The following is a 57671-nucleotide window of genomic DNA, read 5'->3' as shown; positions in this document are numbered from 1 at the left end:
GGCTTATTAAACATTGCAAAATCAAAAGCCATTGTAGATCCAACATTCACAACTATATCAGAATAAAAGGCAGTACTCACTAATAACTTAACATCATCAAAAGTTGGATAAACAGTATTCCATTCTTTTGATTTACTGAAATACCATAACGGCGGTGCTTCTTTAATTAAATCTTTATATTGCTCTACGATCTTATCAAATCTTCCTGAAAAATCAACTGGACATCTTCTTAATAAAATTTGATATTCATTCTGCAAATTTGCTTTGATAATTTCCTCGGCTATATCTTTCAAATAACTTGGATCATCTGGAGAAGTTTTAGTGTCATCCCCAGAAAAGCAAATAATTCTTTTGTTTAAATCTAAATTATATTTCTGATAAAAAATTTCTTTATCAATTATATTTTTTGGTTCATCGTAAAATTCAAACTGTGGAGTTCCTGTAATATGAATATTTTCTGCTGGAATTTCAGAATAGAATTGTTTTAATTCATTTTTCATATAAAGAGACCAAACTAAGTAATTATCTGCCCGCAGGGCTAAACGAGCTTTTGGCAAATTATCCCATGAATAAATTACGGTGCTGGTTTTAATTCCCAAATCAGTCGCTGCGGCAAAAACCGGTGCAGCAGTTAATGCTCTTTGATGTGAACAGAATAAATGGCTTACTTTTGCATCGCTCAAAATATTTTTTACCTGATAATAAAAAGGATTTTGACGAATTGCTTTCTGATACATTTTTTCGAGTTTTAAAATACTCGGATATTTTTTAAAAAATATAGAGGATATCTGTATTAGTTTATAAAATATCTTTTTAGACAATCCTTTTTGTTTCCAATTCCAATTGGTTAACAAAGTTGGATTGTTAACTTTAGAATTATTATAGTATAATCTTGAAATACAGATTAATTCTCTTAAAAATTTTTCTTTTAAGGATTCCTTATAATTAGGAATCAAAATATCGTTATCAATTAAAGTATCTTCCTTAATTGAAGTTATGGTTTGAGGATCAAAACCATGAAACAGGATTAAATCTTCTGATTTATAATTATTGAATGTATTAGAAAAAAGATAATTCCTAATTCCAACACCATCTGGGAACAATAATAAAATCTTATTTTTTTCCATTTTACTTATTGAAAAAATCTTTTAAAATTCTTGCCGTAAATATTTTTGCACCAGCATCATTCATATGTCCGCAAGAAGAAAAGTATTTATCTTCTATTACCACATTTTCATAATTATGAATTTCCGGATAAACCTTTTTGACTTTTTCAAAATAATTCATTCCTGTGGTGTTTTCACAAATTGGTGTCATAACCGCAATGAAATTAATATTATGTGCCTTACAAAGGTTTTTAATTTCTTCGTAATATTTATTGTGTTTTAATGGATTTAAATTGACAATATTATTTTTCATATTGCCATTTTTATGCTTTACCAAAGGATAATAACCCAAATTATCTAAAGCATTTGTTTTTTTATCAATTGTAATAAAAAAAGTTTCCCTGAACCCTATTTTTCCATCATATTTAATATATCTGTAAAATGGAATATAATACAGTTCATTAAAATCTGCTTCATTTGAAAAATGATCTTTAATCACTTCTGAATTGTGAATATAAGGCAGGAATCTCGCAGAAATCCCTTCAGCCTGATGTTCATTAGACAAATTCAAGTCGGCTTCGAGAATAACATTTTTTATTTCATATTTTCTTTCAATCATTAATTTCAACATCAAAGAAGCCTCAAATAAATGCCCGCCGCTCATTCCGTAATTGAATGCTTTTAATCCTTTGTCTTCAAACATTTGTGCCACAAAATGATTGTTTGCTCTTGAAGATCCTAAAAAAACTACATCGTATTTCTGGGCTTTTGAATTAAAAACCTTTTCAATTTTTCCTCTATTATTAGAATGCCTAAAAATATAGGTGTACAAGCCATCTAATAGAAATGCTATTAAAACAGTTACTACACTAATTTTAGCTATATAAATTAAAAACTTCTTCATTAAAACTGAAAATATATAAATTCTTTATAATCTGAAAAAGTTCCAAAAGCCATGATGGCTAAAATTGCCAAAGCAGTTTTTAAGGTACTCCATTTTCCAGAAAGTGGTTCTACTTTACTGCGGTTATTCCATTCGATTAAAACAAATATTCCAATCATAAGCAGCAGTTCGTAACTGTAGCGTTCGTTGTCTAAATACTGAAAACTAAAATCTTTACTGGTAATAATTCGCTTTAAATACAAAACAGCATCTGTAATTGTTTTGGCTCTAAAAAATACCCACGCAATACAGGTTAATGCAAAGGTGTAAAGTATGCTTAGAAACACTTTTACAGAATCAAAATTAAATTTGAGCTGAATTGTGTCCATGTTATTTCGATTACTGTTTGAAAGAAGTAATGGCAGGAAATAAACTGCATTTATGAATCCCCAGGCCAGGTATGTCCAATTTGCGCCATGCCAAAAACCACTAACAACAAAAATGATAAATGTGTTTCTGATTTTCATCCAAAGCCCGCCTTTACTTCCTCCTAACGGAATATATAAATAATCTCGAAACCAGGAAGAAAGTGAAATATGCCAGCGGCGCCAAAACTCCGCTATATCTCTTGAAAAATAGGGATAATTGAAGTTTCTCAATAAATCTAAACCAAACAATTTTGATACGCCAAGTGCAATATCTGAATATCCTGAGAAATCTCCATAAATTTGAAAGGCAAAATATACAGCTCCTAAAATAAGTGAGAAGGAATTCATTGAAGTGTAATTATCGAAAACTGCATTGGCATATGGTGCACAAGTATCTGCAATAATTACCTTTTTTACTAAACCCCAAATAATTTGATAAACTCCCTGTTTTGCATTTTCTAAATCAAACTCGCGCTTAACTTTTATCTCCGGCAGTAAATGTGTTGCTCTTTCGATTGGTCCGGCAACTAAGAGCGGAAAATAACTCACAAATAAGGAATAATCTACAAAATTGTATTCAGCTTTTATTCTTTTAAAATAAATATCGATAACATAAGAAAGTCCATGGAATGTATAAAATGAAATCCCGACAGGCAAAATAACATTCAGTAAAAAGGGGCTTGCTTTTACTCCGGCTGAATTTAATAATTCTGAAAATGAAGAAGCAAAGAAATTATAATATTTAAAAACTCCTAAAAATCCAAGATTAACCAAAATACTTAACCAAAACCAAAATTTTCGACTTTTCTCTGACTTTCCTTTTTCGATTTGAATTCCTGTGTAATAATCCAGAAATGTGGAGAAAACCAATAAAAATAGAAATCTCCAATCCCAACAAGAATAAAAATAATAACTGGCAATGATTAATAAAGCATTTTGGGTGCTTTTGTTTTTATTAAATACAAACCAATACAGAAAAAAAACGATTGGTAAAAAGATAGCAAATGCTATGGAGTTAAAAAACATAAGTGTTTACAATGGTATTATTAAGGGATATTATATATCTCTAAATTGTTTTTGGTGATTCAGCTGCCAAATATCGTTTTTCTTTAGTGATTGCAAAAACAATTCGTTACTATTTCCTTCCCCAAAATCATTATCTGAAACCTGAACTTTGTGAGAACCTATTTTAGAAAGTGCTTCAAGGATGTCTTTTTCTGAATAATTGACATTGATAATATCGGCATGAATGGCTCTGTTTTGCTGACGGGTTCCTATATTTATAATTGGAATTCCATAATAAGGAGCTTCGCGAATTCCGGCACTGCTGTTGCCAATTATAAATTGACTGTTTTTTAATAATGTTAAAAAATATTCGAATCGCAATGATGGAAAAATTCTGAATCTAGTATTTCCTTCCAGTCGTTTAAATTCGTCGATTATAAATTGACTTCCCAAATCATTATTTGGAAAAATAACAATATAGTTACGCTTATCTTTCAATAGGCAGTCAACAAAAGTAACAGCATATTCTTTCATTGAATTAAATTCTGTCGTAACGGGATGAAACATTACAAGTGCGTAATCATCAAAAGAAATCTGATAGTATTGTTTTGCTGTTTCAAGAAAAGGCAGATTGTTTGAAAACATAATGTCTATATCTGGCGAGCCAATTGTAAAAATAGACTCTTTTACTTCTCCCATTTGCTGCAGCCTTTTTGCAGCCTGTTTATTTGATACAAAATGTATGTGGCTTAGTTTACTCACACTATGACGAATTAATTCATCAACAGTTCCTGAAACTTCACCGCCTTCAATATGAGCTACCAAAATATTGTTTAAAGATCCTACAATGGCGCCGGCAAGTGTTTCTACTCTGTCTCCGTGCACCACAATCATATCTGGTTTTATGGTTTTGCAGTAATTTGACAAACCTTCAATGGTTTTTGCCAATGTCAAATCCATCGTAGTTTCGTGCGTATGATTTTCGAATGTAAAAACGTTTTTAAAATTGCAACGTTCTATTTCGATCAATGTATAGCCATAAATTTCCTGCAGATGCATTCCAGTAACGAAAACAAAAGCTTCAAAATCCTGTTGTTCTTCGAGAGTTTGAATAAGGGATTTTATTTTTCCAAAATCTGCACGGGTGCCGGTAAGAAATAATATTTTTTTTGAAGAATTACTCAAAATCAGTAAAATCTAATTGTTCGTCATTTTCAATATCTCTCGCAGCAGTTTTTCCAATTAAATCATTAAAGTGTTCTGCTAAAATTTTACCAGTTCCCGGGCGTTTAACCCAAATATTTTCTTTAGATAAAATCTCGCCTTTTTTAATTGATTTAATAGCGCAAACAGTAGCAAAAGCAAAATCAATTGTAACTTGTTCTTCTAGAGCTGGTTTTTTAGTTCCGCCTCGCATTAAGGCAATTTCTGCGCTTGAAACAATCAATTCTCCACATGCTTTTTCATCCATACTGCAAACAATATCCGGACCTGTACGCTGCATATGATCTGTAAAATGTCTCTCTAAAATACTTGCCCCAAGAGCGACTGCACCTAAACAAGCATTATTGTTTAAGGTATGATCGCTTAACCCAAATACTTTGTTTGGAAAAGCTTCGTGAAGTTCTGCCATTGCCCCAAAACGAACTAAATGAATTGGTGTTGGGTATAAATTTGTTGTATGCAATAAAGCAACCGGAATATTATATTTATCAAAAATGGCAACCGCTTTTTGAATACTTTCTATTGTATTCATTCCTGTGCTTAAAATTACAGGTTTTCCAAATGAAGCAATGTGCTCTAGCAAAGGATAATTATTACATTCTCCCGAACCAATTTTATAGGCTGGAATATCAAATTTCTTTAATCTTTCGGCAGCTGCTCTTGAAAATGGAGTTGAAATAAAAATCATGCCTTTGCTTTCGACATAATTTTTCAATTCTAATTCTTGAGATTCATTTAGCGAGCATCTTTCCATAATTTCATAAATAGAAACATCTGCATTTCCCGGAATTACTTTTTTTGCTGCGCCAGACATTTCGTCTTCTACAATATGAGTCTGGTGCTTCACTACCTCAACTCCTGCCCTGTGTGCTGCATCTACCATTTCTTTTGCTACTTCTAAAGAGCCTTCGTGATTGATTCCGATTTCGGCAATAACTAATGGTGGAAAATCTGGTCCAATTTTACGGCCTGCAATTTCTATGTATGGATTCATTCTTTTAAAATTTATATTTTTCCTTTTTTAATATAAAGGGTTTTTCAAAAAACTTATATGATAAATGTGAAACTAAAATTGTTCCTGCAAATGTAAAAATGTAAAGCACGGAATTAGAAAAAAAATTCAATCTTATAAAACAGTTTATAAAGAAAACAATAACTATTTGATGATACATGTACAAACCATAGGAAATCTCTCCCATTTTAAAAAAGAATCTATTTTCTAAAAGCCTTGCGATATTTGTATTGTGAACCAAATTCAATATAATTATTATAAAAAAAACAGCGTTTAGAGAGGTTTTAAAGTAAATTATTTGAAAATCAAAAATTAAACTGATTATCAGTAAAAGAATACTCAAACAAAAAATATAATTGTTTGTTATTACATCTATTACTTTGTTTTTATAAAATAAAAAGTAAGCTCCCAGCGCTCCAAAAGTAAGTGAATCCAATTGAATTGTTTCAATATAGCCGCGTATTAATTTTATGTACATAATATGATCCAAAGCAGAATTGCACATAAATATTAACACTAAATTATAAAGCAGAATTATTCCTAAAAAATATCTTTTTAAATGATTTGTTTTACTAATTAATAGTGGCCAGATAAGATAAAATTGTTCTTCAGTTCCTATAGACCAGGTTTGTGTAGCAAAAGGAATGAGCTTAATGACAATTAATACATTGGATAGGAAAAATAAAAACAAAATCAGAATTTTGATAAACTCTGCATTATTTGCATATTCTAACTTTAAATTGGGAATATTAAACATTTCCAGATGAGGCAGAACAAACAATGAAAGTATTACGATCATGAAATATAGCGGCCATATTCTTAAAATTCTTCGGAAATAAAAAAACTTAAAGTTAATTTTCTTGTGTTCATTTTTTTCCTGTAATAATAAAAAGGTGATTAAAAATCCACTTAAAACAAAAAACAACGATACTCCAAGTTTTCCCAAATATTTAATTTCGTGAAAACCATTTTCATATCCAAAAAGAGATTTATTTAATTCAATATGACTAATTATTACCATCAAAGCAGCAATAAACCTTAAACCATTAAGATTGGGGAAATAAATACTATTTTTTTCCATCAATCTTATTATATATAAAGGCTGCATATTCTAAATCTTCCGGAGCATCAATGTCAACATGTGCAAAAATATGATCTACTTCAAATGGAATTGCATTTTCTGAGATAATAATATCTTTTTGTATTAAAGAAGCTTTTGAGATATAGAGCAATCCATTTTCAAAAAAAAGCGGTTCTAAATCCTGACTTCTCTGTCCGAAAGTGTAATTAAAAGGCTGGAATTTATTGTTTACAATTTTTCCAAATTTTTGATGATTTCTTGAAATAGTAAATAAACTGTCTGCATCTTCCTTTTTATATTTTTCAAAAGCTTCTCTTAATAAATTTTGTGGTCGAAATGGGTTTGTTGCCTGCAATAAAACTACATTTTCAACATCAGATCCTATCATTTGTAAAGCATGTTTTAATGCTGAAACTGTTGGTTCTAAATCTCCTGAAATAGAAACGGGACGATCAATAACTTTTGCTCCAAATTGCAAGGCTGTTTTCTTAATTTCTGCATCATCAGTCGAAACGTAAATATCATCTATAATTTCACTGTTTTTCTGTGCATATAATATTGAATGAGCAATTAAAGGAAATTCTCCCAACAACTGAATATTTTTTCCTTCTATACGTTTTGAACCTCCACGCGCTGGAATTATGGCTATTGTTTTCATTGTTTTAATTTTTATTAAGCCGGGTTTTCAATTACAGATGCCGTTTTATTTCTTGTTTTTATTTTATTCTGAATTGGTTTTTCAACATAAATATAAGCTAATGAAGAAGCAATAATTAAAATAACAAGTCTGATAAAAAAAACTAATGTAGGATCTGTTATATGAAAATACTTGTTTACACTATAGGCACTAAACATAGAATAAACTGGATACTGTAAAATATAGATTCCAAAACTAATTTCTCCTAAAAACACAAATAGTTTCTTTTGAAATAATTTTGTAATAATTCCATTATTTAATGAAATTAAAATTATTAATGAGATAAATAACGGAGCCAGTAATCCATTATGAAAAATTTTACCTACTGAAAATTTTAAAGCCAGAATTGTAAGTCCGGCAAAGGTTAGAATCAAAAAATCGTAGTTTGCTTTTTTAAATTGCAATTTTTTAATAAAGATAAAGCCTGCCAGATTTCCTATCAAAAACTCATTGATATGCAATATGGGATTATACATTATAAAATCTTTTGCTGTCGTAGATGTTTCTGCGTATAAATAATAAAATACCTGAAAAACCAGCTGGCTTAAAATCCAGAATGAAATTATGTATAAAGAAATTGGTTTAATTTTAAACCTATTGAAACATTTATTAAACAGAAAAGGAAAAATAGCATAAAACACAAACTCTACAGATAATGACCATCCGGGTGCATTAACCGATAAAATTTTACCCGGAACCCAGGACTGAATCATCAAAACATTTAAAAATATCCCTGAAAGATCTATTTCATTGGTACGAACCTGCAGCAAAAACATTATAAATATTGCCAAAAGATACAAAGGATAGATTCTGGCAAATCTATTTGTAAAATATTCTTTTGTAGATATATTTGATTTATTGGAGTATGCAATCATCATTACAAATCCGGACAAAATAAAAAAATAGCTCACGCACACATCTGCATTATTGAATATAAAATCTACGATAAAATTATTAAATAAGAAACTTTTTTTACCATAGTGAAATATAACTATTGAAATTGCGGCCAAAAACCTTGTAAATGTCAACTGGTTTATTCTCATTATTTCGCTGAATTGTTTTGCATTCTATTTTTTGCTGTTTCTATAATATCATTCATTTTGGTATTCCATTTTTCTGAAGAATACAAATCATTTGGTACTTCTGGAGTTTCAAATTCCCCTTCTAAAAAATCATTTACAGCCTGTCCCCATTCTGAAATAAAATGTGGATTTTCTATTAATTTTCCGTATTTCCCGTATTGTAATACTTCTGGAACTCCTCCTAATGCTGATGCAATACAATAATTTCCACAATGTAAAGCCTCAATAAGACTGAGTCCAAATCCTTCCTGGCATAATGTTGGAAATAGATAGCAATCTGAAATTTGATAATACTTTGGCAGTTCGTCATTTGGTATTTTACCCAAAAATATAACTCCATCCATTGTTTCTCTTGGATTACACCCTATGACTAATAATACTATATTTTTTTGCGAAGAATAAATTCTTCTCCAAACGTCCAGAATAACATGCAGTCCTTTTTTTGGCCTATCCTGCGAGCACCAAACGAAAACTTTTTTATCTTTAAAACCTAATTCGGCTTTTAACTTGGTTTTTTCTGAACTCGAAATTTTACTAAATTTTTTAGTATCAATTCCATTTGGCAAAATAGAAATATAATTGGACAGTACATTAATCTTTTTTTTGTGCTCAATATAGCTATCGTTTGTAAGCAAAATGATTTCATCTATAATGTCATAGAAATTCTGCATTGAATCGCTGTAATCATATGGAGGATAACCATGATAAAAGAATTGAATGTAACATTGTTTATCAATTCCTTTTGATATAAGATAATTTTTGAGAGGCTTTACCATTCCATAATTATCAACGATCTGGATTATATATTTTTCACCAGGATTTATAAATTTATCGAGAGCCTGAAAATATTCAAGATTTTTTTTCTTCAAAAATTTTCGCTGAATTTTATGCCAAAACGTAAAATTGGTGTAACTGTATTTTACGCTGTCATATTTTTTGTCTGACTTAGGACAAACGATGTAATCTATTTTATGATCTTTCTCTAAATAATTATTATAGAGCGTTGTCCAGCTTCCTATTTTTGAAAAAGGCAGCGGCACTTGTGAAAGCAGAATTACTTTAGGAGACTTACTCATTTTTTTGAATATATTTTAATGTCTCACTTTTAGAAAGTCCTTTTATTTTCAGGCAATAATACCATATTTTTTGTCTGGTAAGAATTTTTGAAAATAACTTGTGCTTAACTATAAATCCTATTCTGGAAAATTTAATCTTTTGTAAAAAAATTGGATTGTCTGGAAGAAAATTATTTGGTTTTATTTTTTCTAAAGTTTCTTCCATCCATTTTTCTTCAATATTACCTAAATGGAATGCAAAATTTTCTTCTGTTGAAAGCCGCCACATTCCCTTTTCTACAACCGGAAGATCAAGTAATTTTGCTTCACTATCTCCGCCTAGCATAAAATTCGAATATCTAATTCTGCTGTTTTCAAAAACTTCTTTTCTGTAAGTCGTAATAAAATGCCCGGCTCCAACAACGGCTCTGAAATTATCTTTTGAAACGGTAAGGTACTTTTCGAGGTGAATATCCTGATACATATTTGGATTTTGCACACTTTCTGCAAATGCTTTTAAAGCTGTTGGATTTTTGACTTTCGTAAATCGAAGTGATTTTGAAAATAATAAATCGAACCAAATATTAAATGTATAATTTTTTAAAGATTTTGAAGATGGTGTTGGGCAGACAGCTCCTGTTTTTGGAAATTTTTCAAAAACATTATACGTTTCTTCCTGCCAGTTTTCTAAAAAAAGTACATCGGCATCGCTAATGGTAATAAAAGTAAAATTATGTCCCGAAATACCTTTTATGATGGCATTTAATTTCCCAATATTGGTCGTGTTAATGATTTCGTGTATTTTTCCTGTTTTTTGAAGATCAGTTAAATACTCTGCTGCTTCAATACAGCTTCCGTTATTAACAACTGTAATATATGTTTTTGGGTGAATTGTTTTAAATAAAGATTTGAGACAATATTCCAAAATTTTCAGGCTGTCTTTAAAATAACCTTCGCTGTCAGGTATATAAACAGGAATAACAACCTGATGAAAAAAATCATTTGGTTCTTGTTTTTTATCTTTATTTGGGTTGTAGCCTATTCTCAATTTACCTCTTTATTAAAATAAAAATAAATAATTTTAAATTTTTCCAATTGAAAAACCAGAAAGAATCCAACTTATTTAAAATGCTTAAACTTTTAAAATAGTTTAATTTAAACATCTTTATCTGATTGTGTACCAGTTTTTGGATATATCTGGGATAATCTTTTTTTGAGATAATCCCTTTGTTTTTATATTCCGTTATAAATTCTTTATTGAAGAGATTTAATTTTAAATATTCTTTTTCGTTAATCTTTGAATTGTTTGAAAAATGTATTCGGTATTTTGTGAGTGGTAAATCGACATAATAAAATTTAGTAAAAAACGAGGCCCTGTTCCAATATTCGACATCTTCACCAGCTGCAATCATTTTTTCATTAAAAAAGCCTACTTTTTTAATAATTCCTGCCCGAGTAAGAGGATAATCACTAACGGTATAGTTCCCGATCATTTTCATTGATATATCACCATGCTTGTCTTCAATTTTACCTGGCTTACCTACATATCTGTCTAATTCATTATCATTTTCATCAATTAATTTACAATAATGATGTGCTAAACCAAATGACGGATTTTTTTCTAAAACATCAAGAAGTATTTCTATTTTATTAGGTTCCCAAAGATCATCATCGTCTAAAAAAATGATATATTCTCCTTTCGAAATCTTTATACCTTCATTTCTAGGTTTACAAGGGCCGCCGGAGTTTTTGATTTTTAAGTATGTTATAGAATCATATTTCGAACATAACTTTTGATTTTCATCTCCAATCGTTCCGTCATCAACTACTATAACATCTAAATTTTTATAAGTCTGATTAAAAACAGAATCTATAGCTTTTTTTAAATAATAAGCCCTGTTATAAGTTGTAATAATAACCGATACCAAAGGAGAAATGCTCATTTTCTAAAAAGTTTAAATGCTGTGAAACGAATTAATTCAAGAAAATATAGCAGTCTTAGGTTTTTATTAATTTGTATTTTTCGAACGCTCGAGGTGTTTAAAAAATCTTTTTTATGACTCCAGATATAGTATTTAATATAATGATTAATAAATTGGGGATATTTATCCGTCTGCTTAAAAAGATTCAAGTATTTAGCATTTTCATGATAAATGCTCTCCAATTTATGTTTTTGTAAAAATGTAGATGTTGACCCAGCATGCCTTCTAAAATAATTTAGGTTTTTATTTAAAAATGCAAACGAGCTGTTTTCTAATAAATATGACCATAAAAAAATGTCCGAACATTGTTTATTTGTAAAGATAGTATCGGGTATAGTTACGTTTGGTTTTTTAAATACAACTGAACTTCCATTTGTTATGTAAGTATCAAATGGCATTCTTTTAAAGAAAACACTTTTATCTATTACTTTATATTCATTTTTATTAACGTTTAAATCTTTTGTTCTGTTTGATGAATCGTAGGTAATTTTATTGTTCTCAACGTAATGACTGGCAGAAAAAGCCAGAGAAACTTTTTCATTAGATTCTAAAACAGGAATTAATTCTTCCAGAAAAGTTACATCAGAATAATCATCAGTCTCGGCTATCCAGATATATTTTGTTTCGGCAAGTTCGATACCTTTTTTCCAAGAGTTGTAACCGCTTCCTGAATTATTCTCATTTACTATAAAATATTTGATATTAAAATCAGGATTGTTTTTAAGAAACTTTTCAATTATTGCTACGCTGTCATCTGTCGATTTATCATCAATAATAATTGCTTCCCAATCTTTGTATGTTTGATTATAAATAGTTTCTAATCTGTCGATTAAAAATTCGCCATGGTTATAGCTTGGTATAATTATAGAAAGTTTAGCCATTATTTATTTTTGAATCGAAGTATTATTTTAAAAAAAGATCTTGAAACATTTAACAGTCCCATTTTTTTTAGAATCTTTTTAATCATTAAACCTGTTTGATAAGCATTTGAACTTCTAACTTCTTTCAGTCTTTTTTTAACCTCTTCATTTGACTGATAAATTCTTGAAATTAAAGTAAAAGTAAATTTGTAGTATTCATCATTAGTAAGAATAGATTTAAAACTTTTCAGAACCTTTACTTTATTATCATCGATACCCAAAGTTGACATCCTGCTATTAGGGTTAATTCTATAATATGCTAATGGTTGATCTATAAAAGCTGCCTTACATCCTGTTTTAAATAAACTTACCCAGACAACCCAGTCTTCTTGTGCTGACAAATTATCAGGAAAACGAATATTTTTGAACAATAAAGCATCAAAAAAACCACATTGCATTTGAAGAGAAAATGATATGTTCCATTCGTATAAAAATCCGTCAAGATTAAAATATACAGGATCTAAAATGCAAAATGGAGGAGATGAAGCTTTTACATCGTTCGTAAACATTCTAAAATTAGATATGACGATTTGTATCTTTTTATTTAACTCCAGTTCTTTTATTGACAATTCTAGTTTTCTAGAATCTAAAACATCATCACAATCTAAAAACTGAATATATTGTCCATTTGCATTTTCTAATCCTAAATTTCTTGTACTGCTGACTCCACCGTTCTCTTTAAAAAAATAGGCAAAACGGGAATCTTTATCAACAAAGCATTTTGCTACTTCAGCCGTATTATCGGTACTTCCGTCATCAATAATTAAACATTCCCAATTCGTAAAAGTTTGATTATATATTGAATCGAGCGCCTCAGTTAAATACTGACTCTGATTATAGCAGGGAACAATTATAGAAACTAACGGATCCATTTAATTATTTATCAATTGGTAAAAAAAAGCATCATATTGTGCCGCAATAGTACTGGCTTTAAATTTATCTTTCTTTTCCAGATACTCTTTAGTTTTAAAAAAAGCTTTTTGATCTAAAGCCATTGCAGCATCAATCACTTCTTCATAATTTTTCTTTTGCAAATCTAGTAATGGAAAATTAAAATAATCTGCCGTTTCTGTCAAATTTCCCACTTTTGGAATTATCATTGGTTTATCAAAACTCAACCCCAAATACAGATTTCCTGAATTTAAATTTTTTAATCTCGGAATAACAACTAGTGATGAATTCTTAACTAAATCAACCATATAGTTATAATCTATAAATTTAAAATTAAAAAAATATTGTTCTTTTCGAAGTGGAAAGCAAAACAAAAACTCTTCAACTCTTCTGTATATATTTCTAAAACGGTATGGGAAAAATTTTGGCAGTTTCATAAATACAAACATATTAGGAACAATCAAAAACTTATTTTTGTGCGGAATTTTATTAAAAACTTTAAAGATAAGTTTTACTTCTTCCATTGATCTTATATCTCCAATTACTGAAACAACATATTTATCTTTTAAATTTAATTGAAATTTTTCCTGAAAATCTGCAATCGCAAAATCTGCAATTAAACTATCATACAAAGGATGATAAATAACTGTATGCTGACAATTGACAGAAAAAAGATGTTTGTATTTTTCTAACGAATAATTCCCTAAATGAATCACTCCATCTGCATGTTTTTGTACTAATCTAAATAAATCTGCAAACTTATTTTCTTCGTCGTAATGCGATTTGATATCGTTTAAAGTGTAAATTATTTTTGAATGCTTTTTCCAGTCTAAAATTTTTTGTTCAAGATCATTTAACTGTTCATCTGTTGGAACGATCCAATTGAAAATAGCTTCTGGAAAATGAATATTTACAATTTTATAAGTGTTTTTATAACTATTAAAATCGCTAAAAATAAAATTACAATCTGAAAAACAAATAATTTCATCAAGGTAAATATTTCTATCCTTTAAGTGCGGTACAAATACTTCCATAAATTTTTTATTTTTTTTCTCTTAATACGGTCAAAAATAAACTCTAGAATGATTATATCTGCTAATTTAAATCTGAACTTGAAAAATTCTTTTCTTAAAATTCTAATTTTTACAAAATCTGAAATATTACCAAAAAAATTAATTAGCTGTGCATGTGTATAATCTTTTAGTCTTTTACGTTCAATGTTAAAATTGATCTGTAGAAAATACATAAACAAAAAAAGACTTTTTATTTTTAACTGAATGTTTTTCTCTGTAGCTACAACAGAAGATATATTACTCTGGCTAAGTCTCCAATACACTAAGGCATTCTTTATATAAAAAACTCCAGTGTTTTTGCTAAATACCAGCCATGTAGCATAATCCGAGAACCATGCAAGCGGGAATTCTACAAATCCATTGTTTCGATTATAAACATTTCGACTAAAAATGAATTCGCTGGCGGTTATGGTTTCCTTCATTAAAAGCATCTGATCTAGTAATTTTTGAGATGTTTCATGAACTTCATGATCAAATAACTGGCTTTTTAAGTCTCCATTCTCATCAATAACGTTAAGATTAAATCTAATTAGATCAATTTCTTTATCATTTGATTCGATAAAATTGTAAAACTCTTCGACGACATTATTTCCTAAAATGTCATCGTCTCCTAAGAGCATTAACCATTTTTCGTTTTTCGAAAGTTCTATGCAGCGTTCCCATTGCTGAATTAATGAAATACTTCCTAAATTAGATTCAAAATTATGGTATACTAAATCTATTTTTTGTTTGTATTTTTCTATTATATCTGAGCAATCTTCCGGGCTCGCGTCATTACCTATATAAACTTTAAACTCTTTATTAGTCTGATTGGCAAGCGACGACAATGTTTCTTCAAAAAACTCAAGCTTGAAATAAGGAATAATTATTGCCAGCATTTTTTAAATCAATTTTATAAATTCTCTTAAAAAATAATTATGAAACTTATTTTTTGGGTGTTTTAAAAAAAACTTAAACCAAATACGAAATGCCAAATACGGTCTTTTGTATGTAAAAGCCAGATAAATCATTTTTTTTAAGTTTTCAAAATCGATACTTTCTAATTCATCCTTACTTAAATTATTCTCTACTGTAAGCGGTAAAATTTTGTTATAATAATTATGTATTTTCAATGTCGATTTAACCCAATTTGCATCTACTTGTCCTTCTGAAAAATGCTCTAATAAAATTTGATTCGTTACAACTATTTTTTTACCACACTTTTTAACCTTAAATGAGATATCTAAATCGTAGTTATGAAAACCTTTAAACTTTTCAGAAAAAGATATTTTTTCTTTTTTAGGCATTGCCATAAAAACACCATCAACAGCAACAACTTCTTCGACAGAATTATCTCTCCAGCCCATATTCCAGTGTTCGGTTTTTCCTGAATTAAGATGCTGCATTATATTCATTACTCTGTATTCTTCAGGACAATCCCACCATCCAGATATCATTTTGCCTTTAACTTTTGTTCCGGCTATACCAATTAATCCAATTTCGGCATCAGATTGAAAAATAGATATTACTGCTTTTCCCCAGCCTTTTGTATGAAATCTGATATCATCATGAATGAAACATAAATAAGTTCCCTTGCTTTTTTTAATTCCGAGATTGTAGGCTTCAAAAATAGAGTGTTTGTTCTCTGAATTATCAATTATAATTAATTCATAAGCAGAGTCTACTGTTTCTGTGATATTATTAAAAAATATCGGGTCAATTTGAGTACTTCTGGAACAAATAATAATAGATATCATCTTTGCTTTTTGAATTTATCTTTTATTTTTTTTAATAACAGAAAAAATATTGTTTTAAAAGAAAAAGAAGTGTGCAGGTTTTTAAAGGCATTCTGTAATTCTAAATTTTTATTATACATTTCAAAAATTGAATCGTAACCATACGCTTGAATATGTTTTTTAAAAATATATTCAAGCATTTCCTGATTCTTAATTTCGTTATTGTCAATTATTGTACTTCTGGAATTTTCTTTGATTCTATAAAAAAGAAAGCTGTTTTCTAATTTGGCTGCCTTTCCTCCTTTTTTCAGCATATTGATCCAAAGTTCCCAATCTTCAAAACCAAATTTCATATTCTCATCATATCCTCCGGCAATAACAAAGTCACTTTTCCTGAATAATCCGCAACAGTGAATTTTGTTATATTGAAGTAAGTCCTGAACGACAACTTCGTTTTGCAGAGAAAATTCTTCGTCTTTTTCTCCAAAGAAAAATGCACGTCCAAATACTATTTTTGAATTTGTAATGTCTATGTTTTTTACAGATTCGTGCAAATAATTATCACTAATATAGTCATCTGCATCTAATGGCAGTAAATAAGTCCCTTTTGCAATATCTGCTCCTAAGTTTCGTGCATGGCAAACGCCGCGGTTTTCTGTAAATAAATATTTAAATCTGCTGTCTTTTTCAATCCATTTTTTTGCAGCTTCCTCACTATTATCACTACTCCCATCGTTAACGATAATACATTCCCAGCTCGCATAACTTTGGTTTAGTACTGACTGCAAACATTGATCAAGGAATTGACCTTGATTGAAACAGGGAATAATTATAGATACTGTTGGACTCAATTAGATTGCTTTTATTATTATTTTTTTAAATTTATCAATACTAATAAAACGACCCAATATAAAAGTTATTTTTACAGGAAATTTATTAAAATTAAAATGATTTAAAATTATTTGAAGCTGGCTAATATTTGAAGCTGCTAAATACAATTGAATCCATCTTATAATCCAACTTTTAATAAAAGGGACAGCCTTTATACGTTTGACTTCATCGATAGTGAAATTTTTCATCAAAAGTTCTAATACAGCATTTGTTGCTAATCTGTCTGATGCGGTTGAGGAGTTCTCCTGAAATCGATAAATAGAAAGAGGAATATTAATGGCTTTGAATTTACAATTGTTTTTTAAAAGCCTCAGCCATAAATCATAGTCTTCTGCGGGAACACATTTTTCATCAAAAGACCCAACTTTTTCAAGTACTGCTTTTTTTACCAATACTGTAAGAATTGGGATTTTATTCATTTTCAGGAAATCACAAATTGAAGTAGGTCCAAAATATTCACCATTCTGAACTCTCATTTTCTCTAATGTTAGATCAGACACATCTATTTGTTCCTGACCTGAATAATAAGAATCTGTAAATATTAAATCGTAAATATTTAAGTCAAAATGAGATAGACTTAACTCTAATTTATTTGGCAGCCATAAATCATCGGCATCTAGAAAAGCAATAATATCTCCCTTCGCAATTTGAATTCCGTTGTTTCTTGCCTTAGCTTGTTTAGCATTATTTTGATAGATATATTTAATTCTGTTATCTGTATCTAAATATTTTTTGCAGATTTTTGCAGTATCGTCTATCGAGCCATCATCAACAATAATTAGTTCCCAATTAGTATAAGTTTGATTTAAAACAGTATCTATACTTGCCTGAATATATTTAGCGACATTATACGCGGGCATAATAATGCTGACCAAATTATTATTTTCCATTTTTTAATTTATTAACGACTAATTTCAAGCTTTTTTTAAAACCAAAACAAACAGCAAAATCCCAGATTAAATTTAAATAATCGAAGGAATAGCGATTAGGGCAAAATTTTATTGATTCCTTAAGAAGATGATTTCTAATACTTCGTATGTTGTCATTATCACAATCTGGCACTTTAAGAATAATCTCTTTTAAGTTAAGGTAACTATAGAACTTTTGCTTATAAATTGAAGCGCCTGAAAATATACCTCCTCCATGTACTCTATATGCACTTGAATAAAAATCCATTAACATTCCATTTCCTTTGCTTAAACAAAGTGCATAAATGCTATTATCCTTGCTATGTTTTAATTTTCTTAATATTGTAAAATCCAGCATATTCCTTCTTAGTACAGCTGTCAATGTGTATGTACAGTAAGGGGCAAAAATGTTATTTAAATCAATATGAAAATTTTTATCTTTTTCAATATGAGAAATCCAATCTGGCTTTTCTAATGGTAATAAATTTTGTGATTCTTGTTTTATTAAATATTTTGTCCAGCAAATCGAATAATTTGTATTATTTTCCAGAAAATCAACCTGTTTTTGCAGCTTATGCGGATCTGTCCAATAATCATCTCCTTCACAAAATGCAATATATTTACCTAAACATTGATCTAAAGCATAAAGTCCATTAGCTTTCATACCAATATTTTTTTTATGCCTGTGATACTTAATTCGAAATGCTTGAGGATGATTCCTTAAAATTGATTCTACAACTTCTGGCGTTTTGTCAGGAGAACAATCATCTGCAATAAACAATTCAAAATCAAAATTAGTTTCTTGCATTAAAACGCTCTCTATAGCTTGTTTAATGTAAAGCTCATGTCCGTAAGTAATCATATGGACTGATACTTTTATCTTAACGTCCATGTAAATAATTAAAGTTTAATTTGTATTGTAGTATCATTTTAATTTAAAATATCAGCTTATGCTTTAAATTTTTAACCTGCCGATTATTACTAATCTTATTTGAGAAAAATTATCGAAGATAAAATTTAATTATTTTTAATTGTCCATTCAAATTTAGGCTTAATATAACCTGGTTCTCTTCCCATATAGACTCCTAAATCCCGGCTTCCATCAACTATTGTAAATGACATTATATCATTCTCAATAAATATGGCCTCTCTTCTATCTTTTACAAAAAATAAGGATAAGAAGTATTGTCCAGATTGAAAAAATGAAGCTGGAAAAATGCACACTAATTCATTTTTTCCATAATTTAATGCATACTCTTCATTACCATTAGAAAAAGAAAAAAGAGCTTCACCCATTTCATTATATAGATGGTACGTTAAATGATAATTTTTATTTAACTGATTTTTTAAAATTATAGTTGTATTTAATTCTATAACATTATTTTCAGAAAGAGGGTCGTAAATAGTTTTTCCCTGGCTATTTATTGAAATCTTTTCCAGTTTAAATTCTTCAGTTTCATGATCACTGCCAAATATTTTTTGGTTTACTATTTCAGAATCTCCACTTAAATAATAACTCACAGCATGTTCAATATTTCCATCAAACTTTACCTTTCCATTCTCTAAGACAATTCCTCTATGACATAAACTTTTTACTGCCGCCATATTATGACTCACAAACAAAACTGTTCTTCCCTGCCCTTTAGAAATATCCTGCATTTTTCCAATAGCTTTTTTTTGAAACTCGGCATCACCTACAGCTAAAACCTCATCTATAACTAAAATTTCTGGTTCCAAAAAAGCTGCTACAGCAAATGCAAGACGAACGGTCATTCCGCTGCTATATCTTTTTACAGGAGTATCAATATAACGTTCACAGCCAGAGAAGTCAATAATTTCATCTAGTTTAGAAGCAATTTCCTTTTTTGTCATCCCCAGAATAGCACCGTTTAAAAATATATTCTCACGACCAGTCATTTCTCCATGAAATCCAGTTCCAACTTCTAATAAAGAAGCAATTCTTCCACGAGATTTTATACTTCCGGTTGTTGGCGCAGTTACTTTTGAAAGTATTTTTAAAAGTGTTGATTTTCCAGCACCATTTTTACCTATGATTCCTAAAACCTCTCCACGTTCGACTTCAAAATTAATATCCTGAATAGCCCAAACATATTCTGAAGTACCTTTAGTTGAACGATCATTAGTTTCACCAATTTTTAAATATGGATTTTCTTTTCCGCGTATTTCATGCCACCATCTGTTTACATCGTGACTTAATGTACCTGTACCTACTTGTCCCAAACGATATTGTTTAGAAATATTTTCAGCTTTTAAAATAATATCTTTTTTCAATTATGATTCTTAATTATTAATTTCTAAAATGTAATTAGATTAAAATAAAATTTAGGTTAAACTGTATCAATAAAGCTTTTTTCTGTTTTATTAAAAACTAAAATACCTAATACGGATATAGCAAATGTCAATACTGTAGTATAAATTAATCCAAAGACCGAAATTTCGCCAAAGCCTAAAAGTAAATAACGAGATGTCTCGATGATATAAGCTAGAGGGTTATACTCAACAATCCATCCGTATGCCGGCAATTTTGCTTTAATTAAATTAATTGGGTACATCACTGCTGATAAATACATCAACAATTGTATTCCAAAACCCACTAAATAAATAAAATCACGATATTTAGTTACCATAGAAGAAATTATCATTCCTAATCCCAGTCCTAAAATTCCCATTATTATAATTAGTAAAGGAAAAAACATTACCAAAACATTTAATTTTAAATCTGAACCCTGGAAATAATAAAAGATATAAAATGCGATGAAAATTAAGAACTGAATTCCAAATTTAATTAGATTAGAAAGTACAACTGACAAAGGGGTAATAATTCTTGGGAAGTAAACTTTCCCGAAAATTCCAGCATTAGATTTAAAAGTATCAGAAGTTCCGTTTAAACAAGCCGTAAAATAGTTCCAAACAGTAATACCAGCTAAATTAAATAAAAATGGAGGAATAGAACCAGTATCAATTCCTGCTACGTTATTAAATATTATTGTGAAGGTAATAGAAGTAAACAAAGGTTGTATTAAATACCACAGCGGGCCTAATACTGTTTGCTTATATACAGTAATTACATCCCTTTTAACAAAAAGAAATAATAAATCCCTGTATTGCCAAACTTCTTTAAGATTTAGTGAAAAGAATTTATTTTTAGGCGTTATTTCGAATAACCAATCTTCAGTATTATTATTCATTTTTATATTATTTACAATCTATCTTAATAGTGTTTATAAATTATTAAAGAGTCTTTATTTTACTGGTAAAAACCTAAATTAACAAGATTTTTAATCAATTAATTAACTTCTAAAAAAGCAAAAAAGGCGTTTAAAAAAACACCTTTTATTAATTCATTAAGAAGTTAAAATTAATTCCAACTATTAAAACTATTAAGAAAATTACTTATCCAAAACTTCAAAAGCTGAGTTCATACTTTTAAATTCGGGAACAATTTTTTTCATTTTTGCTACTATATCTTCATTATCATAAAAATCTGCAATTCCAATTAATTCATCTATATCAGTATGCAGGTTTTCATATTCATCTTGTATTTCTTGAGCGATCATAATTTTATTATGATACGTTGGCAAAGTTTTAGATGTATCGTTTAATAATTCTTCATATAATTTTTCACCTGGCCGCAATCCAACAATCTTTATTTTAATTTCCTTATCCGGAATAAATCCTGCAAGTTTAATCATTTTTTTAGCTAAATCGATAATTCTTACCGGTTTACCCATATCAAAAATATAGATCTCACCACCATTACCCATTGCACCGGCTTCTAAGACTAATTGACAAGCCTCTGGAATAGTCATAAAATATCGAATAATATCCTGATGCGTAATTGTAACAGGACCTCCTTCTGCAATTTGTTTAGTAAACAAAGGCACAACAGAACCGTTAGATCCCAAAACATTACCAAAACGTGTAGTAATAAACTTTGTAACTCCAGGTATATTCTCTTTTTGATTTTTCAAATATAAAGACTGAACGTATTTCTCTGCGATTCGTTTGCTGGCTCCCATAACATTACTAGGATTTACCGCTTTATCGGTAGAAACCATCACGAATTTTTTGACATGATATTTACATGCTAAGTCAGCTAAATTTTTAGTTCCTTTGATATTTGTTAAAATGGCCTGCGATGGATTCTCCTCCATTAATGGGACATGCTTATAAGCAGCTGCATGAAAAACAACATGCGGATTATAATTTTTAAATACTTTTTCTAATGCTTTTTTGCTTTTTACATCTGTAATAACTGCCACAATTTTTGCAGTTGTATCCATGCTTAATGTTTCTAAGCAAAGATTATGTAAAGGAGTTTCGGCATGATCTAAAATAATAACCGTTTTTGGATTAAACCCAAGAACCTGTCTTACTATCTCACTACCAATTGAACCGGCAGCTCCAGTAATAAGGATGGTTTTATCTTTCAATTGTTTAGAAATCGACTTACTATCTAAAACAATAGGCTTTCTTTCTAATAAATCTTCAATCTGAATATTTTTTACTTTTTGAGAAATCTCTTTTTGATTTTCCCAATCTGAAATTAGAGGGACTGTATAAACACGGTAATTGAATTCAAGACATTGATCAACAATAATCAATTGTTCATCTTTTGATAAACTTTTATCAGCAATAATAACTCCTTCTGCAGCAACAGAACGCATTAGAGCCGGAAGTTTTTTCCTTAAAATCAAAATAGGAAGATCTAACATTCTCTTCGATGCATTTTGATTATTTTTATCAACAAAACCAACAATTTTAAATCGCGATGGAGTTTCAAATTTTAATGCATTTGCAACTGAAATTGCATTTGCATCAGTTCCATAAATTACAGTTCTTATAAGTTTTGAATTTGTTTTTTCTGAGAAATATAATTCAAACGTCTGCTTCACAATTACACGATATAAGAACAGACCGCAAAAAGACAGAACTAAATTGATAAATAATGCCGTATTTAGAAATGCTTTTTCTCCTGTATATAATTCATAAACCAGATTTATAAACAAAAAGAACACCAACACTGACATTTGAGAGAACAATAACTTAATAGCATCAATATAAGATGAATGCCTTATAATTCCAGAATAAGTTCTAAAAAGCCAAAAGAAAAAAACGTTTACGATTATTAAACTTAAAACAAAATAAAAATCGTGAGAAACAATAATATATCCTAAAGCTGTCCCTTCAAACAGCATATAGGTAAATGTAAAAGAAAAAAGAAGTACCATTACATCTATAGCAACAATAATCCACCTTGGCAAATAACTAAGGTTATTAATGTTTGCTCTCAAATTCCTTGGTGAAAAAGAGTTATACAATATGGATGCTATTTTGGTTTGTTTATCTGTATCCAATTTGGTTTATTTTAATTGTGCAAACTTTTGTATGGCTTACAAAAATACAAATTAAAGATTAAAAAATTATTTATTAGTTAAAATTAAACTTTAGAAACGCTTTTCTTTTGTTTTAAAAAATCTATTAAATAAGATCCGTAACCTGACTTAACTAATGGCAGAGCTAAATTCTCTAATTGCTCATCATTAATAAACCCTTGTCTCCAGGCTATTTCTTCAATACAGCCAACTTTTAAACCTTGTCTTTCTTCAAGCACCTGAACAAACTGACCTGCCTGCATTAAACTATTAAATGTTCCAGTATCCAGCCAGGCTGTACCTCTGCTTAAGATACCAACCTTCAAAGATTTTCTCTCTAAATATACTTTATTTACATCTGTAATTTCATATTCACCACGCGCACTTGGTTTTATGTTTTTAGCGATTTCTACTACCGAATTATCGTAAAAATACAACCCCGGAACGGCAAAATGTGATTTTGGGTTTTCTGGTTTTTCTTCGATACTAATCGCATTTAAATTTTCATCAAACTCTACAACACCGTAACGTTCAGGATCTGAAACATGGTAAGCAAAAACAACTCCTCCTACTGGTTTTGTATTTGATTTCAACAATTCCTGCATATTAGATCCAAAAAATATATTATCCCCTAAAATCAAAGCTACATCATCGTTACCGATAAACTCTTCACCAATAACAAAGGCTTGTGCTAAACCATTAGGAATTGCTTGCTCAGCATAACTAAATTTGCACCCTAAACTTGAACCGTCGCCCAATAATTTTTTAAAGTTTGGCAAGTCATGCGGAGTTGATATAATCAATATTTCATTAATTCCTGACATCATTAATGTGGATAATGGATAATAAATCATTGGTTTATCATAAACCGGCATCATTTGCTTGCTCATTGCGAGCGTAAGAGGGTGTAAACGTGTACCAGAACCTCCTGCTAAAATTATTCCTTTCATAGTGTCTTTTTTAAATTTTAAAGATTTTCAATAAACTTATCAATCTTAAAATTAGTTTATACAAACATTTTTTTTAAACTATCTTTATAATCAGGAACATCCAAATTATAAATTGATTTTATTTTTTCTTTATTTAATAGTGAAAATTTTGGGCGCTTTGCTGGTGTTGGATAAGCTGAAGTAGGGATTCCTCCTACATTACATTTATAATCCCCAAACTCTTTTATTGTCAACGCAAACTCATACCAGCTTATTTCCCCTTCATTTGAAAAATTATAAATACCTGGAACCCAATTTGAAGATTCAGTAATATCAATCATAACCTCAGCCAAATCAGCTGCGTATGTTGGTGAACCTATCTGATCATTTACAACATTAATTTCATCTCTTTCCTGCATTAATCGCTGCATTGTTTTAACGAAATTATTTCCAAATTTACTGTAAACCCAAGAAGTTCTTATTATAATTGAATTGGGGTTTTCTTTTAGACAAGCAATTTCACCAGCTAGTTTACTTTCGCCATATATATTTATAGGGTTTGTATCTGAATCTTCACCTAAAGCTGTTGAAGAAGAACCGTCAAAAACATAATCTGTCGAAACATGAATTAAACTCACATTATTTTCTGCAGTATACTTCGCAATTAATTCTATTGCTAAATGATTGACAGTAAAAGCTAATTCTTTTTCAGTTTCTGCTCTGTCAACCGCTGTATATGCACCACAGCTAAATATTATATCTGGCTGAATTTGTTTTAATTGCGCCTGAAGTAAATCTAAATCATCTAATGTGATTTTTGTCCTATCGGCAAAAATCCACTCATATTTTGGGTAATTCTTGGATAAAACCGCTATCTCAGACCCTAACTGCCCGTTTGCTCCTGTTACTAATACTTTTTTCATTAAAATAAGCTGTTACAATTTTCAATAAAAGGAAGTATTTGATCTTTTTCAGAAACAATAGCATCTTTTAAATCCATTCCCCAATCAATATTTAATGACGGATCATCAAATTTAATTCCACCCTCAGAAGGTTTATTATAAAACTGATCGCATTTATACATTACAGAAGCTGTTTCGCTAATCACTGAAAAACCATGTGCAAAACCTTGTGGAACTAGTAATTGTTTTTTATTTTCTGCTGATAATAAAACACTAAATGCTTTACCATAAGTTGCAGAGTCTTTTCTTAAATCTACAGCAACATCTATAATTTCTCCTTCTAATACACGAACTAATTTAGTTTGTGCAAAAGGAGGGTTTTGATAATGCAGTCCACGTAGTGTACCTTTTTTAGAAAATGATTGATTATCCTGAACAAAATCAATATTAATTCCTAAATCTTCAAATTTTGTTTTACTATAAGATTCAAAAAAATATCCTCTTTCATCTCCAAAAACATTTGGTTCAATAATCACTAAATCTTCTATAAATGTTTTTTCAACTTTCATATTAATAAATTTTATTTTTACTTATTATTTAACAATTAAAAAAAGCTTTAATCACTTTTTCAATTCTATCTTTATCTTCGTCTTTGAGGTTTGATCCCGATGGCAAACACAATCCATTATTAAATAGTTCTTCAGCTACTTTATTACCGTAGTATGGATATTTCTCAAAAATTGGCTGTAGGTGCATTGGTTTCCATAGTGGTCTGCTCTCAATATTTGCATTTTCAAGAATAAGTCGTAAACTTTCTTTATTTCTACTTTTAGTTGGCTCTACAATAATGGTATTTAACCAATAGTTTGAGAAAAAAATTTCATCAGTCGATTCTAAAAGTTTAACCCCTTCTATTTTTTTTAAAACATCTCTATAAAAGAAATGATTTTTTCTTCGTTTTTCAATATTACTTTCCAAAATTTTTATTTGTCCAAGTCCAATTCCTGCACAAATATTGCTCATTCTGTAATTATAACCTACTTCACTATGTTGATAATGCGGTGCTTTATCCTTTGACTGAGTGGCATAAAAAATCCCTTTTTCTTTTAAGTCCGATGAATTACAAACCAATGCTCCTCCGCTTGAAGTCGTTATTATCTTATTACCATTAAATGATAGAATTCCAAAAGTTCCAAGTGCACCACATTTCCTTCCCCTATATTTACTTCCAAGAGCTTCTGCACTGTCCTCTATAACTGGGATTTCATATTGATCTGCTATTGCATGAATCTGATCAACTTTATATGGCATTCCATATAAATGGACCGCAATTATAGCTTTAGGTTTTTTACCTTTCTTTATTCGGTCTTTTATTGCAATTTCCATACTTTCCGGACAGATATTCCAAGTTTCAGGTTCACTATCAACAAAAACTGGAATTGCGCCCTGATATAAAATTGGGTTTGCTGATGCCGCAAATGTCATGCTTTGGCAAATAACTTCATCATTGGTTTTTACTCCTAATAAAATCAGCGCTAAATGAATTGCTGATGTTCCAGAATTTAAAGCCGCTATAAAAGAATCTTCATCAAAATAGTCCTGAAGCTTATTTTCAAAATCATCAACATTTGGTCCTCCTGAAGTTATCCAGTTAGAATCTAATGCTCTTTGAACATAATCCTGTTCAAAACCACTCTGTTGAGACAATGATAAATAAATTCTATTATTATACATTTATATTCCAATAATCCGAAGGATAACGAGCATCATCTTCTTTTACATTTGTTAATGGTAAAGTAGAAAATGAAATTAACTTTGAATTTGTTTCTAACGATTGTACAGCATTTGCATAACCTGCTGGAATATGAACTATTTTACTGTCAGATTCAGAAACAACAATTGTTTCGATAGGTAAATCTTTTGAAGGATTTTCCCAATTATCAATTTTTACAAAATGAATTTTAAAAGACCCACTTACACAATAAAAATTTTTCGCATCTAATTTATGCCCCTGCCAGGCACGAATTGGGTTTTCATCAGAATTACTAATAATGTAAAATCTTTCGATATCTTTAAAACAAAAATCATTTACATAGGAAATGGTTCCTCTATGATCTGAAAAATTTCCTCCTTGAATTATTTTAGGGATCATATATTTAATCTTAAATTGATTTTTTTTAACAGATAAAACTTTGATGAATATACCAAGAGTAAAGGAATAATTACAATTACAAATAAAATTATGTCTTCAACTTTATGATAAAGAAATATAACTCCGAAAGAAATTGTCGCTTGAACTAATGCATAACAAAGAGAAACTATTCTATGCTGTATTTTATATTCATTACTCAAAACTTGATATAAATGTAAACGATGCGCTTCAAAAATATTTTGTTTTAAGTACAAACGATGTATAATTGTACATACAGCATCAACTCCATAAACTGCTAGAAATAACAGCCAAATAAGAGAACTTGTATTAAGAATAAGTTTTAAAACTAAATAAATTATCCAAAACGCTATTGCAATACTACCCACATCACCCGCAAAACATTTTGCTTTTTTCCTATAATTAAAGAACAGAAAAACTAAACTGGCAATAATTCCATATTTTATAAAACTGCCATCAGTAAAAAGCTGAATTTTTGTATTAACATATAATAACGATCCTAAAACAACTAAAGTATATAGTCCAGTTATCCCATTAATACCATCCATAAAATTATAAGCATTTATTAGCCCAATTGCTAAAATGTAAGCTATTACCACATTCCAAACCGGAACCAAACTAAACAAACCTAAATCATAAAAGATTAAGGTAATTGCTATAAAATGAATGGAAATTCGAATTTTATTAGATAAACTTTGAATATCGTCCCAAAAACTTACTAAGCTCACTAAAGTTATTCCTGTAAAGAAAAAATAATTGTTCGCTACATTTTGCACAAAATAAAGCAAGGCTGAAAACCAAAAAATGATTCCACCGCCTCTAAGTGTTATTTCAGTATGCGAACTTCTTTGATTTGGTTTATCAATTATATTAAACCGATCTGCTGCTTTAAAATAAAGCAACATTAAAATCATTAATATAAATCCTAGTAATATATATTCCATTATTTGGTATAATTTTTTCTTAAATAGCTTTGAATTGACTAAGAATATCTTTTTTTGATCAAATTTACTTTACAATTAATCTTTTAATCAGATTTGATTATTATTGATAAAATTTAAAACAGATTGAGGATTCCAATTTAGAAGCTTTCTTGCTTTAGAATCATCAAAAGTTAAATCCAAAGTTATTTTTCTTAATTTAGAAGAATTAAGTGGTGCTTTAGATCCTAAAAAGTCACCTAGTTTTCCTATCGATATGGCTAAAATTTTTGGTAAATTAAAAGGTGGTTTCTTATTTCTATTTTTAGAGATTGCTAAACTCAATTCATTAAAACTTGGATTAAAACCATCTGTAAGATTGTAAGTTCCTCCGATAGAAGATGCAGATTTTATAAGGGATGCAACATCTTTTGCCAAAACCATACTCTTTCTTGCCTTACCTCCGTCAATATTAAAATAATATCCTTTATCAATAGCTTTTATCATTGCTCCTAAATTGCCAGGAGGGTTCTTTCCAACTAATAAAGGTAAACGTAAAATTGTACAAATTATTCCATTTCTTTCACACCAATTTAGAATTATATTTTCAGCTTCAATTTTACTTAGCCCATATGGATCACTAGCTTTTAAGGAATAACTTTCATCAATTTTAGTTCCTATTTCTTGTCCATATACTGCTACAGAGCTTATAAATACAAATTCCTTTGGCAACTTTATTTTTTCCAGTCCTTTTAATAAATTTAATGTTCCTAAAACATTTACATCATAAAAATTTCTTTTTTCTATCTCTGTCTTAGGAACACTATGTGCCTTACCTGCAGCATGAATAACTAAATCAAATGTCTCATTAAAAAATGGAATTTCTGCTTCAAGTAAAATTTTATAATCAGAATTCGTTCTTGATAAAGTAATAATATTATTATTATCATCAAGTAATTCATTTTTTATAATTGCACCCAAAAAACCATTTGCTCCTGTCAATAATATATTCATTCTAACTTTTTTAAAGTATACTTTTATGTCTTACTTTGTGCACTTAACCAATTAAACGAATCATCAAAAAATAATTCATCTAACCATCCTGAAATAGACATCCTATGAATTAAATCTACATCTATCTCCTTAAAAGGCAAATTGAAAAAATGATAATCTAGATGGATATTGTTCCTATCAATAACATAAATATTATTTTCATTATAAAAAGGGTATCTCTTAATGTCTAGATTTGTAGTTATCAACTTCTTACCGCTTCCTAGAGCCTCAAAAACTCTCATTGTTAATCCTCTTTGATTTGGATGGTTTATATCTAAAACAACTTTAGATTCCTTATACAAATCAAGAATCTCCTTATGCTTTAAGCTATTAAAAGAGATTTTATTGTATTTAAATTTCTTAAATGAAGAATCGAATAATTTAAAAAATAAAAAAACAATTCTGCTTGGTGAATAGTAAAAAGCAAAATTCTTGAGTTTTTTTTCTTGACACCATTTACCAACTTTTTCGCTAATAATGTATCTATCAGAATGTGCAGTACCAATAAAAAGTAAATCATATTTAGGCTGATTTTCATTAAGAAGCGTATAATAATCGTCTGAAAAAAAAAGCGGTCTAAATTTTAGATTAAAACTCTCCGAGTCTTTAGAATCAAACGTATATTTCTTTTCGAAATTTTTTAAAATATTGAGTCCGTTAGGATTATTTTCAAATGAGTCAAAAGTGTAATATAATAAAATAATATCTGGATTAAATTCTTTTATTTTATCAATAAAATATTGAGGAACAACCTCTCCTTTAATTAAAAAGAAGTAATCATATTGTTTCTTTTCAATGTTTTTTAATATTTCATTATAATACTTAGAAATTTTCAAATTATAAACATCACGTTTTAATCTTATTATTCCTTTTGTAAAAATTGAGTTGCTTGGTCTTTCGTCATAATAGTCTACCTGAGCGCCTAAATCACGTAATTTATCTGCAATAATATTTTCATAATTAAATAATTTTACAGAAAAAAAAAGTATTTTTTTATTTTGAAAATTCTCTAACTTCATTACTTTAACAGTCCTTTCTTTTTCATTTCTTCTAAAGATTTAGAAAGTTTATCTTCTTGAATTTCTTGTTCCAATACCCATGAAGAAAATCTCTCAATACCTTCTTTAAAATAAACTTTAGGCTCAAATCCCAAAAGATTTTTAATTTTTGTCAAATCAGCATAATTATGACGAATATCTCCTAATCTAAATCTCCCAGTAACCGTAACTGGAACACTTATATCATAAGCTTTTATCAATGAGTTTGCTACTTCTAGAACATCTGTTGCAACACCTGTACCTACATTAAAAACATGTCCATTTGCTTCTTCTTTTTCAATACCAAGAATTGTAGCAGCAACAACATCATCTATAAAAACAAAATCTCTAGTTTCTTTACCATCTTCAAAAATTTGAATAGGATTATTGTTTCTAATTTGTGTAGAAAAAAATAGATAAAATACCCGTGTAAGGATTTGATAAAGATTGTCCCGGACCATAAACATTTTGATATCTAAACCCTACTGGAGCAATTCCTATTGTTGGGCAAACGGTCATTATCATCTGCTCCTGATTTTGCTTAGTGATCCCGTAAACCGAAGATGGGTGAATTTTAGAATCTTCGTCAGTTGCAAGTAGTTCAAGTTCTTCTTCATCAAAAAAAGTAAGCTCAAAATTTCCAGCAAGCATATCTTTTTCTTTTCTATGTGATGGATATACAATACCTAACTTTGGGTGCTTGTATTTTCCTTCCCCATATATAGAGCGAGAAGATGCAATTACAATTTTTTCAACCGAATTTTTATTATTTGCCAGAATGTCAAGCATTATAGCAGTTCCCTGAATATTTACTTCTGTATATTTCTCTATACAATACATCGATTGCCCAGTTCCTGTTTCTGCAGCAAAATGCACAACTACATTCTGATTTTGAAGTGCTTTTTCCCAATCAGTTCTTGACGTTACAGTGCCTTCAATGAAAGTAACTTTATCTTTTATACTTTTATAAAGAGGAGAAGTAATTTCTGGATTTTCTCCGTGTATTTGTTTTGAAAGATTATCTAAAACTGTTATTTTATGTCCTTTTTCTATAAGTTTAAGAGCCAAATTACTTCCAATGAAACCAGCTCCGCCGGTAATTAAAATGTTTTTCATATTTTTTTATAGATATTTTTCCCATTTCTGAGATTGAAAATTAAACTTTTTTATTGGTTTTGCGGGAATCCCCACCGCAATTACAAAATCAGGCAAGTTTTTAGTAACAACTGAATTTGCTCCTACTATAGTTCCTTCTCCTATTGTAACGCCAGGTAATACAGAAACAAACTCACCTAACCAAACGTTATCTTTAATTAAAACAGGAGATGAAAACAGAGGTCTGTCAGATGGAATAATTTTTGGATTACTGTCATTATTATCACCTGAATAACTTCCATGTGTACAATCTGAAATATAAATTTTACTTGCCAGTAAAACATTATTACCTATTGTAACATTTTCCATTGCTGTTATATGTACATAATCATTGATTTGAACATTTTCCCCAATAAAAAGAACTTTATTACTGTTTGCTGGATATGCTTCTAATCGACAACCTATACCAGTTGTGAACCCCTTTGATATTGAAATAAATTTTTTGCCTCTTACATCAAAGGGAAATCTTATTAATCTAGCTTTTTTAAATAAAAATTTGGTTCTAACAACATTAAAGCCTAATGTTATTAATTGAAAAAAAGAATATCTTTTAAATAAATCCTTCATCTTATTATCTTTTAAGTAAATGATATAAAGAATAAAGTCTCATACTTATTTTTTTCATCAATGAGTTGTTGCTTTTTGTTCCTCCGGTAGAAGCATTATTAAAATGTCTTCGATATTTAATTAAAGGCTGTCGAACCAATTCAACTTTATAATAATATTCAGCAATTAATGTAAGCCAATAATCATAAGCACAAAGCTTCTGGTTTTTTGGAAAAGGTAAAGCTTTATCTAAAATTTCTCTTCTAAACGCCATGCAGGCTCCAATATATCTTGTTTTTAAAAAATTTTTAAAAAACCCTTTTTCCACATTATATAAATCAAAATGAGATTCATTAAGCAAGTTTAATTCACCATCAACAATTAATGCATTATGTATTGCTAATGGAGCAGTCGATAATGCTTCAACCATAATCTGGACTTTATAATCTAGCCACACATCATCTTGATCACATATAAAAATAATATCTCCTGATGCTTTATTTATTGCATTTTCAAAATTTTTAGAATACCCTTGTCCTTTCTCATTTTTAAAAATCTTAATTCTGTTATCATTGAGCCTACGAATTACATCTACAGTATTATCTTTTGAATGATCATCAGAAATAATTATTTCGTCATTAATATCTAATTGAGATAAGATAGAATTTAATTGCTCTATTATATATTTTTCTCCATTGTATGTTGCTAAGCAAACTGTAATCATAAAGTTATATTCTTTTGTAATTCTAATAATTTTGAAAATACTACAATAGAAATCAAGATTATCATTAATCCAATCGGGTTATTCATATATGGATTTGTTGTAGATTGTAAAATAATAAAAACCACACTTAATAAAAAAGGAAGAGCAATTTTTTTGTAAGTTTTTATTTTTATTTTCATATATGATAAGAAAATAAAAATAAACAAAGCAATCCAAAAAGCTAACCCAATTATGCCTTGTTTATGAAAAATTTCTAAAAAGGATAATTCCATATGAATTTCCCTTGACTTAACTCCAACACCAAAACCATGCCCGATAATAAAGCTTATCGGATTAATAGCTGCAATTACTTCATTAATTTGCAAATATCGAGAACTATCAGAATCTGATTTATCTCCCAAGGTCTCTAGTAATATAGGAACTAAAATTGTAAAAGCAATAATTCCAAATAAAAAAACAATCCATTTTACTACTGCATTTTTATTAATAAAAAAAATGTAATATCCGGTTATTAAAACTGTAAATAAAATAAACCCTCTTGTAAGAGTTAATATTATGCAGATAAATAAAAATAAAGCTCCAAGTTTATTTTTTCTCCCTTCAGATAATAAGAAAAAAAAGTATCCAACACATAAATAAAGAAAACCTTTGTAAAAGAAAAGGGTTTCATTTCTAAACATTACTTCACCTATTTCGCTTTGTTGCTGGTAAAAAGTTGTAAAATTTATTTTCCCAGTAAATAATAATAGTACTACCAAAATATAAATTAATCCTAGTATTAAAGATCCATTTTTTATTATTTTGGAAATTTTTTTTATATCCCGAATATCTTTTACTACAATTGAAAAAAACAATAATATGTAGAAAAAGATCAATGGCTTTAAATCTTCTAAAATTAAATCAAGCCTAGCATTATTTATGCATCCTATAATAGAACTAAGAATTAGGGTTACTGAAAATAAAATCAATATTATACTTACATCCTTTCTTATAACTTTTTTATTTAAATAATATATTATTGCCAAAAAAATTGCTAAGAGGTAAGATACCATTCTAAATGTTACGGGACCAAACTCTAGATAATGCCCACTCCCGCCTATTACTAATTCATATAAAACAGGGATAAACAGTAATTTTAAGAAAAATAAAAAATTGAAATTTACTCTTTTAATCATTTGTATATCGGAATAAAATCTTCAAAGTAAACTTGTAATATTCTTTATTTCTAAATTTTCTTTGTTTTAAAACTCTCGAAATTAATCTTAATTTAAAAATAACCTTGCTTGCAAAGCTTTCCTCCTTAATAAATAAATATTCTGCATTTAGCATTTGTTTATATCTTTGAGGAGAAACAGCATCTTCAAAATTCTCAAGAACAGACAGATCTTGATTAATTACTGCATCAAGCAAAAAAACATCTTTTTTATCATTATATATTTTTTTAAAATACCAATGATCTAACATGTCTAATGTATAGTTAGTATTAAATCCGTTTATCGACTTTAGATAATCAACTTTTAGAATAGTTCCTGAATTAATCCCGCTTATTTTTGATTTAATTATACCTTCTTGACACTCAAATGGCCTGCAGATTCCTCCTAATAAAATCTTTGCCGGAGAAATTTTTAGATTATTTGTTAAAGAATCTACTCTTGGGATGATAGCGGCAGTTGAATTGTTTAATTTATCTTCTAACATTTCAATTGAATCAATATACTCTTTTGTAAAATAAGTATCCTGATCTAATAACAAAAGCCATGAAGATTTATTGTAAACTGCTAATTCAAGTGCATGATTATAAGCTTTACTTAATCCAGAATTTAAGGGATCATGAAAATACTTAATATTGAACTTACTGTATACAAATTCTTCTTCTTTATATTGTCTCTCAGGACTATTATCATAGACAAATAAGTTAATATTTTTGTTTAAAGAATTTTCAAGTGTCTTAATAGTTCTTGAATTCTCTAAATTATTTTTATAAAGAACAATAACAAAAAATAGATCTTCAATTTTCATACATATTAATTTATCATCCTACTTAACCAATTCCGTATTGCATAATTTGATCTAATTTCAGATGGAATTGCTATATATTCAGTTTCAAAGAATGATTTTTCTAAAACAGGATTATCTCGATTAATTATTAATATATTATTAGGGTTATAAAAATCATAGTTCAAAATATCTTCATTTGTCGTAACAATCTTTCTTTCTGCTCCAATAAGTTCAATAGTACGCATTGTCAATCCACTTTGAAACGGATGAGCAATGTCTAAGGTAACTTTAGAATTAAGAATATTACTAAAGTTTTCTTTTGCTGGAACAGGTTTAAATATCAAAAATTTTTTATTTTTTTTTAGCTGTCCTCCAAAAACACTCTGAATTAGATAGCTAACATAACCTGTAAACAAAATAAATTGATAGCTGAAATTATTCTCCTCACAATAATTTGCTATTTTTTGTACCAGGATTAACCTGTCTGAATGATACCATCCTAAATGATAAATATGATTTTTTTGAATACTATTCGTATTTTGAACGGAATACTCGTTTCTAAAAAACAATGGATTAAAAACAAGTTTTTTATTATCGATTGAATCTAATCTATCAAAAGAAAACACCTTATCAAAAAAGTCTAATTTATCTTCAATTCCTTCTATTCTGCGAATTGAGTCCCATAAATACAGAATAAATTTAGCATTCTGATTTTTGTTTTTTAAAATCTCAATTGCATTTTTTGAAAAAGATTCTCCCTTAATAATAAAAACCAAATCATAATTTCCATTAGATTTTTCAACTATAGATAAACTATGATTTTCTTTGACAGCTTCAATTTTTTTATATTGTTTAAATCGTTGAAATATCCTATATCGAAATGAATTAGGAGGGGTCTCAGAAAAATAATCAACTTCATAACCTTGTTGTACAAATTCATCGATAATTGCATCTTCATAATCATAAAAACCAATACCAATAAATAAAACTCTTTTTTTTATCATTATAAATTATACTTATGCTAGAAAATTTCCTTTTTCATCTGTTTTTTTCCAAGAAGCCGAATCAAAACAATAACGTTTAATTATTGTAGCCGGTGCACCAACTACAATACAATAATCCGGAATATTTCTAGTTACAACTGAATTAGCACCAACTACGCAGTTTTTACCTATACTAGCTCCTATTATACAGACATTTTCACCTAACCACGATCCATCTCCAATAAAAACATTCGCTACTTGTTTTAAAGATTGTTTAACAATAGGAGTCGTAATATCTTCATAATTATGTAAATTATCAGAGATGTAAACTTTATCAGCTGTTAAAACATTCTCTCCTATTGAAATACATCTTGTTGCGTATATATGATTAAAGTTCCCAATTTTACTGCCATTACCTATTACCAGTTTACTATTGTCTGATGTAATAGAAATTGAAGAGATCCATGATTTATAACCTATAAAAACATTTTCACCTATCTCAATATTTTTGTGTCCTTCAATTTTTAAAGAATTTAATATTACAGATTTTTTACCAAATTTTTTGAATAATATTTGATTAAAAATGAATAAAAAGCGCCATCGAATTGCAATGTAGATTCTGTTCATAAATTATATCTCTTTTATTTTTTTAGTTGAAAATTTGCTTTTAATAAAACTAAGATCAATGTTTAAAATCTTAAAACTAAGAAAAATAAATACCAGTGAAATAACTGCCTTGATTGCAATATTTGAGATTAGTTCAAATTTAAATACAGCATCATATATTGTTGGTATCAGAACGACCAATAACATTAATGCAATCTGAGTCAAAATATATTTTTTTGTAATAACTGTATGATATTGAAATATAATATTCGAGAATAAAAATGACGCTGCAGAAGCAATTATTGCCCCATAGCAACCATAATACGGGATAAAAATTAAATTAAGAACAACTGAAATCACAGCAGAGATAATAGAAACTAACGAAACCAACTTTTGCTTTTTATTTGCAATCATTAAAATATTTAAATAGGTATTTATTCCTGCAATAACTACAGAAACAATAAACAAAGGAACCAGTTTATAACCTTCTCTAAATGGACCAGACGTTGCTATTATAAAAAATTCTTTGCTGAAAATAGATGCGCCAAAAGCTCCTACAAAAATTGCTAATAAATATACTTTATATAATTTAAGATTGGTTTCCTGAAAATTTTCATTGAAATATTCTTTAAACAAAATGGGTTCAAATGTTTTATATAAAGCCTGGATCACAATATTTAAAACGGTTGCTAAAGTAATTGCTACGGAAAATATACCCAATTGATCTAAAGAAATATATCTTTCCAAAATTACCCTGTCACTCAAAGACACAAATAAAAATGCTAAACTTCCAGGCAAAATAGGCAGAGTAAAATGTAATGCCTCTTTTATTAATTTAAAATTTATCCTGAAAATACTATTTTTATATATCATATAAAAATAGACAAACATAAAAGGAACATTTACAATTAATCGTGCATTATAACTTCCCAATAGTCCTTCTTTATAAATAACTACAAAAATATAGACCATCAAGAATTGAAGTAAAGTTCTTGAAAGACTTAATATTAAAAATCCTTTTGCATTTTCTCTTACTCTATATAATACTAAAGGGATAATAGAAATTACATCAAAAAAATTATTTAAAATTGCTAATTGAAAATACGGTTTAAAAGGAATGTTGACATTAAAAAAATCGATCAGCAATGGAAAAAAAACCATTTGAAGAAGAATCAGAATACAATTGAATCCAAAAATAAACAGAAATACACTTCCAATTAATTCTTTTCTGGAATTTTCATCTTTTATGCTATAATAATGACGTAAAACAAAAGTGTTTAGTGATAAAGTTGCTATCACAAATACAAATGTCATTACCGAATTAGTATAGCTAACAATTCCATACTCATCAGCAGTAAGATATTTTGTTAAAATAGGTAATAAAAGAAATGATATAATTCTGGGAACAATTTCTCCTATCGAATAATATATAGTACTTTTTACAAGTTTTTGAGACATTAAAAGGGCGTATTAAAAATACGAAAGTAAGATTTACAGATTTAAATTGTTTATAAATTGATTGAATTTAAAAAAATCAAAATTTTTAAAAAATAAATTTTGACCCACATCATCAAGGATAAACTTATTGTCGTATGTTTCTGTAATCTCGTAAGCATTATTTATAAGGTATATATTAGGCAGATTAAAAACGTGCTGATGTCTTTTATATGTTTGTTTTTTATATATGAATGCTTTCTTTTTTAAATGATAAGCTTCATATAAAGCTGTAGATTGTATAACCAATATTGCCTTTGAAATTGCTAACAATTCATAAATACTATTTTCATTTGTATAAACTTTTACGTTCTCAAAATTTGAAAATTGATCTATGTAATATTCTTTTTCAAAGAATTGATTAGGGTGTAATTTAAAATATACTGGAGTAGTTTTATTACTTCCTGCAAAATCGATAATTACATCTTTTAAATTTTCACCAAAGACATCTGAACTAGCTACAAGTAGTCCATTTTTATCTTTTTCTTCTTTTTCATTATTCACTTGAGTATTATAAAAATAAGAGTTCCCCATTGAAATAATTTCTTTCACAGGAAAATTTAAGCCTTTAGTCCAAAACTCAGAAAATGAAAAAAAATAAGTCGGCAAATAGATTTGATTCTCTTTATAATCAATCTTTTTACTGTAATTATATGCTAAATGAGCATCATCTATAATTCCGTGCTGAACTTCAACAACAGGAATATTATATCTTTTCCCTGCAGTAAAAAGCCCTTTTTGAATACCATTTTGAGTAATAAAAACAGCTTTTGGTTTTTTAATTTTAAAAAGTAAAGAGTAATAAAAATAATCTATTTTAAAATCTAAAATTATCCTTTTGATATCTTCATTTTTAAAAGTTGAACTAGGGAACTCATTATTAATTAAAGAAATCAATTCAGAATAATCTTGTTTGTGCTTATAGAAAACTTTTATTATTCTTCTGAAAATTGCAATCGGATTAAACAAAGTATTCTTATAATACCATTTTGTTTTATCTCGTTCAAAACTTTCAAAAACATAATAGCTTCCTTGAATTACATCTAAAGTATCGGCTAAATTCTGATCAAAAATCTTATCGTTACTGATCTTATTTCGTGAAGCAGTAAAAAACAAAAAGTCAGCTTTTTTAAATAAAAAGAAATTTAAAAAAGATTTAAGTTCGTTTAAAATTTGTCTTTTGGACACAGTTGATTTCTCGCTTTTTACATTTGAATTACGACTCCACAATAAATGATAAAATAGTTCAAAACGGATTAAATCCCAATAAAAAAAATTACCTGAATGTTTATTAAACAAATCATGTTTTTCTTCAAAATCAAAAAAAACATTTTGGTTGAACCCATTTTCTGGCTCTTCTTTCAGCATTATTTATACTCTAAAATATATTTATAAAATATTTATCATGTTAAAACCTTCAATTATAAACCAAGAGAACTTAATTTAATACTCTGAACATATACATTAGAATGTTTAGACTTATATCTTTCGTGTGAAGAATAATAACTCATCCATAATTCATTGTCTTTGATAACCATTCCAGCATAACCACAATCACCACCACTAGGAAACTCATACAATCTTTGATATGTATCAGAATCTAAATCGTAACTATAAAGAACAACTTTCATAACTTCTGAATCTCGGCCTGAAATAAGCATCTTATTTTTATAAAAGATAAAATTAGGCCCGCCTAAAGATAGAACAGGTATTTTGCTAAAAATCTTAAAGCTTTTCTTAGTTCCATCCTCAACGATTTTTCCTAAAATTAAATCCCTGCTTCTAATAATAGCATAAAATTGTCCTTTATCATCTACACGAATTGTAGCCTCGCCTCTAAAAGGAAATGTATTTTCTATTAAATTCGTTCCTTTAAATGCTGTGCCATTAGTACTTTCATACATATCAAATACTGAACTTCCAGCTGTAAAAGTATAGCCAAATGCATATGCTTTATCTTTGTACCATGTGATTCTCCAAGGCCAAGCTTCATTTCCTGTAACTTTTGAATTGACTTTCTTTATATTATCTAGAGTAACACTTTCTAAATCTCCAAAATTTGTCCCTTCAAAATTAACAGACCTATAATCCGAGAAACTTAGTAGCTCATCATTATTGTACTTAGATCCATGTATATATAACATAAGCTGATCACCATTTATTGCAAATTTTGGATCTCGCAAATCAATTCCATCAACCTGATAAGTCTTAATTAATTTCCAATTTTCGTTATCTAATCGAGAATATAAATTAATTATTCCATTTTTTCCATACGCATGGCTATCAGATTCCCTAAATATTAAAAACCATCTGTTTTTAAAATAAGTTAAATCGGTAAAATTATAAGAAGTATTATCATCATAAGGAACTAGCGAATTTATTGCAATTCCTTTATTATTTGATTCGTTTTCTTGTGGAGAACATGAAATTGTAAAAATCACTATTAAAATAAAAAGTATTTTTCTTACCATAAACTTATAGGTGTTTGTATATTAATGCACTATTACTGCTTAAATTCTTCTAAAGATTCAAAATAAAATTTCAGTGCTTTTTCCAGATATTCTTCTCCCAACATCTTTTCAACAAACTCCCTAAATACACCACTACCTCCTTCTTTATCCAAAATCATACTACAATGTTTTTTAACGTAGCTTGGTGCATTTGCTGGACAGCCACTAATACCAACTTTTTTCAAAACTAAAATATCATTTATATCATCTCCTATATAAGCAACTTCTGAAATAGATATATTGTATTTTAGGCATAACTCCTCAACTAATTGAAGTTTATTTTTAACCCCCATAAATAAGATGTCAATACCTAATTTCTTCGCTCTATTTTGAACAATATTATTTTTTTCTCCCGTAATAATTCCAACTGGTATTTCGAGTAATTTACAAAAAAGAACTCCTGCGCTATCTGAAGTATTGTATCTTTTAAATTCATTTCCTGTATTATCATAATACATACCGCCATCAGTCCAGACACCGTCAATATCAGTAAGAATAAGTTTTGGGAGAATCATAATATTATTTTATAAAATCAGTATAAATTATCTCATTAGCCAACACATCTTGACTTAATACCTGACCAATAAGCTGATTTCTTTCATCCCATTTTAAACCATCACCCGGACTTAATAAATGTAAATCAGATTCAGAAATAATATGTCCCTTTTTTAAATCTTTTAGAGTTGCAATAGATCTTTCTAATTTTACTCTTGCCGATTGAACAGAGTCAGCGATAAATATATCTTCTGTTCCCATAGAAAGTTCAAGATTTCTAATATCTCTTACCATTCTTTCGATTCCTTCAACTGCTAAAGATCCTGCCTGATCAGTACCTTTCATTAATCGATCTAATGTAATATGTTTTTCAATGATTTTAGATCCCATTGCTACTGCTGCTATTGGTGTTGCAATACCAATTGTATGATCTGAATATCCAATTACAAAATCTGAGTAATTGTTCTGAAGATATTTAATTGTATTCAAATTTACATTTTCGTATCTCGTTGGATATTCTGACACACAATGCAGAATACCAATATCACTATGATGCTTAGTGATAACCTCTAATGCATTATCAATTTCTTTAGCTCCCCCCATTCCTGTAGATAAAATTATCGGAATCTTAGTTTCTGCCATTGCATTTAATAAAGGTAAATTTGTCAAATCTCTTGATGCAACTTTTAACTTATCTGGTGTAAATAATTTTAACAAACTCAAACAGCCAACAGCGCAAAGTGTTTCAACGAAATCTAAACCATAACTTTTTGCATACTTATAAATTTCAAAATGCTCTTCATCATTTAATTCTAGAAATTCTCTATGTTCTCCATAAGTTTTACCAAAAGAATGTGGTGTATCATATGGTTTAGCCATTTGAGAAGCAGAGAGTTCCTGCGTTAAATCCCGTTTTGTAAGTTTAACGGCGTCCATTCCTTTAAGTTTTTTACCAAAAAGCTTGTCTACAACTGGTCGTGATACTACATCAATAATTAATTTTGCAATGTCAACTGATCCGTTATGATTTTGACCGATTTCTCCAATAATATATGTCATTTTGAATATTTTTGTATGTTATTAATCATTTTAACTTTGTACTTTTCATTAGAATCTATAAAATCAATTAAGAAACTAATACTATCTTGATTACCATCAGTACTCTTATAAAGAGAAGCTAAATTATCAAAATCTTCTTTATCATCTAATGTTAATCTTATATCCTCTCTCGAGTAAACTTCGGATGGGCTGTTTAGCAATTTAACATTAAAAATTTGTGGATTTGCATATATAAAATTTGTTACATGCTCTTGATAAATTGATTCATTTTGAAGATCTGAAGCTTTTAATAAAGCCCTTAATGATACAATTTCTGCAAATAATCCGATATGCGTTTTTATAACAGGAATACCTAAGTGATTACTATAACTTATATAATCAATTTTTGGATCATCAAGTTCTTTTATTAAATCAGAAATTGAATCCATATTTAAAAATGGATTATCTGAACAAATTCGCAGTAAATGCGTTAGTTTCTTATTTGATCCTACCTCAACAAATCTGCTTAATACATTTTCTTCACTGCCTTGATAAAAATCAACATTATGTTTTACAGCAAATTCAGACAAAATATTATCATTAGTATTAGTTGAGCTGGCAAGAATAATTGGATAATTAGAAAACTTAGATTTTAAATTTTCTATTAAAATATCCAATATCGATTTATCTTCGTAAAAATTCATCAAAATTTTATTCGGAAGCCTGCTTGAACCAGTTCTAGCTTGTATTACAATACCAATTGTAATATCATTTTCTTTTACCATTTTAGAGAAACTTAATTATAAAAACATTTAGAGTGTCTTTAAAATTCTTTTAAAAATTAAAAATAAAATCGTTAAAAAACCAACCAGAAATCCTCCAAAAATTATCCCTTTTATTTTACCGAACTTCTCTTTAGCTAATGGCAAAATTGGTCGATCTACTACTTGAATGAGCGGAGTCTCTCTTCTCAAAGTTACTTTTGCCATTTCAGTTTGTTTTACAAGCTCAGTCAATATTGCAGTATTGGCCTGTACATCCACTTGCCTGCGTGCTGATGGTGTCCTACGAACATTTAAGGCAGGATTTAAATTAAAAGTATTATCAGTTGCAACAGCAACTCCGGTAATAGCTCCATTAAGTTCCCCTCTAATAGAATCTGTTTGGCGCTCGAGTATATCCATATTCATTCGAGCCTTTTTACTTTTTGTATCAACATAAAATTTACCTACCTGCTGAGCCAAAGCTTCACAAAAATTTTTAGCAAATAGTTCATTTTTTGAAGATACATCTATTGTTATAATAGAAATTTTCTTATCTTTTTGTTCAACTTCAAGTCCTCCTTTAGATAAATTTTGATAAATTGAACCTAAAATACTATCATGAACCCTTGTAAATCCTTTACGCTGGCTGTTTGGCAAAAAATGAATATCTTTTAACTTAGTATCTTCATTCCAACTCTTACGCCATTCATTATTCTGAATATACATTTCAGCCAAAGAAATTTCTTTACCATTTACCTTTATTGGTGTTAAAAGCGTTTGTTCAACCATTGATCTCGACTTAAACAATTCAGTCAGATTAGATCCGTTAAAAATTCCTCCTGGGCTTCCGCCTAAATCCAATCCTAAAGAGCCAGCTAATCCTAATGCCCCACTGAGACCTCCCCCTCCCTGATCATCTTCTAATGCAAAAGATAAAGTTGCGGTATAAACTGGTTTTTTAATAAAGGAATATGTAAGTCCTAAAGTTGAACCTACTATCCCTGCTAATAAAATAATTTTCCATTGCAAAACCAAATAAGAAAACCATTCTTTTATTTTTATTATTAATTCTTTTAACGATATTTCATCATTTTCAATATCTGTTTTATCCATTCTTATAATCTATTTAAAAGCTGTAACAATTAGTAATGCTAAACTGGTAATGACACTTCCTATACTTACCCATTCTCCTGTACTCATTTTTTTCGTCTCAGGCTTTTCCGGAACAACTATTTGCGAATCAGGCTCAACAGTTGGATATGATCTAAAGAATAAAAATGATTTCGTTACATCAGCTTTGCCATTAGGATATATAATATAAGCTTTTCTCTTCCATCCTTTATTGTTTATACCCCCAACTGCATTTATGTAATATTTAAATCCTTTTCCACTTCTATATGGAATTTCAGATGTCAATAAAACATTCCCTGTAACTTTTACCCCTTCGTTATAAACAGCTACTTCAATTTCATCGCCCGGAAATAAGGTGACATTAGAATAATGATTTTTATTCTTTTCAATTTTTTCCCAGTTAATTGGAATAGTAGAGAATTTTATTTCCGCTAATTTGTCTTTTAAAGAATCGTTCTTAGATAAATTTAAATCTATACTTTCTAATTTTTCAATTTCTTCTTGTTTAATAGGCCTTTTTATTTTCATCCCTTCAATATTAGAAATAGAAGTCAATCCTCCGGCTCTCATCACTATATCATATACTCTTTCTTTTTTGTTAGCCAATACATATTTTCCAGGATATGCTACCGCACCAGAAATAGTAACCATTTGTGGTTTTTCATATACAGCAATTCGTCGAATATTGACAACATCGAAAGGTTTTAAAATGAAGTTTTTAGCTTGTTCATTATTATCTGATGAAATTTCAAGTTGCAGTAATTCAATACGCTTTGGATCACTATCGTTAATAACATCTGATTTAACCATTCTTGCAACTTCTACTCGTTTAGATGCAGATCCTGTTAGTCCACCCACTTGGACAATTAAATCATTTAAGGTTATATTCTCCACATATTCATATACCCCAGGTTTTTTAACCTCACCATCAATGGTGACTTTATATTCTTCTCTAAAATCTAAAATGGAGTAAACTGTAACAATATCTTCTCTTTTTAATTCAATATCTGCATTTAAATCTCCTGATAATGCAGCACTTAAATCAATATTTACGATTTCTGTTGTTAAATCTGATTTTAAACGAATTATTCGGGCTCTTTTACTATAAGCATCTTCTTTGAGTCCTTCTGCTCTAGTAATAAGATCCGAAATTCTCATTCCATCTGTAAAGGAATAATAATCAGGTCTAAAAACGGCTCCTTCTATTTTAATACGATTTTCAAACCTATTTAAAATTTTTGTTACTCTAAAAACATCCCCTGACTGTGGTATATATATATTAAAATTACTTTCATTTATATCATGAACCTTAAACTCCTTTGCTGTTTTCTGAACTACATTTACAGAAGCTGTATACGCAAATTCGTTAAAACCTGAAGCAAAATTTAATAAATCAGAAAACGTTTCTCCTTTTTTCATTTCAAAAATCCCTGGACGCTTAACTTGCCCCTCAATTGTTACTCGCTGACTGTAAGCTGGAATTCTAATAACATCATTTTCTTTTAAACTTACATTATCAGACTGATCTCCTTTAACCAGAAATCGATAAATATCTATATTCTTATAAACTTTATTATTTCTAATTAATTCAATATTTCTATAACTTCCATTTTTACCAGGACCTCCTGCTAAATGTAATGCATTATATACTGTGGCTAAAGATGATATAGAATAGTTTCCTGGTTGTTTTCCTCCAACTATTGTTATTTTAATTGTACGTATTCTGCTTAAACTTACACTAACTTGTGATTGTCCAGACTGAACTGTGCTATAAACCCTTGCAATTGCTGATTTAATTTTTTGACTTGCTGCTTCAATTAACATCCCTGAAACCGCTATTTGTCCCACATTTTGAATTGAGATTTTTCCTTCGACACTTACTGGAGCACTAGTACTATACTCTTGAATTCCATAAACACTTACTTGCAATTCATCACCTGGTCCTAAAATATAGTTCATTGGGGTTGCCAACTTTAAGTCTGGTTCAAAATTTAAGTTTGGATTATCAAAAAGTTCTGAACCGAAAATTAAAGAATTTACAGAATCTTTAATTTTGATATTCGTTATTTTTTCCTGACCCCTTCCAAATTCAGTTTTATTATTATTTTCCTTAGTCTTACCACCACCAGTATTTTCCAACGTATTTAACCTAACTTTCAACTTATTAAAATCTTCCAAGCTCATTCCTTTTGAAACTGCCATGGACTCGACCTGGTCTATAGTCATGCCATTACTTCTCAGTTGCTCACTAATTTTGATCAGATCATCTTGAGATAAACCATCTACATTAATTGTACTTAAGTCTTTAGATCTAAGTATGTCTTGTGCATTTATACAAACAGGCATTAATAAAATTAGAAACAGAGTAAGAACATATAATATCTTTTTCATATAATTGTAATTTAAGCAACTTGGCACCTTAGAATATATTTGATTTAAGAATATTGTTTTTGATAATAATCTTTATATGAACCAGAAGTTACATTCTGCAACCAGTTTTCATTGTTAAGATACCAATTAATTGTTTTTTCTAATCCTTCCTCAAAAGTAACAGAAGGTTTCCAACCTAATTCTCTGTTAATTTTTGAAGCATCAATTGCATAACGCAAATCATGCCCAGGTCTATCTTTTACATATGTAATTAGCTTTTGTGAAGTTCCTTCGTTTCTGCCGAGTTTTTGATCCATAATTTGGCATAATAATTTAACCAAATCAATGTTTTTCCATTCATTAAAACCTCCGATATTATAAGTCTCGTGGTTTTTTCCTTCATGAAAAACTAAATCTATTGCGATAGCATGATCTTCCACAAAAAGCCAATCACGTGTATAATTTCCATCTCCGTATACTGGTAATGGTTTATTATTAATAATATTATTTATAAAAAGGGGAATTAATTTTTCAGGAAAATGGTAAGAACCATAATTATTGGAGCAATTTGTTAAAACATAAGGCAAATTATAAGTTTCACCATAAGCTCTGACAAAATGATCTGAGCTTGCTTTCGAAGCTGAATAAGGAGAATTTGGGTCATAAGCCGTAGTCTCAGTAAAAAGACCATCAGCTCCAAGAGAACCATAAACCTCATCTGTACTTATATGGTAAAATCTTTTTCCTTCATAATTCCCTTTCCATTGATTTTTTGCCGCATTCAACAAATTCATTGTACCAATTACATTTGTTTTTACAAAAGCCAAAGGGTCTTCAATAGAACGATCAACATGTGATTCTGCTGCTAAGTGTAATACCCCATCAAAATTATGTGTTGAGAAAAGTTCATTTATAAAATTTTCTTCTACAATATCTCCTTTTACAAAAGTATAATTTGATTTATTTTCAATATCTTTAATGTTTTCCAAATTACCAGCATAAGTCAGGGCATCTAAATTAAAAATCTGATAATCTGGATATTTATTTACAAAACGTCTTACTACATGAGAACCAATGAAACCAGCACCGCCAGTTATAAGAATTTTTTTCATTTTAAATTTCAATTAATTTAATAAATCTGAATTTTGTTTTTCTAAATCATTATATACATCTTTTACGTCTTGCGAATTTTCTTTTTGCAAAATTAAATTAGCTGTATCAGTATGTACAAAAATTGTATTTTTTAATCCTAAAAATACAGTATGCTTTTCGCAGCCTATAACCATATTTCCATTAGAATCAATCGGATGTCCTTTGGTTACTAAATATTCGTAAACTGACTCAAACGAGCCTAAATCTGACCAAACAAAAGAAGCAGGTACAACCTTGATTTTTTTACTTCGTTCCATAACAGCGTAATCTATACTAATCGATGGAATCTCTAATGATAAATTTAAATCAAGAAACCCCTCCTTATGAGCTTCCCAAACAGCTTTAGACTTTTCATAAACATCTGGCTGAAACTGTTTCAATTCATCTAATAGTACCCCTGCTTTGAAACAAAACATACCACTATTCCATAAAAAATTACCTCGCGCAATAAAGTCTTTTGCTGTTGTTTCATTTGGTTTTTCTCGGAAAGATAATACTTTATCGCCTTTTGATTCAATATATCCATAACCTGTTTCAGGCTTAGTTGGTATAATTCCAAAGGTTACGATAAAACCTTCTTGAGCTTTAGTAACTGCTTGTTGGATTGCATTATTATAATCATCCATTTTATCAATAATATGATCCGATGGAGTTACAATCAATATATCGTCAGGATTCGATGCAAACGCTGCAAATGCAATCGCTGCTGCAGTATTTCTTGGTGTAGCTTCAACAATATTTACGTAATCAGTTTTGGTTTTATCCATAACTTTTCCACTTAAATGATGATTATCTACATTTCCAACAACCATTATTTTATCTGCTAAATGACTATTACGTTCAACAGTCATTTCAAATAATGATTTATTTTCGAAAATTTCCAAATATTGTTTTGGTTGACTTTTACGAGATAGAGGCCATAATCTACTCCCTACTCCTCCAGTTAAAATAACATGTATAATCGAGTTTTTTTTTTCCATTTTCCTTTCTAAAAATAAGAAATTTTAAAGTTCTATAACCTATTATCTGCCGTCGAACCTAAAACTCCTTTTACATCGTAAAGCAAACTGTTCTCTTTTTGCAATTCAGCAAAATTTAAATTTAAAAATTCATTATGTGACACTCCTAAAACAATAGCATCAAATTTTTCTGTTGGTAAAGTTTTTTTGGTCTCTAATTTATATTCTTTTTTAACCTCTTCAATCCCAGCTAAAGGATCAAATATAGTAACGACAATTCCATATTCTGTTAAACCTTTAATTACATCTACTATTTTGGTGTTTCTAACATCTGGACAGTTTTCTTTAAAAGTGATTCCTAACATTAAAAGTTCTGCTCCGTTAACTGTGATACCTTTTTTTATCATTAGTTTTACAATTTGTGAAGCAACGTATTCGCCCATGCTGTCATTTAAACGTCGTCCGGCTAAAATTATTTCAGGATGATATCCAAATTCCTGTGCTCTTTGGGCTAAATAATAAGGATCTACTCCAATGCAATGACCTCCTACAAGACCTGGTTTAAATGGTAAAAAATTCCATTTTGTCCCAGCTGCCTTTAAAACTTCCTGAGTATCAATATTCATTAAATTAAATATTTTTGCCAGCTCATTAACAAATGCGATATTGATATCTCTTTGAGAATTCTCTATTACTTTTGCGGCTTCGGCTACTTTGATTGATGGCGCTAAATGTGTTCCGGCAACAATCACTGATTTATATAATGAATCTACTTTTAGTCCTATTTCTGGGGTTGAACCAGAAGTTACCTTTAAAATCTTCTCTACAGTATGTTCCTTATCCCCTGGGTTTATTCTTTCAGGAGAATAACCTACAAAAAAGTCTTCATTAAATTTAAGTCCTGAAATTTTTTCTAAAACCGGAACACATTGTTCTTCTGTAACACCTGGATAAACTGTTGATTCGTAAATTACAATGTCACCATTTTTTAATACTTTTCCAACCGATTCGCTTGATTTATATAGTGGTGTAAGATCTGGACGATTATTTTTATCCACCGGTGTAGGTACTGTAATTATAAAATAATTACAGTTTACAATTTCATCAAGAGAATCTGTACAATATAATCCTATTTTATTATCAGAATTATCAACTAATACCTTTTGCAAGGTGTTAGAATCTATCTCCAGCGTAGTATCTATACCAGAATTTAAACTTTCAATTCTCGATTTATTTATATCAAAACCTACAACGGCATATTTTGTCGCGAATAATCTGGCCAAAGGTAAGCCAACATAACCTAACCCTATAACAGCTATTTTTATGTTTTTTTCCAATTTCATTCCTTTTTTATAAGTTTTCAGTCATTAAAATTCACGGCTTCGCCCTTCTGAGTCACAAAAAATGAGACCAGACTGCACAAAATTATTTTCGGCAAATATAACATAAAAGTCAATTTATACACTATAGTTTTTTGTAATACTTTAGCAAAACAAAGAATTACAAATATTTCAAACACTAACACTTCAATAATCAGCGTGTAGTAAAATATTTACAAATAAAAAACAGAGAATAAAACCCCTAAAATGAGATTTTATTCTCTGTATATATTTAAGAGAGGCGACTCTAGACTAAATAAGCTGATTTAATTTTACTTATATTTAATTTTCAATACACATCCTAAAGATTCAAGAATCAAAATATAATGTGTGTTTGAAACTTCTTGAACAATCGCATTTTGATTATTAAAAGCACCCGATTCTAACTTTATTTTGTCACCAACATGAAACGGCAGGACAGAAGCATCGGCAATATTAGGAGATTTAAGACTGTTCTTTATTATATTTATTTCTTCATCACGAACAACTGCCGGCTTTCCTAACCAAAATAAATATCTCACAACGCCTGCTATCTCAAATACAGAATTTCTCTCATTATCTGGCAATTTTACAAAAACATAAGAGTTAAAAAGCGGCATTTCAACCTTTTTTTTTCTATCTGACCATTGCTTTATTTTAATTATCAATGGACAATAGCACTCTATTCCTATTTCAGCAAATCGTTCAGCTACTTTTTTCTCCCATTTCGGTTTTGTATAAATCACATACCAATTCATAATTTCTATTTTTATTGAAAATAAACCTTAAACCAACCGCTTTCTTCTCGCTTCATATTAAATCTTATCTCAATAGAATAACCATTAAGAACCTATTCCTTTATAAACAAATCCAATTGATTCTAACTTTTTTGCATCCAGTATATTTCTTCCATCAAAAACAAATGCAGGCTTGTGCATTGATTGATAAATTTTTTGCCAATCATAAGTTGTAAATTCATCCCATTCAGTTAATACGGCAATAGCATGTGAACCTTTACACGCATCATAAGCGTCATTAAATACTGTTAATGACTTAATATTTTGGTCAGCAGTTCTGGTTTCTAAATAATCTAAATCACTTAACATTTTATTTTTTGATACTTTAGGATCATAAACAGAAATCTTTGCTTGTTCATTTATTAAATCATCTGCTACATAAATTGCCGCAGATTCGCGAGTATCGTTTGTGTCTTTTTTGAAGGCCCAGCCTAAAAAAGTAATTTTTTTGTCGGCAACAGTGTTATATAAAGTCTGAACTATCTTATTTGAAAATCTTCTTTTTTGATGATCATTCATAATAATAACCTGTTCCCAATAGTCTGCAACTTCATTTAAACCGTAAGTTTTAGCAATATAAACCAGATTTAAGATATCTTTTTGAAAACAAGACCCTCCAAAACCAACTGAAGCTTTTAAAAATTTAGGTCCAATTCTACTATCCATTCCAATTGCTCTTGCAACTTCATTTACATCAGCTCCGGTTTTTTCACACAGTTCAGACATTGCATTGATAGATGAAATACGCTGTGCTAAAAATGCATTAGCCGTTAATTTAGATAATTCTGATGACCAAACATTTGTTGTTAGAATCTTATCTCTATTAACCCAATTTGCATAAACATTTACCAAAGCATTAATCGCAGTCTCTCCTTCTGGAGTTGTATCTCCTCCAATTAAAATTCGGTCTGGATTTAATAGGTCTGTAACTGCGGTTCCTTCAGCTAAAAATTCGGGATTCGATAAAATTTGAAATTGTACCCCATTACCAGTATTATCCAATATGCTTTTTATAGCTTCTGCGGTTCGAACGGGTAAAGTCGATTTTTCGACTACAATTTTATTTTGCTTTGCAACTTTTGCAATTTGTCTGGCGCATAACTCAATATATTTTAAATCAGCCGCCATACCTTTTCCTTTACCATAAGTTTTCGTTGGGGTATTAACCGAGATAAAAATTATCTGTGCTTCGTCAATTGCTTTTTCTACTTCTGTTGAAAAAAACAAATTTCTTCCTCTTGCTTCTGCAACAATTTTTGCAAGCCCAGGCTCATAAATAGGGATATTATCAGTATTTGGATCATTCCAATCCTTAATTCTTTGTTCATTCAAATCTACAACTGTAACTTGAATATGTGGACATTTTTGTGCAATCACTGCCATTGTAGGACCTCCAACATAACCAGCTCCTATGCAGCAAATTTTTGTAATTTCCATTTACTATAATTATTATCTATATTTATTTCAAATTATTCCAATACCAGCTTACTGCTTCTTTTAATCCTTCTTGCAAAGAATATTTTGGATTATATCCTAACAGTTTTTTTGCTTTATCAATACTTGCTAATGAGTGTGGAATATCTCCTGCTCTATTCGAGCCATAAACTATACCAACATCTGCAATTTTTGGATCAAACTCTGACAAATACGTTTTTAAATATTGCACCAAATCATTTAATGTGTTTCGATCTCCAAAAGCCGTATTATAAACTGTATTAAAAGCAGATTGATTTTGAGTTGTTATTGCCAGCTCATTCATTTGGATTACGTTGTCTATATATGTAAAATCGCGTGAATAATTACCATCGCCATTAATAATTGGGCTTTCATGATTCATTAATTGTTTAACAAATTTTGGAATCACTGCCGCATAAGCTCCATCTGGGTCTTGCTTTCTTCCAAAAACATTAAAATAACGTAATCCGATTGTTTCTAAACCATAAGTTTTGCTGAAAATTTCAGCATATAACTCGTTTACATATTTAGTTATTGCGTAAGGAGATAATGGTTTCCCGATTACATCTTCTACTTTTGGCAATCCTTCAGAATCCCCATAAGTAGATGAACTAGCTGCATATACGAAACGTTTCACTTTTGCGTCTCTAGAAGCAACTAACATGTTTAAAAAACCTGAAACATTTACCTCATTAGTTGTTATCGGATCATTTATAGATCTTGGCACAGACCCTAACGCAGCCTGATGCAAAACATAGTCAACACCTTCAACTGCTAAAATACAATCTTCAATATTTCTTATATCGCCTTCAATCAATTTATAGTTTGGATTCTTTATAATATCTTTCAAATTATGACGATGGCCTGTAGAAAAATTATCTAAACAAATTACCTTATGACCTAATCCTAAAAAATATTCTGACAGATTCGAACCTATAAAACCTGCTCCGCCAGTAATCAGTATTGTATTTTGATTTGAAGTTCTCATTTATTCAAAATTATCTTTTTCTAAATTTACCAGAAATCAAGCCCCAAAGCCCTCTTTGTTTCTCTTCTTCATGATATCCATTTGAATAAGCTCCATAACCATACCCATATCCATAAGTAGCTCCATACTTTGCTTTATTCTCAAAGCCATTAAAAACGATACTTGTATTGTTTAATTCTCCTCTTTTAATTTTATTGTTCAACAGCGTTATCATATCTTTTTTAGTATAATTCTGCCTTACAATATATAAAGTAACATCGGCATATTGAACAAGTTCTGAGGCATCAGAAACTAAACCAACCGGCGGTGTATCAAGAATTATATAATCGTATTTTTGTTTTAATTCATCTATCAATTCTTTCATTGCATCGCTTAGAATTAATTCAGATGGATTTGGAGGAATTGGCCCCGAAAGTATTACATCAAGATTGGCAATTTGTGTTGAATTTGTAATTTCATCCAAAGTGTTTTGCTTAATTAAATAATTGACGACCCCTAATTGTTTATTTGTTAAAGAAAATTCATCTGCTAATCTTGGTTTTCTTAAATCCAAACCAACGATAACTGTTTTCTTTTCACTTAAAGCAAAAACTGTGGCTATATTAATGGAACAAAACGTCTTTCCTTCGCCACTTATAGATGAAGTGATCATTAAAGTTTTTGAACCATGAAGCTGTTGTCTTTTATATAAAAACTGTAATGAAGAACGAATGCCTCTAAAAGCTTCTGAAAGCGCCGACTTTGGCTTATCAAACACAGCTAAACTTATTGCATCTTTATTAACACCTATTACTCCAATTATTGGTATTTCGGTCAATTTACTAATATCTTCTGTATTTTGAATTGAATTATTGATAAAGAAAATTACAATTACAAACATTAGAGGAATTAATATTCCTAAAAACAATGCCAAAATATAATTTGCAGAAGTTTTTGGCCCTATTAATCCTCCTCCAATGTCTTTTGCAGGATCAATAAAATGAATATCCGACAGATTTGAAGCTTTTACAATTTCTGCTTCATTTCGTTTTTGAAGAAACTCTGTATAAATGTTATCATTTAAATCATATTTCCTTTGAATTTTTAGTAATTCTTGCTGTTCTTCAGGCAATTTTTTAACAGTACTTTCGGCTTGACCAATCTTTGCATTTACCAAAGATAAGTCATACAATAAAGAAGCTTTGGCTGAAGTTATATTTTCTAACAATACACTTTTTATAGCCTGCATTTGATTATCGAAGTCTTTAAAAATCTTATCACTTTTTACGGCATATGCCATTTCTGATCTTTGCGCTGAAAGAGCAATAAGTTTTGAAACATTTGCAACAATATTGGGATCTTCTATACCTGCAACAGAAGGGGCCGGCAATCTTGAATAATCAACACTATTATTCAAATAAGATCTTAGAGAATTATAATATGCAATTTTTCGTGTTACCTGATCTTTTTCAATATCAAAGTTCATTATTTTATCTGAAAACTTAGCACCGCCTCCTTCAATTTCATAAATATTTTTACCTTTTCTGAAAGTTTTCAATTCATTTCCAGTTTGTTTTAACTGTACTTCCATAGCAACAAGTGTACTGTCTATGAATCTTATTGTATTGGTTGCAAACTGATTTTTACCATCTAATTGAATCTTTATCAACATTTTTACTGTTGCATTTAAATACTCAACCATTCTGGCTTTATTGGTTCCCTGCATTCCTAAAGTTAAAAGTGATCCGCCATTTTTATCACTATCAACACTTATTCCTTTATAACGAGAAACAGTTCCGTTAAAATCATTAAATTTTACAAAATATTCTTTCCCTTTGTAAAATCCGGGATTATCATTAATTTGTAGTTTCCAATTTAAAAAAGGCAGAGAAACTCGCTCGCCCACTTTATATTTTTTAATAAATGTTACAGGTTGTACAGAAGTATTACTATAAGCATTAATAGAGTAAGTAATTAGCGAAACTGAATTACTTTCAAATGGTATTTGAATTTGATATTCACTTTCACTTAAAAACTTAATACTAATTAAAGTATTTGCGAGCTGCCCTTTTGTTTTATCTATATCAACATAAAAAGGAACTGCTCCGTAGGAATCAATTAAATTGTATTTTCCTTGTTCAAGATAATCAATATAATACTGTAATTTATCAACAACCAATTCATTATGGGATCTGGATTGTAATATAGTGGAAATTCCATTAACCTGATCAGAAATTCCACCCCAATTAAAAACCAAACTTGTATTTGATGTAAAAAAAGGATTGCTTTCTTCCTTTATAGAAATCATTGTCTGCATTCCATAAATTTTTTCTTTTCGAATATTTACCTGATATGCAATTGTAAAAGCTATAATCAAACTTGCCAGAAACCATTTCCAATAGCTTAAGATTTTCAATAAAAACTCTTTAAAATCAAAATTTGAATGATTCTCAAAAATGGAAAAATCTTTTACGTCTAACATCTTAATAAATTATTTTTTAATTTCTGATTATCAAATAAACTGTTGTAGCCAATGACAACAAGGTAATAACAGTACCTATAGACTGTATACCTGTTTGACCAGTTCCCCATGTTTTTTGCTTTAAGGGCTTAACATATATATAATCATTTGGCTGTAGATAATAATAGGGGGATTTCATAACATTGGCATCTGTAAGATCTATTTCATTCATTTGAACGCCTGTTGGGGTTTGACGAATCACAGTTACTGCTTTTCTATTACCTACTGTAGTAATATCGCCGGCATTCGCAATAGCCTCCATAATATTTACATTCTCTTTAAATAATGTTTTTGTTCCCGTACTTCCAACCTCTCCGTTTATCGTATATCTAAAGCCCGCTAATTTTACGGTAAGAAAAATATTGGCATCACTTTTAAAATACTCTTCCAGTAATTTTTTTTCTATTTTAATACGAACTTCTTCTAATGTATAACCTATTACATTAATCTCTCCTAAAATTGGCATTCTTATATTTCCGTGATCATTAACCGTAAATCCATCAAAATATAAGGCCGATTCTGATTTACCAACAGAAGAATTTTCTGTTTTATTAAAAATAGAAACTAATTTAGAATCGATAGCCTTTATATCAATACTTATAACATCATTTACTTGCAATCTATAGGGCTTAGATTCTACTGATGTAATATTATTTTGCTCTGATGAAGTATTTTTATCCTGCAGATACACAAGATCATTGAGTGGAATACAAGACGTAAATAATGTACTAATCAGCAGTAATATATAAAGGCTGTTTTTTGTCATTTTGAAAATTTTAACGCAAATATAGTTTTTCCTTTAGTTTTCAGGAAATCTATATATAATTTGATAGCATTTAATTGTTTTTGAAAGTTTTTTCGAACGGAACACGATGCAAAATACTTCTCCCAAGTGTAATTTCATCTGCATATTCTAATTCATCTCCAACGGAGATTCCTCTCGCTATAGTAGAAATTATAATTTCTGAATCGGCGATTTGTTTATAAATATAAAAATTTGTGGTATCACCTTCCATAGTAGAACTCAGGGCGAAGATAATTTCAATCACTTTTCCTGATTTTACTTTCTCAACTAAAGTAGAAATATTTAACTGACTTGGTCCAACTCCTTCTATCGGAGAAATTTTACCTCCTAAAACGTGATAAATTCCTCTGTATTGCCCAGTATTTTCAATTGCCATGACATCGCGAATATCTTCTACAACACAAATCGTTTGATGATTTCTGGCAGTATTTGCACAAATTTCACAAACCTTAGTATCTGAAATATTATGGCAATTTTCACAAAATTTAATATCCTCACGCATATTTAATAATGCCTGCGATAAAAATCCAGTTTGTTCTTTTGGCTGTTTTAGCAAATGAAGAACTAAACGCAATGCTGTACGCTTACCAATTCCTGGTAATTGCGACATCTCGTTAACCGCTTTTTCAATAAGTTTTGATGAAAATTCCATGACGACAAAAGTAATACTTTTAATGGTATAGCAGGCTTTGACACATCTAAAATCAACACTTAAAAGTAAACATTATTACTAAGTTTGTCCTGGGACTAATAGAGTTCATATTCTTTTATGTCAATCCTAAGACTTCGGGGCTATAAAAGATATAGTAGATCGCTGAACTAAGCTCCTAAAAAAACTAATATTGATTCGTCGCCAATAAAACCAAGGTACATGCAACTTCTACTTCAATATTATTTAACTCTAATAATTGATATAATTCAGGATTTTCAGTTCCTGGATTAAAGATTACTCTTTTAGGCTGTGCTTCAACGATGTAATTATAATAATCACGCTGACGATTAGGATTTAAATATAAAGTTACCGTATCTATATTTTTAACAGGAACTGCTTTGGTGTGAATTTTTACGCCAGCCACTTCTCCTGTATTTTGACCAATTGCAAGAACAGTATGTCCTTTTTGTGTTAATGCATTTATCGCTCTAAAGGCGTAACGATCGGGTTTGGTGGTAGCACCAAGTAACAATGTTTTTTTATTTTTCATTATTTTAGAATATTCCACAAAAGTAGTCAAAAAGGACGAGCTTAATTTATTCTATTGATTTAGAATATTGACTGTAAAAATAATATCGTAATATAAATTTACATGCAATATTAAAATTTGACTATTTTTACTTCACTAACCAATATTATATGGATTTATTTATTTACCTATTTGCCGCACTTTTTTCAGTACTTAACCCAATTGGAACAGTTCCCATTTTTGTTGGATTAACACAGCATGACTCTCAAAAAGAGCGTTCGAGAATTTCTTTATGGACTGCC

57 protein-coding genes (2 of these 57 cut by a window edge) are annotated in these 57671 nt (G+C 29.3%); 1 reads left to right on the top strand and 56 read right to left on the bottom strand.

Annotated features, from left to right (window positions below; all coding sequences use genetic code 11):
• The 56 genes from LUU93_RS09930 to LUU93_RS09660 all read right to left on the bottom strand — a co-directional run.
• Positions 1 to 1127, bottom strand: the 5' portion of a protein-coding gene (locus tag LUU93_RS09930; protein WP_232680806.1) for a CDP-glycerol glycerophosphotransferase family protein. The gene continues 250 nt to the left of window position 1, outside the view; 1127 of the gene's 1377 nt are visible here — the first part of the coding sequence; its start codon is at positions 1125 to 1127; its stop codon lies off the left edge, out of view.
• 1 nt (position 1128) lies between these two features.
• A complete protein-coding gene (locus tag LUU93_RS09925) occupies positions 1129 to 2010 on the bottom strand; it encodes a hypothetical protein (protein ID WP_232680805.1) in 882 nt (293 codons plus the stop codon).
• A complete protein-coding gene (locus LUU93_RS09920) occupies positions 2010 to 3443 on the bottom strand; it encodes an MBOAT family O-acyltransferase (RefSeq protein WP_232680803.1) in 1434 nt (477 codons plus the stop codon). Before LUU93_RS09920 ends, LUU93_RS09925 begins: the two co-directional genes overlap by 1 nt.
• Positions 3444 to 3473: 30 nt before the next feature.
• On the bottom strand, positions 3474 to 4607 hold the full coding sequence (neuC, locus tag LUU93_RS09915) for a UDP-N-acetylglucosamine 2-epimerase (RefSeq protein WP_232680802.1): 1134 nt from the start codon (positions 4605 to 4607) through the stop codon (positions 3474 to 3476).
• Complete coding sequence (neuB, locus tag LUU93_RS09910; protein ID WP_232680801.1) at positions 4600 to 5640, bottom strand: N-acetylneuraminate synthase; 1041 nt, start codon at positions 5638 to 5640, stop codon at positions 4600 to 4602. Before neuB ends, neuC begins: the two co-directional genes overlap by 8 nt.
• A 4-nt stretch (positions 5641 to 5644) precedes the next feature.
• Positions 5645 to 6739, bottom strand: a complete 1095-nt coding sequence (locus LUU93_RS09905) for an acyltransferase family protein (RefSeq protein ID WP_232680800.1) — start codon at positions 6737 to 6739, stop codon at positions 5645 to 5647.
• The gene (locus LUU93_RS09900) at positions 6726 to 7397 is read right to left on the bottom strand and encodes an acylneuraminate cytidylyltransferase family protein (protein ID WP_232680799.1); all 672 of its coding nucleotides are present in this window, start codon (positions 7395 to 7397) and stop codon (positions 6726 to 6728) included. The genes LUU93_RS09905 and LUU93_RS09900 overlap by 14 nt, the downstream gene beginning before the upstream one ends.
• Before the next feature lie 14 nt (positions 7398 to 7411).
• Positions 7412 to 8479, bottom strand: coding sequence for an acyltransferase family protein (locus LUU93_RS09895; RefSeq protein ID WP_232680798.1), 1068 nt, complete (start codon positions 8477 to 8479; stop codon positions 7412 to 7414).
• A complete protein-coding gene (locus LUU93_RS09890) occupies positions 8479 to 9594 on the bottom strand; it encodes a glycosyltransferase family 4 protein (protein ID WP_232680797.1) in 1116 nt (371 codons plus the stop codon). Before LUU93_RS09890 ends, LUU93_RS09895 begins: the two co-directional genes overlap by 1 nt.
• Positions 9587 to 10621 (bottom strand): glycosyltransferase family A protein, encoded by a 1035-nt coding sequence (locus LUU93_RS09885; protein ID WP_232680795.1) that lies wholly within the window; start codon positions 10619 to 10621, stop codon positions 9587 to 9589. Before LUU93_RS09885 ends, LUU93_RS09890 begins: the two co-directional genes overlap by 8 nt.
• A 1-nt stretch (position 10622) precedes the next feature.
• Positions 10623 to 11516 (bottom strand): glycosyltransferase family 2 protein, encoded by an 894-nt coding sequence (locus LUU93_RS09880; protein WP_232680794.1) that lies wholly within the window; start codon positions 11514 to 11516, stop codon positions 10623 to 10625.
• Entirely contained in the window at positions 11513 to 12436 is a 924-nt protein-coding gene (locus tag LUU93_RS09875; protein WP_232680793.1) for a glycosyltransferase family 2 protein, read from the bottom strand. Before LUU93_RS09875 ends, LUU93_RS09880 begins: the two co-directional genes overlap by 4 nt.
• A complete protein-coding gene (locus LUU93_RS09870; RefSeq protein ID WP_232680792.1) occupies positions 12436 to 13347 on the bottom strand; it encodes a glycosyltransferase family 2 protein in 912 nt (303 codons plus the stop codon). Before LUU93_RS09870 ends, LUU93_RS09875 begins: the two co-directional genes overlap by 1 nt.
• Positions 13348 to 14400: a hypothetical protein gene (locus tag LUU93_RS09865; RefSeq protein ID WP_232680791.1), complete on the bottom strand. Its 1053-nt coding sequence runs from the start codon at positions 14398 to 14400 to the stop codon at positions 13348 to 13350.
• Complete coding sequence (locus LUU93_RS09860; protein WP_232680790.1) at positions 14376 to 15317, bottom strand: glycosyltransferase family 2 protein; 942 nt, start codon at positions 15315 to 15317, stop codon at positions 14376 to 14378. The genes LUU93_RS09865 and LUU93_RS09860 overlap by 25 nt, the downstream gene beginning before the upstream one ends.
• Positions 15318 to 15320: 3 nt before the next feature.
• Positions 15321 to 16175: a glycosyltransferase gene (locus LUU93_RS09855; protein WP_232680789.1), complete on the bottom strand. Its 855-nt coding sequence runs from the start codon at positions 16173 to 16175 to the stop codon at positions 15321 to 15323.
• Positions 16172 to 17005, bottom strand: coding sequence for a glycosyltransferase family 2 protein (locus LUU93_RS09850; protein ID WP_232680788.1), 834 nt, complete (start codon positions 17003 to 17005; stop codon positions 16172 to 16174). Before LUU93_RS09850 ends, LUU93_RS09855 begins: the two co-directional genes overlap by 4 nt.
• Complete coding sequence (locus tag LUU93_RS09845; protein ID WP_232680786.1) at positions 17006 to 17935, bottom strand: glycosyltransferase family 2 protein; 930 nt, start codon at positions 17933 to 17935, stop codon at positions 17006 to 17008. It abuts the gene before it with no gap.
• Positions 17925 to 18845: a glycosyltransferase gene (locus LUU93_RS09840; protein ID WP_232680784.1), complete on the bottom strand. Its 921-nt coding sequence runs from the start codon at positions 18843 to 18845 to the stop codon at positions 17925 to 17927. Before LUU93_RS09840 ends, LUU93_RS09845 begins: the two co-directional genes overlap by 11 nt.
• 125 nt (positions 18846 to 18970) lie before the next feature.
• Entirely contained in the window at positions 18971 to 20245 is a 1275-nt protein-coding gene (locus LUU93_RS09835; protein ID WP_232680783.1) for an ABC transporter ATP-binding protein, read from the bottom strand.
• A 56-nt stretch (positions 20246 to 20301) separates the two neighbouring features.
• Entirely contained in the window at positions 20302 to 21162 is an 861-nt protein-coding gene (locus tag LUU93_RS09830; RefSeq protein ID WP_232680782.1) for an ABC transporter permease, read from the bottom strand.
• Between the two features lie 201 nt (positions 21163 to 21363).
• Positions 21364 to 23331, bottom strand: a complete 1968-nt coding sequence (locus LUU93_RS09825) for a polysaccharide biosynthesis protein (RefSeq protein WP_232680781.1) — start codon at positions 23329 to 23331, stop codon at positions 21364 to 21366.
• An 83-nt stretch (positions 23332 to 23414) separates the two neighbouring features.
• Entirely contained in the window at positions 23415 to 24299 is an 885-nt protein-coding gene (gene rfbA, locus LUU93_RS09820) for a glucose-1-phosphate thymidylyltransferase RfbA (protein ID WP_232680780.1), read from the bottom strand.
• Between the two features lie 56 nt (positions 24300 to 24355).
• On the bottom strand, positions 24356 to 25201 hold the full coding sequence (gene rfbD / locus LUU93_RS09815; RefSeq protein ID WP_232680778.1) for a dTDP-4-dehydrorhamnose reductase: 846 nt from the start codon (positions 25199 to 25201) through the stop codon (positions 24356 to 24358).
• On the bottom strand, positions 25201 to 25749 hold the full coding sequence (gene rfbC / locus LUU93_RS09810) for a dTDP-4-dehydrorhamnose 3,5-epimerase (protein ID WP_232680775.1): 549 nt from the start codon (positions 25747 to 25749) through the stop codon (positions 25201 to 25203). The genes rfbD and rfbC overlap by 1 nt, the downstream gene beginning before the upstream one ends.
• Positions 25750 to 25777: 28 nt before the next feature.
• Positions 25778 to 26914, bottom strand: a complete 1137-nt coding sequence (locus tag LUU93_RS09805) for a DegT/DnrJ/EryC1/StrS family aminotransferase (RefSeq protein WP_232680773.1) — start codon at positions 26912 to 26914, stop codon at positions 25778 to 25780.
• The gene (locus LUU93_RS09800) at positions 26907 to 27332 is read right to left on the bottom strand and encodes a cupin domain-containing protein (protein ID WP_232680771.1); all 426 of its coding nucleotides are present in this window, start codon (positions 27330 to 27332) and stop codon (positions 26907 to 26909) included. Before LUU93_RS09800 ends, LUU93_RS09805 begins: the two co-directional genes overlap by 8 nt.
• Positions 27329 to 28294 (bottom strand): MraY family glycosyltransferase, encoded by a 966-nt coding sequence (locus LUU93_RS09795; RefSeq protein WP_232680769.1) that lies wholly within the window; start codon positions 28292 to 28294, stop codon positions 27329 to 27331. Before LUU93_RS09795 ends, LUU93_RS09800 begins: the two co-directional genes overlap by 4 nt.
• A gap of 87 nt (positions 28295 to 28381) precedes the next feature.
• Positions 28382 to 29284 carry an NAD-dependent epimerase/dehydratase family protein gene (locus LUU93_RS09790; protein ID WP_232680767.1) on the bottom strand — a complete coding sequence of 301 codons (903 nt, stop codon included), beginning with the start codon at positions 29282 to 29284 and terminating at the stop codon, positions 28382 to 28384.
• Positions 29285 to 29307: 23 nt separating this feature from the next.
• Positions 29308 to 30342 carry a WaaS/CpsH family glycosyltransferase gene (locus tag LUU93_RS09785; RefSeq protein ID WP_232680765.1) on the bottom strand — a complete coding sequence of 345 codons (1035 nt, stop codon included), beginning with the start codon at positions 30340 to 30342 and terminating at the stop codon, positions 29308 to 29310.
• On the bottom strand, positions 30342 to 30821 hold the full coding sequence (locus tag LUU93_RS21700; RefSeq protein ID WP_255669443.1) for an NAD-dependent epimerase/dehydratase family protein: 480 nt from the start codon (positions 30819 to 30821) through the stop codon (positions 30342 to 30344). Before LUU93_RS21700 ends, LUU93_RS09785 begins: the two co-directional genes overlap by 1 nt.
• Positions 30754 to 31476 carry an SDR family NAD(P)-dependent oxidoreductase gene (locus LUU93_RS09780; protein WP_255669442.1) on the bottom strand — a complete coding sequence of 241 codons (723 nt, stop codon included), beginning with the start codon at positions 31474 to 31476 and terminating at the stop codon, positions 30754 to 30756. The genes LUU93_RS21700 and LUU93_RS09780 overlap by 68 nt, the downstream gene beginning before the upstream one ends.
• Before the next feature lie 6 nt (positions 31477 to 31482).
• The gene (locus LUU93_RS09775; RefSeq protein WP_232680762.1) at positions 31483 to 32082 is read right to left on the bottom strand and encodes an LbetaH domain-containing protein; all 600 of its coding nucleotides are present in this window, start codon (positions 32080 to 32082) and stop codon (positions 31483 to 31485) included.
• Positions 32083 to 32086: 4 nt separating this feature from the next.
• Positions 32087 to 32785, bottom strand: a complete 699-nt coding sequence (locus tag LUU93_RS09770) for a glycosyltransferase family 2 protein (RefSeq protein ID WP_232680760.1) — start codon at positions 32783 to 32785, stop codon at positions 32087 to 32089.
• Positions 32782 to 33960 carry an O-antigen ligase family protein gene (locus LUU93_RS09765; RefSeq protein WP_232680758.1) on the bottom strand — a complete coding sequence of 393 codons (1179 nt, stop codon included), beginning with the start codon at positions 33958 to 33960 and terminating at the stop codon, positions 32782 to 32784. Before LUU93_RS09765 ends, LUU93_RS09770 begins: the two co-directional genes overlap by 4 nt.
• Positions 33953 to 34804 carry a glycosyltransferase gene (locus LUU93_RS09760; RefSeq protein ID WP_232680756.1) on the bottom strand — a complete coding sequence of 284 codons (852 nt, stop codon included), beginning with the start codon at positions 34802 to 34804 and terminating at the stop codon, positions 33953 to 33955. The genes LUU93_RS09765 and LUU93_RS09760 overlap by 8 nt, the downstream gene beginning before the upstream one ends.
• A gap of 5 nt (positions 34805 to 34809) precedes the next feature.
• Positions 34810 to 35787: a WaaS/CpsH family glycosyltransferase gene (locus tag LUU93_RS09755; protein WP_232680754.1), complete on the bottom strand. Its 978-nt coding sequence runs from the start codon at positions 35785 to 35787 to the stop codon at positions 34810 to 34812.
• A gap of 12 nt (positions 35788 to 35799) precedes the next feature.
• Positions 35800 to 36393 (bottom strand): acyltransferase, encoded by a 594-nt coding sequence (locus LUU93_RS09750; RefSeq protein ID WP_232680752.1) that lies wholly within the window; start codon positions 36391 to 36393, stop codon positions 35800 to 35802.
• A 3-nt stretch (positions 36394 to 36396) separates the two neighbouring features.
• On the bottom strand, positions 36397 to 37830 hold the full coding sequence (locus LUU93_RS09745) for a lipopolysaccharide biosynthesis protein (protein ID WP_232680750.1): 1434 nt from the start codon (positions 37828 to 37830) through the stop codon (positions 36397 to 36399).
• A gap of 33 nt (positions 37831 to 37863) precedes the next feature.
• Complete coding sequence (locus LUU93_RS09740) at positions 37864 to 38982, bottom strand: hypothetical protein (RefSeq protein WP_232680748.1); 1119 nt, start codon at positions 38980 to 38982, stop codon at positions 37864 to 37866.
• Positions 38983 to 39287: 305 nt separating this feature from the next.
• A complete protein-coding gene (locus tag LUU93_RS09735; RefSeq protein ID WP_232680747.1) occupies positions 39288 to 40337 on the bottom strand; it encodes a hypothetical protein in 1050 nt (349 codons plus the stop codon).
• A 32-nt stretch (positions 40338 to 40369) separates the two neighbouring features.
• Positions 40370 to 40891, bottom strand: coding sequence for a 3-deoxy-D-glycero-D-galacto-nonulopyranosonate 9-phosphatase (locus tag LUU93_RS09730; RefSeq protein ID WP_232680744.1), 522 nt, complete (start codon positions 40889 to 40891; stop codon positions 40370 to 40372).
• 4 nt (positions 40892 to 40895) lie between these two features.
• The gene (locus tag LUU93_RS09725; protein WP_232680742.1) at positions 40896 to 41930 is read right to left on the bottom strand and encodes an N-acetylneuraminate synthase family protein; all 1035 of its coding nucleotides are present in this window, start codon (positions 41928 to 41930) and stop codon (positions 40896 to 40898) included.
• Positions 41927 to 42694: a cytidylyltransferase domain-containing protein gene (locus LUU93_RS09720; RefSeq protein ID WP_232680740.1), complete on the bottom strand. Its 768-nt coding sequence runs from the start codon at positions 42692 to 42694 to the stop codon at positions 41927 to 41929. Before LUU93_RS09720 ends, LUU93_RS09725 begins: the two co-directional genes overlap by 4 nt.
• A gap of 27 nt (positions 42695 to 42721) precedes the next feature.
• Positions 42722 to 43786, bottom strand: coding sequence for a Wzz/FepE/Etk N-terminal domain-containing protein (locus LUU93_RS09715; RefSeq protein WP_232680738.1), 1065 nt, complete (start codon positions 43784 to 43786; stop codon positions 42722 to 42724).
• A 9-nt stretch (positions 43787 to 43795) separates the two neighbouring features.
• Entirely contained in the window at positions 43796 to 46195 is a 2400-nt protein-coding gene (locus LUU93_RS09710) for an SLBB domain-containing protein (protein ID WP_232680736.1), read from the bottom strand.
• A gap of 44 nt (positions 46196 to 46239) precedes the next feature.
• Entirely contained in the window at positions 46240 to 47286 is a 1047-nt protein-coding gene (rfbB, locus tag LUU93_RS09705; RefSeq protein ID WP_232680734.1) for a dTDP-glucose 4,6-dehydratase, read from the bottom strand.
• Between the two features lie 12 nt (positions 47287 to 47298).
• Complete coding sequence (locus LUU93_RS09700; protein ID WP_232680732.1) at positions 47299 to 48306, bottom strand: mannose-1-phosphate guanylyltransferase; 1008 nt, start codon at positions 48304 to 48306, stop codon at positions 47299 to 47301.
• 32 nt (positions 48307 to 48338) lie between these two features.
• Positions 48339 to 49628, bottom strand: a complete 1290-nt coding sequence (locus tag LUU93_RS09695) for a nucleotide sugar dehydrogenase (RefSeq protein ID WP_232680730.1) — start codon at positions 49626 to 49628, stop codon at positions 48339 to 48341.
• Positions 49629 to 49936: 308 nt separating this feature from the next.
• Positions 49937 to 50401 carry a UpxY family transcription antiterminator gene (locus LUU93_RS09690; protein ID WP_232680727.1) on the bottom strand — a complete coding sequence of 155 codons (465 nt, stop codon included), beginning with the start codon at positions 50399 to 50401 and terminating at the stop codon, positions 49937 to 49939.
• 84 nt (positions 50402 to 50485) lie between these two features.
• On the bottom strand, positions 50486 to 51877 hold the full coding sequence (locus tag LUU93_RS09685; RefSeq protein ID WP_232680724.1) for a UDP-glucose 6-dehydrogenase: 1392 nt from the start codon (positions 51875 to 51877) through the stop codon (positions 50486 to 50488).
• A gap of 22 nt (positions 51878 to 51899) precedes the next feature.
• Positions 51900 to 52883: an SDR family oxidoreductase gene (locus tag LUU93_RS09680; RefSeq protein ID WP_232680721.1), complete on the bottom strand. Its 984-nt coding sequence runs from the start codon at positions 52881 to 52883 to the stop codon at positions 51900 to 51902.
• Positions 52884 to 52893: 10 nt separating this feature from the next.
• Positions 52894 to 55344, bottom strand: a complete 2451-nt coding sequence (locus LUU93_RS09675; RefSeq protein ID WP_232680717.1) for a polysaccharide biosynthesis tyrosine autokinase — start codon at positions 55342 to 55344, stop codon at positions 52894 to 52896.
• 16 nt (positions 55345 to 55360) lie between these two features.
• Complete coding sequence (locus LUU93_RS09670) at positions 55361 to 56149, bottom strand: polysaccharide biosynthesis/export family protein (protein ID WP_232680715.1); 789 nt, start codon at positions 56147 to 56149, stop codon at positions 55361 to 55363.
• Between the two features lie 70 nt (positions 56150 to 56219).
• Positions 56220 to 56840 (bottom strand): recombination mediator RecR, encoded by a 621-nt coding sequence (gene recR / locus LUU93_RS09665; RefSeq protein ID WP_232680713.1) that lies wholly within the window; start codon positions 56838 to 56840, stop codon positions 56220 to 56222.
• A 184-nt stretch (positions 56841 to 57024) separates the two neighbouring features.
• Complete coding sequence (locus LUU93_RS09660) at positions 57025 to 57390, bottom strand: CoA-binding protein (RefSeq protein WP_056200582.1); 366 nt, start codon at positions 57388 to 57390, stop codon at positions 57025 to 57027.
• A gap of 149 nt (positions 57391 to 57539) precedes the next feature.
• Between LUU93_RS09660 and LUU93_RS09655 the strand changes: the two genes are divergently transcribed.
• Positions 57540 to 57671, top strand: the beginning of a protein-coding gene (locus tag LUU93_RS09655; RefSeq protein WP_232680711.1) for a MarC family NAAT transporter. The gene runs 495 nt beyond the window's last position; 132 of the gene's 627 nt are visible here — the first part of the coding sequence; its start codon is at positions 57540 to 57542; the stop codon falls past the right edge of the window.

This window comes from Flavobacterium soyae (assembly GCF_021245985.1).
GTDB classification, from domain to species: Bacteria; Bacteroidota; Bacteroidia; order Flavobacteriales; family Flavobacteriaceae; genus Flavobacterium; species Flavobacterium soyae.
Note: the sequence above shows the minus strand (reverse complement) of the source record. Positions and strands in the feature narration are given on the sequence as shown.

Excerpts from the sequence above, each read along its gene's own strand:
- LUU93_RS09925 (WP_232680805.1), bottom strand. The coding sequence starts at position 2,010 with ATGAAGAAGTTTTTAATTTATATAGCTAAAATTAGTGTAGTAACTGTT.
- LUU93_RS09920 (WP_232680803.1), bottom strand. The coding sequence starts at position 3,443 with ATGTTTTTTAACTCCATAGCATTTGCTATCTTTTTACCAATCGTTTTT.
- neuB (WP_232680801.1), bottom strand. The coding sequence starts at position 5,640 with ATGAATCCATACATAGAAATTGCAGGCCGTAAAATTGGACCAGATTTT.
- LUU93_RS09905 (WP_232680800.1), bottom strand. The coding sequence starts at position 6,739 with ATGGAAAAAAATAGTATTTATTTCCCCAATCTTAATGGTTTAAGGTTT.
- LUU93_RS09900 (WP_232680799.1), bottom strand. The coding sequence starts at position 7,397 with ATGAAAACAATAGCCATAATTCCAGCGCGTGGAGGTTCAAAACGTATA.
- LUU93_RS09895 (WP_232680798.1), bottom strand. The coding sequence starts at position 8,479 with ATGAGAATAAACCAGTTGACATTTACAAGGTTTTTGGCCGCAATTTCA.
- LUU93_RS09890 (WP_232680797.1), bottom strand. The coding sequence starts at position 9,594 with ATGAGTAAGTCTCCTAAAGTAATTCTGCTTTCACAAGTGCCGCTGCCT.
- LUU93_RS09880 (WP_232680794.1), bottom strand. The coding sequence starts at position 11,516 with ATGAGCATTTCTCCTTTGGTATCGGTTATTATTACAACTTATAACAGG.
- LUU93_RS09875 (WP_232680793.1), bottom strand. The coding sequence starts at position 12,436 with ATGGCTAAACTTTCTATAATTATACCAAGCTATAACCATGGCGAATTT.
- LUU93_RS09870 (WP_232680792.1), bottom strand. The coding sequence starts at position 13,347 with ATGGATCCGTTAGTTTCTATAATTGTTCCCTGCTATAATCAGAGTCAG.
- LUU93_RS09865 (WP_232680791.1), bottom strand. The coding sequence starts at position 14,400 with ATGGAAGTATTTGTACCGCACTTAAAGGATAGAAATATTTACCTTGAT.
- LUU93_RS09860 (WP_232680790.1), bottom strand. The coding sequence starts at position 15,317 with ATGCTGGCAATAATTATTCCTTATTTCAAGCTTGAGTTTTTTGAAGAA.
- LUU93_RS09855 (WP_232680789.1), bottom strand. The coding sequence starts at position 16,175 with ATGATATCTATTATTATTTGTTCCAGAAGTACTCAAATTGACCCGATA.
- LUU93_RS09845 (WP_232680786.1), bottom strand. The coding sequence starts at position 17,935 with ATGGAAAATAATAATTTGGTCAGCATTATTATGCCCGCGTATAATGTC.
- LUU93_RS09840 (WP_232680784.1), bottom strand. The coding sequence starts at position 18,845 with ATGGACGTTAAGATAAAAGTATCAGTCCATATGATTACTTACGGACAT.
- LUU93_RS09830 (WP_232680782.1), bottom strand. The coding sequence starts at position 21,162 with ATGAATAATAATACTGAAGATTGGTTATTCGAAATAACGCCTAAAAAT.
- rfbA (WP_232680780.1), bottom strand. The coding sequence starts at position 24,299 with ATGAAAGGAATAATTTTAGCAGGAGGTTCTGGTACACGTTTACACCCT.
- rfbD (WP_232680778.1), bottom strand. The coding sequence starts at position 25,201 with ATGAAAAAAGTATTAGTAACAGGAGCAAACGGGCAGTTAGGGTCTGAG.
- rfbC (WP_232680775.1), bottom strand. The coding sequence starts at position 25,749 with ATGAAAGTTGAAAAAACATTTATAGAAGATTTAGTGATTATTGAACCA.
- LUU93_RS09805 (WP_232680773.1), bottom strand. The coding sequence starts at position 26,914 with ATGTATAATAATAGAATTTATTTATCATTGTCTCAACAGAGTGGTTTT.
- LUU93_RS09800 (WP_232680771.1), bottom strand. The coding sequence starts at position 27,332 with ATGATCCCTAAAATAATTCAAGGAGGAAATTTTTCAGATCATAGAGGA.
- LUU93_RS09795 (WP_232680769.1), bottom strand. The coding sequence starts at position 28,294 with ATGGAATATATATTACTAGGATTTATATTAATGATTTTAATGTTGCTT.
- LUU93_RS09790 (WP_232680767.1), bottom strand. The coding sequence starts at position 29,284 with ATGAATATATTATTGACAGGAGCAAATGGTTTTTTGGGTGCAATTATA.
- LUU93_RS09785 (WP_232680765.1), bottom strand. The coding sequence starts at position 30,342 with ATGAAGTTAGAGAATTTTCAAAATAAAAAAATACTTTTTTTTTCTGTA.
- LUU93_RS21700 (WP_255669443.1), bottom strand. The coding sequence starts at position 30,821 with ATGGTCCGGGACAATCTTTATCAAATCCTTACACGGGTATTTTATCTA.
- LUU93_RS09780 (WP_255669442.1), bottom strand. The coding sequence starts at position 31,476 with ATGAAAAACATTTTAATTACCGGCGGAGCTGGTTTCATTGGAAGTAAT.
- LUU93_RS09775 (WP_232680762.1), bottom strand. The coding sequence starts at position 32,082 with ATGAAGGATTTATTTAAAAGATATTCTTTTTTTCAATTAATAACATTA.
- LUU93_RS09770 (WP_232680760.1), bottom strand. The coding sequence starts at position 32,785 with ATGATTACAGTTTGCTTAGCAACATACAATGGAGAAAAATATATAATA.
- LUU93_RS09765 (WP_232680758.1), bottom strand. The coding sequence starts at position 33,960 with ATGATTAAAAGAGTAAATTTCAATTTTTTATTTTTCTTAAAATTACTG.
- LUU93_RS09760 (WP_232680756.1), bottom strand. The coding sequence starts at position 34,804 with ATGAAAATTGAAGATCTATTTTTTGTTATTGTTCTTTATAAAAATAAT.
- LUU93_RS09755 (WP_232680754.1), bottom strand. The coding sequence starts at position 35,787 with ATGATAAAAAAAAGAGTTTTATTTATTGGTATTGGTTTTTATGATTAT.
- LUU93_RS09750 (WP_232680752.1), bottom strand. The coding sequence starts at position 36,393 with ATGAACAGAATCTACATTGCAATTCGATGGCGCTTTTTATTCATTTTT.
- LUU93_RS09745 (WP_232680750.1), bottom strand. The coding sequence starts at position 37,830 with ATGTCTCAAAAACTTGTAAAAAGTACTATATATTATTCGATAGGAGAA.
- LUU93_RS09735 (WP_232680747.1), bottom strand. The coding sequence starts at position 40,337 with ATGGTAAGAAAAATACTTTTTATTTTAATAGTGATTTTTACAATTTCA.
- LUU93_RS09730 (WP_232680744.1), bottom strand. The coding sequence starts at position 40,891 with ATGATTCTCCCAAAACTTATTCTTACTGATATTGACGGTGTCTGGACT.
- LUU93_RS09725 (WP_232680742.1), bottom strand. The coding sequence starts at position 41,930 with ATGACATATATTATTGGAGAAATCGGTCAAAATCATAACGGATCAGTT.
- LUU93_RS09720 (WP_232680740.1), bottom strand. The coding sequence starts at position 42,694 with ATGGTAAAAGAAAATGATATTACAATTGGTATTGTAATACAAGCTAGA.
- LUU93_RS09715 (WP_232680738.1), bottom strand. The coding sequence starts at position 43,786 with ATGGATAAAACAGATATTGAAAATGATGAAATATCGTTAAAAGAATTA.
- LUU93_RS09710 (WP_232680736.1), bottom strand. The coding sequence starts at position 46,195 with ATGAAAAAGATATTATATGTTCTTACTCTGTTTCTAATTTTATTAATG.
- rfbB (WP_232680734.1), bottom strand. The coding sequence starts at position 47,286 with ATGAAAAAAATTCTTATAACTGGCGGTGCTGGTTTCATTGGTTCTCAT.
- LUU93_RS09700 (WP_232680732.1), bottom strand. The coding sequence starts at position 48,306 with ATGGAAAAAAAAAACTCGATTATACATGTTATTTTAACTGGAGGAGTA.
- LUU93_RS09695 (WP_232680730.1), bottom strand. The coding sequence starts at position 49,628 with ATGAAATTGGAAAAAAACATAAAAATAGCTGTTATAGGGTTAGGTTAT.
- LUU93_RS09690 (WP_232680727.1), bottom strand. The coding sequence starts at position 50,401 with ATGAATTGGTATGTGATTTATACAAAACCGAAATGGGAGAAAAAAGTA.
- LUU93_RS09685 (WP_232680724.1), bottom strand. The coding sequence starts at position 51,877 with ATGGAAATTACAAAAATTTGCTGCATAGGAGCTGGTTATGTTGGAGGT.
- LUU93_RS09680 (WP_232680721.1), bottom strand. The coding sequence starts at position 52,883 with ATGAGAACTTCAAATCAAAATACAATACTGATTACTGGCGGAGCAGGT.
- LUU93_RS09675 (WP_232680717.1), bottom strand. The coding sequence starts at position 55,344 with ATGTTAGACGTAAAAGATTTTTCCATTTTTGAGAATCATTCAAATTTT.
- LUU93_RS09670 (WP_232680715.1), bottom strand. The coding sequence starts at position 56,149 with ATGACAAAAAACAGCCTTTATATATTACTGCTGATTAGTACATTATTT.
- recR (WP_232680713.1), bottom strand. The coding sequence starts at position 56,840 with ATGGAATTTTCATCAAAACTTATTGAAAAAGCGGTTAACGAGATGTCG.
- LUU93_RS09660 (WP_056200582.1), bottom strand. The coding sequence starts at position 57,390 with ATGAAAAATAAAAAAACATTGTTACTTGGTGCTACCACCAAACCCGAT.